The sequence below is a fragment of the Halocalculus aciditolerans genome (assembly GCF_014647475.1).
Classification (GTDB): Archaea; Halobacteriota; Halobacteria; order Halobacteriales; family Halobacteriaceae; genus Halocalculus; species Halocalculus aciditolerans.
In genome coordinates this window covers 660,026-714,939 of the sequence record NZ_BMPG01000002.1, presented here as the reverse complement: position 1 = coordinate 714,939, position 54,914 = coordinate 660,026, and the positions used below count along the sequence as shown (strand labels likewise).

At 68.0% G+C, this 54,914-nt stretch carries 55 protein-coding genes and 1 tRNA gene (2 of these 56 running past the window's edge); 27 read left to right on the top strand and 29 right to left on the bottom strand.

The annotated features are described in order from the left end of the window. Both IEY26_RS10270 and IEY26_RS10265 read right to left on the bottom strand, forming a co-directional pair. A protein-coding gene (locus IEY26_RS10270; RefSeq protein ID WP_188978588.1) for a 2-oxoacid:ferredoxin oxidoreductase subunit beta crosses the window boundary here: on the bottom strand, window positions 1–756 show its 5' portion. Its footprint begins 108 nt before the window's first position; only the first 756 of its 864 coding nucleotides appear in the window; its start codon is at window positions 754–756; its stop codon lies beyond the left edge, outside the window. Next, window positions 753–2,495, bottom strand: coding sequence for a 2-oxoacid:acceptor oxidoreductase subunit alpha (locus tag IEY26_RS10265; RefSeq protein WP_188978586.1), 1,743 nt, complete (start codon window positions 2,493–2,495; stop codon window positions 753–755). Before IEY26_RS10265 ends, IEY26_RS10270 begins: the two co-directional genes overlap by 4 nt. A 210-nt stretch (window positions 2,496–2,705) precedes the next feature. Between IEY26_RS10265 and IEY26_RS10260 the strand changes: the two genes are divergently transcribed. Continuing rightward, window positions 2,706–3,353 carry an FAD-binding oxidoreductase gene (locus IEY26_RS10260; protein ID WP_188978584.1) on the top strand — a complete coding sequence of 216 codons (648 nt, stop codon included), beginning with the start codon at window positions 2,706–2,708 and terminating at the stop codon, window positions 3,351–3,353. A 67-nt stretch (window positions 3,354–3,420) separates the two neighbouring features. Next, window positions 3,421–3,936: an NUDIX domain-containing protein gene (locus IEY26_RS10255; protein ID WP_188978582.1), complete on the top strand. Its 516-nt coding sequence runs from the start codon at window positions 3,421–3,423 to the stop codon at window positions 3,934–3,936. 30 nt (window positions 3,937–3,966) lie between these two features. Here the strand turns inward: IEY26_RS10255 and mce are convergent, their stop codons facing one another. Further along, window positions 3,967–4,353, bottom strand: coding sequence for a methylmalonyl-CoA epimerase (gene mce / locus IEY26_RS10250; RefSeq protein WP_188978580.1), 387 nt, complete (start codon window positions 4,351–4,353; stop codon window positions 3,967–3,969). Here mce and IEY26_RS10245 point away from each other — a divergent pair. Beyond that, window positions 4,348–4,563: a hypothetical protein gene (locus tag IEY26_RS10245; protein ID WP_188978577.1), complete on the top strand. Its 216-nt coding sequence runs from the start codon at window positions 4,348–4,350 to the stop codon at window positions 4,561–4,563. The genes mce and IEY26_RS10245 overlap by 6 nt on opposite strands. Before the next feature lie 48 nt (window positions 4,564–4,611). Here IEY26_RS10245 and IEY26_RS10240 read toward each other — a convergent pair whose 3' ends face one another. Together IEY26_RS10240 and IEY26_RS10235 are read right to left on the bottom strand one after the other, a co-directional pair. Further along, window positions 4,612–6,288, bottom strand: a complete 1,677-nt coding sequence (locus IEY26_RS10240; protein WP_188978575.1) for an acyl-CoA mutase large subunit family protein — start codon at window positions 6,286–6,288, stop codon at window positions 4,612–4,614. A 54-nt stretch (window positions 6,289–6,342) separates the two neighbouring features. Continuing rightward, complete coding sequence (locus tag IEY26_RS10235; protein ID WP_188978573.1) at window positions 6,343–6,894, bottom strand: GNAT family N-acetyltransferase; 552 nt, start codon at window positions 6,892–6,894, stop codon at window positions 6,343–6,345. Between the two features lie 75 nt (window positions 6,895–6,969). On the opposite strand from IEY26_RS10235, the gene IEY26_RS10230 reads away from it, so the two are divergent. Further along, entirely contained in the window at window positions 6,970–7,419 is a 450-nt protein-coding gene (locus IEY26_RS10230; RefSeq protein ID WP_188978571.1) for a universal stress protein, read from the top strand. 314 nt (window positions 7,420–7,733) lie between these two features. Here IEY26_RS10230 and IEY26_RS10225 read toward each other — a convergent pair whose 3' ends face one another. Continuing rightward, window positions 7,734–8,795, bottom strand: coding sequence for a zinc-dependent alcohol dehydrogenase family protein (locus IEY26_RS10225; RefSeq protein ID WP_188978569.1), 1,062 nt, complete (start codon window positions 8,793–8,795; stop codon window positions 7,734–7,736). Window positions 8,796–8,949: 154 nt separating this feature from the next. Between IEY26_RS10225 and IEY26_RS10220 the strand changes: the two genes are divergently transcribed. Further along, on the top strand, window positions 8,950–10,950 hold the full coding sequence (locus IEY26_RS10220; protein WP_188978567.1) for an AMP-binding protein: 2,001 nt from the start codon (window positions 8,950–8,952) through the stop codon (window positions 10,948–10,950). Window position 10,951: 1 nt separating this feature from the next. Here IEY26_RS10220 and IEY26_RS10215 read toward each other — a convergent pair whose 3' ends face one another. From IEY26_RS10215 to IEY26_RS10190, 6 genes are all read right to left on the bottom strand, one after another. Beyond that, on the bottom strand, window positions 10,952–11,395 hold the full coding sequence (locus IEY26_RS10215) for an NUDIX hydrolase (protein ID WP_188978565.1): 444 nt from the start codon (window positions 11,393–11,395) through the stop codon (window positions 10,952–10,954). A gap of 44 nt (window positions 11,396–11,439) precedes the next feature. Continuing rightward, on the bottom strand, window positions 11,440–12,123 hold the full coding sequence (locus IEY26_RS10210) for a hypothetical protein (protein WP_188978563.1): 684 nt from the start codon (window positions 12,121–12,123) through the stop codon (window positions 11,440–11,442). Window positions 12,124–12,546: 423 nt separating this feature from the next. Beyond that, on the bottom strand, window positions 12,547–13,704 hold the full coding sequence (gene dnaJ / locus IEY26_RS10205; protein WP_188978561.1) for a molecular chaperone DnaJ: 1,158 nt from the start codon (window positions 13,702–13,704) through the stop codon (window positions 12,547–12,549). 31 nt (window positions 13,705–13,735) lie between these two features. Further along, window positions 13,736–15,658 carry a molecular chaperone DnaK gene (gene dnaK, locus IEY26_RS10200; RefSeq protein WP_188978559.1) on the bottom strand — a complete coding sequence of 641 codons (1,923 nt, stop codon included), beginning with the start codon at window positions 15,656–15,658 and terminating at the stop codon, window positions 13,736–13,738. A 152-nt stretch (window positions 15,659–15,810) separates the two neighbouring features. Next, window positions 15,811–16,224 (bottom strand): hypothetical protein, encoded by a 414-nt coding sequence (locus IEY26_RS10195; RefSeq protein ID WP_188978557.1) that lies wholly within the window; start codon window positions 16,222–16,224, stop codon window positions 15,811–15,813. After that, a complete protein-coding gene (locus IEY26_RS10190; protein WP_188978555.1) occupies window positions 16,217–16,804 on the bottom strand; it encodes a nucleotide exchange factor GrpE in 588 nt (195 codons plus the stop codon). The genes IEY26_RS10195 and IEY26_RS10190 overlap by 8 nt, the downstream gene beginning before the upstream one ends. Window positions 16,805–17,277: 473 nt before the next feature. Between IEY26_RS10190 and IEY26_RS10185 the strand changes: the two genes are divergently transcribed. Further along, on the top strand, window positions 17,278–18,621 hold the full coding sequence (locus IEY26_RS10185) for a DEAD/DEAH box helicase (protein WP_188978553.1): 1,344 nt from the start codon (window positions 17,278–17,280) through the stop codon (window positions 18,619–18,621). 66 nt (window positions 18,622–18,687) lie between these two features. On the opposite strand, the gene IEY26_RS10180 is transcribed toward IEY26_RS10185, so the two are convergent. Beyond that, entirely contained in the window at window positions 18,688–19,038 is a 351-nt protein-coding gene (locus IEY26_RS10180; protein WP_188978552.1) for a hypothetical protein, read from the bottom strand. A gap of 53 nt (window positions 19,039–19,091) precedes the next feature. Here IEY26_RS10180 and IEY26_RS10175 point away from each other — a divergent pair, with 53 nt between their 5' ends. After that, window positions 19,092–20,585: a DUF790 family protein gene (locus IEY26_RS10175; RefSeq protein ID WP_188978550.1), complete on the top strand. Its 1,494-nt coding sequence runs from the start codon at window positions 19,092–19,094 to the stop codon at window positions 20,583–20,585. Between the two features lie 64 nt (window positions 20,586–20,649). On the opposite strand, the gene IEY26_RS10170 is transcribed toward IEY26_RS10175, so the two are convergent. Beyond that, window positions 20,650–21,159 carry a DUF7122 family protein gene (locus tag IEY26_RS10170; RefSeq protein WP_188978548.1) on the bottom strand — a complete coding sequence of 170 codons (510 nt, stop codon included), beginning with the start codon at window positions 21,157–21,159 and terminating at the stop codon, window positions 20,650–20,652. Continuing rightward, window positions 21,156–22,064: an RsmB/NOP family class I SAM-dependent RNA methyltransferase gene (locus IEY26_RS10165; protein WP_188978546.1), complete on the bottom strand. Its 909-nt coding sequence runs from the start codon at window positions 22,062–22,064 to the stop codon at window positions 21,156–21,158. The genes IEY26_RS10170 and IEY26_RS10165 overlap by 4 nt, the downstream gene beginning before the upstream one ends. A gap of 112 nt (window positions 22,065–22,176) precedes the next feature. On the opposite strand from IEY26_RS10165, the gene IEY26_RS10160 reads away from it, so the two are divergent. Beyond that, on the top strand, window positions 22,177–22,923 hold the full coding sequence (locus IEY26_RS10160; RefSeq protein WP_188978544.1) for a proteasome assembly chaperone family protein: 747 nt from the start codon (window positions 22,177–22,179) through the stop codon (window positions 22,921–22,923). Window positions 22,924–23,229: 306 nt separating this feature from the next. On the opposite strand, the gene IEY26_RS17445 is transcribed toward IEY26_RS10160, so the two are convergent. Genes IEY26_RS17445 through IEY26_RS10150 form a run of 3 tightly spaced genes read right to left on the bottom strand, consistent with a single transcriptional unit; the run spans window position 23,230 to window position 25,861 of the window. Then, a complete protein-coding gene (locus tag IEY26_RS17445) occupies window positions 23,230–23,982 on the bottom strand; it encodes an ABC transporter ATP-binding protein (protein WP_229774023.1) in 753 nt (250 codons plus the stop codon). Continuing rightward, the gene (locus tag IEY26_RS17440; RefSeq protein ID WP_229774022.1) at window positions 23,970–24,815 is read right to left on the bottom strand and encodes an ABC transporter permease; all 846 of its coding nucleotides are present in this window, start codon (window positions 24,813–24,815) and stop codon (window positions 23,970–23,972) included. Before IEY26_RS17440 ends, IEY26_RS17445 begins: the two co-directional genes overlap by 13 nt. Beyond that, entirely contained in the window at window positions 24,812–25,861 is a 1,050-nt protein-coding gene (locus IEY26_RS10150; protein WP_188978540.1) for an ABC transporter substrate-binding protein, read from the bottom strand. The genes IEY26_RS17440 and IEY26_RS10150 overlap by 4 nt, the downstream gene beginning before the upstream one ends. A gap of 212 nt (window positions 25,862–26,073) precedes the next feature. Here IEY26_RS10150 and IEY26_RS10145 point away from each other — a divergent pair, with 212 nt between their 5' ends. Genes IEY26_RS10145 through IEY26_RS10130 form a run of 4 tightly spaced genes read left to right on the top strand, consistent with a single transcriptional unit; the run spans window position 26,074 to window position 28,799 of the window. Then, window positions 26,074–26,403, top strand: coding sequence for a DsrE family protein (locus tag IEY26_RS10145; protein ID WP_188978538.1), 330 nt, complete (start codon window positions 26,074–26,076; stop codon window positions 26,401–26,403). 31 nt (window positions 26,404–26,434) lie between these two features. Then, window positions 26,435–27,556 (top strand): pyridoxal phosphate-dependent aminotransferase, encoded by a 1,122-nt coding sequence (locus IEY26_RS10140; RefSeq protein ID WP_188978536.1) that lies wholly within the window; start codon window positions 26,435–26,437, stop codon window positions 27,554–27,556. A 45-nt stretch (window positions 27,557–27,601) separates the two neighbouring features. Then, the gene (locus tag IEY26_RS10135; RefSeq protein WP_188978534.1) at window positions 27,602–27,997 is read left to right on the top strand and encodes a hypothetical protein; all 396 of its coding nucleotides are present in this window, start codon (window positions 27,602–27,604) and stop codon (window positions 27,995–27,997) included. 43 nt (window positions 27,998–28,040) lie between these two features. Next, a complete protein-coding gene (locus tag IEY26_RS10130; RefSeq protein WP_188978532.1) occupies window positions 28,041–28,799 on the top strand; it encodes a competence/damage-inducible protein A in 759 nt (252 codons plus the stop codon). Between the two features lie 236 nt (window positions 28,800–29,035). Here IEY26_RS10130 and IEY26_RS10125 read toward each other — a convergent pair whose 3' ends face one another. After that, window positions 29,036–30,217: a redox-regulated ATPase YchF gene (locus IEY26_RS10125; RefSeq protein WP_188978530.1), complete on the bottom strand. Its 1,182-nt coding sequence runs from the start codon at window positions 30,215–30,217 to the stop codon at window positions 29,036–29,038. Window positions 30,218–30,430: 213 nt separating this feature from the next. Beyond that, a complete protein-coding gene (locus tag IEY26_RS10120; protein WP_188978528.1) occupies window positions 30,431–31,276 on the bottom strand; it encodes a polymer-forming cytoskeletal protein in 846 nt (281 codons plus the stop codon). Window positions 31,277–31,381: 105 nt separating this feature from the next. Between IEY26_RS10120 and IEY26_RS10115 the strand changes: the two genes are divergently transcribed. From IEY26_RS10115 to IEY26_RS10110, 3 genes are read left to right on the top strand one after another with little or no spacing between them, the layout of a single operon-like run. Beyond that, window positions 31,382–31,585: a DUF5800 family protein gene (locus tag IEY26_RS10115; RefSeq protein WP_188978526.1), complete on the top strand. Its 204-nt coding sequence runs from the start codon at window positions 31,382–31,384 to the stop codon at window positions 31,583–31,585. Window positions 31,586–31,610: 25 nt separating this feature from the next. Beyond that, window positions 31,611–31,742, top strand: a complete 132-nt coding sequence (locus IEY26_RS17675) for a hypothetical protein (protein ID WP_268239808.1) — start codon at window positions 31,611–31,613, stop codon at window positions 31,740–31,742. Window positions 31,743–31,791: 49 nt separating this feature from the next. Next, window positions 31,792–32,124, top strand: a complete 333-nt coding sequence (locus IEY26_RS10110; protein ID WP_188978524.1) for an SHOCT domain-containing protein — start codon at window positions 31,792–31,794, stop codon at window positions 32,122–32,124. On the opposite strand, the gene IEY26_RS10105 is transcribed toward IEY26_RS10110, so the two are convergent. The 3 genes from IEY26_RS10105 to pan1 all read right to left on the bottom strand — a co-directional run bounded on the left by IEY26_RS10105 (window position 32,125) and on the right by pan1 (window position 36,687). After that, complete coding sequence (locus IEY26_RS10105) at window positions 32,125–32,937, bottom strand: aminoglycoside N(3)-acetyltransferase (RefSeq protein WP_188978522.1); 813 nt, start codon at window positions 32,935–32,937, stop codon at window positions 32,125–32,127. A 109-nt stretch (window positions 32,938–33,046) separates the two neighbouring features. Beyond that, a complete protein-coding gene (locus IEY26_RS10100) occupies window positions 33,047–35,032 on the bottom strand; it encodes an alpha/beta hydrolase family protein (RefSeq protein WP_188978520.1) in 1,986 nt (661 codons plus the stop codon). Window positions 35,033–35,475: 443 nt separating this feature from the next. Next, on the bottom strand, window positions 35,476–36,687 hold the full coding sequence (pan1, locus tag IEY26_RS10095) for a proteasome-activating nucleotidase Pan1 (RefSeq protein WP_188978518.1): 1,212 nt from the start codon (window positions 36,685–36,687) through the stop codon (window positions 35,476–35,478). A 126-nt stretch (window positions 36,688–36,813) separates the two neighbouring features. Here pan1 and IEY26_RS10090 point away from each other — a divergent pair, with 126 nt between their 5' ends. The 3 genes from IEY26_RS10090 (at window position 36,814) to rad50 (ending at window position 41,259) form a co-directional block, all read left to right on the top strand. Next, window positions 36,814–37,062 carry a MarR family transcriptional regulator gene (locus IEY26_RS10090; protein WP_188978516.1) on the top strand — a complete coding sequence of 83 codons (249 nt, stop codon included), beginning with the start codon at window positions 36,814–36,816 and terminating at the stop codon, window positions 37,060–37,062. Window positions 37,063–37,207: 145 nt separating this feature from the next. After that, window positions 37,208–38,581, top strand: coding sequence for a DNA double-strand break repair protein Mre11 (mre11, locus tag IEY26_RS10085; protein ID WP_188978514.1), 1,374 nt, complete (start codon window positions 37,208–37,210; stop codon window positions 38,579–38,581). Continuing rightward, window positions 38,578–41,259, top strand: a complete 2,682-nt coding sequence (gene rad50 / locus IEY26_RS10080; RefSeq protein WP_188978512.1) for a DNA double-strand break repair ATPase Rad50 — start codon at window positions 38,578–38,580, stop codon at window positions 41,257–41,259. The genes mre11 and rad50 overlap by 4 nt, the downstream gene beginning before the upstream one ends. A 3-nt stretch (window positions 41,260–41,262) precedes the next feature. On the opposite strand, the gene IEY26_RS10075 is transcribed toward rad50, so the two are convergent. The 3 genes from IEY26_RS10075 to IEY26_RS10065 are packed head-to-tail and all read right to left on the bottom strand — an operon-like array spanning window position 41,263 to window position 42,250. Further along, window positions 41,263–41,700: a DUF7346 family protein gene (locus tag IEY26_RS10075; protein ID WP_188978510.1), complete on the bottom strand. Its 438-nt coding sequence runs from the start codon at window positions 41,698–41,700 to the stop codon at window positions 41,263–41,265. Between the two features lie 38 nt (window positions 41,701–41,738). Beyond that, window positions 41,739–42,029, bottom strand: coding sequence for a DUF7322 domain-containing protein (locus IEY26_RS10070; RefSeq protein ID WP_188978508.1), 291 nt, complete (start codon window positions 42,027–42,029; stop codon window positions 41,739–41,741). Between the two features lie 35 nt (window positions 42,030–42,064). Further along, window positions 42,065–42,250 carry a DUF7331 family protein gene (locus IEY26_RS10065; protein WP_188978506.1) on the bottom strand — a complete coding sequence of 62 codons (186 nt, stop codon included), beginning with the start codon at window positions 42,248–42,250 and terminating at the stop codon, window positions 42,065–42,067. Between the two features lie 120 nt (window positions 42,251–42,370). On the opposite strand from IEY26_RS10065, the gene IEY26_RS10060 reads away from it, so the two are divergent. Continuing rightward, window positions 42,371–45,028 (top strand): DNA-directed DNA polymerase, encoded by a 2,658-nt coding sequence (locus IEY26_RS10060; RefSeq protein ID WP_188978504.1) that lies wholly within the window; start codon window positions 42,371–42,373, stop codon window positions 45,026–45,028. Window positions 45,029–45,096: 68 nt separating this feature from the next. Here the strand turns inward: IEY26_RS10060 and IEY26_RS10055 are convergent, their stop codons facing one another. Continuing rightward, window positions 45,097–45,846, bottom strand: coding sequence for an SDR family oxidoreductase (locus IEY26_RS10055; protein ID WP_188978502.1), 750 nt, complete (start codon window positions 45,844–45,846; stop codon window positions 45,097–45,099). A gap of 180 nt (window positions 45,847–46,026) precedes the next feature. Between IEY26_RS10055 and IEY26_RS10050 the strand changes: the two genes are divergently transcribed. The 7 genes from IEY26_RS10050 (at window position 46,027) to IEY26_RS10020 (ending at window position 51,944) form a co-directional block, all read left to right on the top strand. Beyond that, complete coding sequence (locus IEY26_RS10050) at window positions 46,027–46,935, top strand: ABC transporter ATP-binding protein (RefSeq protein ID WP_188978500.1); 909 nt, start codon at window positions 46,027–46,029, stop codon at window positions 46,933–46,935. A 15-nt stretch (window positions 46,936–46,950) separates the two neighbouring features. Further along, window positions 46,951–48,378: a Fe-S cluster assembly protein SufB gene (sufB, locus tag IEY26_RS10045; RefSeq protein WP_188978498.1), complete on the top strand. Its 1,428-nt coding sequence runs from the start codon at window positions 46,951–46,953 to the stop codon at window positions 48,376–48,378. Continuing rightward, window positions 48,375–49,649, top strand: coding sequence for a Fe-S cluster assembly protein SufD (sufD, locus tag IEY26_RS10040; protein ID WP_188978496.1), 1,275 nt, complete (start codon window positions 48,375–48,377; stop codon window positions 49,647–49,649). Before sufB ends, sufD begins: the two co-directional genes overlap by 4 nt. Before the next feature lie 307 nt (window positions 49,650–49,956). Then, window positions 49,957–50,451, top strand: coding sequence for a ferritin-like domain-containing protein (locus IEY26_RS10035; RefSeq protein ID WP_188978494.1), 495 nt, complete (start codon window positions 49,957–49,959; stop codon window positions 50,449–50,451). A 55-nt stretch (window positions 50,452–50,506) separates the two neighbouring features. After that, window positions 50,507–50,947 carry a metal-dependent transcriptional regulator gene (locus tag IEY26_RS10030; RefSeq protein ID WP_188978493.1) on the top strand — a complete coding sequence of 147 codons (441 nt, stop codon included), beginning with the start codon at window positions 50,507–50,509 and terminating at the stop codon, window positions 50,945–50,947. A 100-nt stretch (window positions 50,948–51,047) separates the two neighbouring features. Beyond that, entirely contained in the window at window positions 51,048–51,776 is a 729-nt protein-coding gene (locus tag IEY26_RS10025) for an HNH endonuclease (RefSeq protein ID WP_188978491.1), read from the top strand. A gap of 95 nt (window positions 51,777–51,871) precedes the next feature. Next, window positions 51,872–51,944, top strand: a tRNA-Gln gene (locus IEY26_RS10020). 207 nt (window positions 51,945–52,151) lie between these two features. Here IEY26_RS10020 and IEY26_RS10015 read toward each other — a convergent pair. Then, the gene (locus IEY26_RS10015; protein WP_188978489.1) at window positions 52,152–52,436 is read right to left on the bottom strand and encodes an Hsp20/alpha crystallin family protein; all 285 of its coding nucleotides are present in this window, start codon (window positions 52,434–52,436) and stop codon (window positions 52,152–52,154) included. Between the two features lie 162 nt (window positions 52,437–52,598). Here IEY26_RS10015 and IEY26_RS10010 point away from each other — a divergent pair, with 162 nt between their 5' ends. Beyond that, window positions 52,599–53,075: a hypothetical protein gene (locus IEY26_RS10010; RefSeq protein ID WP_188978487.1), complete on the top strand. Its 477-nt coding sequence runs from the start codon at window positions 52,599–52,601 to the stop codon at window positions 53,073–53,075. A gap of 701 nt (window positions 53,076–53,776) precedes the next feature. Here IEY26_RS10010 and IEY26_RS10005 read toward each other — a convergent pair. After that, window positions 53,777–54,914, bottom strand: partial view of a cation:proton antiporter gene (locus IEY26_RS10005; protein WP_188978485.1) — the 3' portion only. It continues 71 nt past the right edge of the window; only the last 1,138 of its 1,209 coding nucleotides appear in the window; its start codon lies beyond the right edge, outside the window; the stop codon is at window positions 53,777–53,779.

The window sequence follows — 54,914 nt, the reverse complement described above, 5'->3', positions numbered from 1 at the left end:
GTCCTCCCAGAGCACGCCGATGTACTCTTTGTCGTTGTCGAGGATTTTGTCCTTGGCAGCCTCGCGGTCGGTGGGGTCGTGGTCGGCTTCGTCGAGGTCGACGATGTTGTCGCGGAAGTAGTCGTAGGTGTCGACGTCGTTGAAGGTGACGCAGGGGCTGAAGGTGTTGACGATGCTGAAGCCGTCGTGCTCGATGGCCTTCTGGACGATCTCCTGGTGGCGCTTGGCGTTCGAGGAGAACGACTGCGCGATGAAGGTACCGCCGGCGGAGAGCGCGAGCGCGAGCGGGTTGACGGGGGGCTGCTTGGGGCCGTCGGGCGTCGTGGACGTCTCGAAGTCGGAGCGGCTGGTCGGGGACGCCTGACCCTTCGTGAGGCCGTAGATGCGGTTGTCCATCACGACGTACGTGAGGTCGATGTTCCGGCGGACGGCGTGGATGAAGTGACCGGCACCGATGGAGTAGCCGTCACCGTCACCGCCGGCGACGACGACTTCGATGTCGGGGCGCGCGATCTTGACGCCGGTGCCGACGGGGAGCGCGCGGCCGTGGACGCCGTGGAGCGCGTAGGAACGCATGTACGTCCCGATCTTCCCGCTGCAGCCGATGCCGGCGACGACGAACGTCTCGTCCGGCGTGTTCCCGGTCTCGGCGAGACCCTTCATGATGCCGTTCATGGTGCCGAAGTCACCGCAGCCCGGACACCACGTCGGCTGCTTGTCGGATTTGAAATCGATGAATCGTGCGTTGGAGCTCATGCGACTACCTCCTTGATTTCCGCCGCGAGTTCGTCCGCCTTGTAGCGGACGCCGTTGTACTTGTTCACGCGCTCGACGCGCGTAAGTGTGTCGTGCTCGATGAGGTCGGCGAACTGCCCGGTCGAGTTACACTCGACGACGACGACGTTCTCCGCGGCCTCGACCTCGTCGGTGAGGTCGGGGCGCGGGAAGACGTAGGGGACGGAGATGAAGCGGACGTCGACGTCCTCTTCGGCGAGGAAGTCGAGCGCTTCGACCATCGCGCCCTCGTTCGACCCCCAGGAGATGACGAGGTTGTCGGAGTCCGCGTTCCCGAACTCGCGGTAGTCGAAGTCCTCGCGTTCCTCGGCGGTCGCGACCTTCTGGTTGCGTTTGTCGACCTGCTCGACGCGTTCGTCGACGTCCTCCGTCCGGCGACCGAGCTCGTCGTGTTCGAGGCCGGTGGACATGTGGACGCCGCCTTCCGTGCCGGGGAAGGCGCGCGGGCTGACGCCGTCTGCGGTGACGGCGTGCGCCTTGAAGCGGTCCTGTTCGTCCTGCCACTTCGAGATCTCGGACTCGTCGACGACCTTCCCGCGGTCGTTCTCGACGGCGTCCATGTCGAACTCGTCGGGCTTGAACGTCTGCTCCGTCACGGCCATCGAGAGGTCGGCCGAGATGTAGACGGGCATCTGGTACTTCTCCGCGAGGTTGAACGCTTCCACGGTCTTGTGGAAGCACTCGGAGACCGTCGTCGGCGTGAGGACGAAGCGCGGGATTTCGCCGTGCCCGCCGTAGAGCATCATGTTGAGGTCGCCCTGCTCCTGTTTCGTCGGCATCCCCGTGGAGGGGCCGGAGCGCATGATGTTCGCGATGACGAGCGGCGTCTCCGAGGTGGCGACGAGCCCGAACGTCTCCGCCATCAGGTCGATGCCGGGGCCGGACGTCGCGGTCATGGCGCGCGCGCCGCCGCGGGCCGCGCCGAGCGCGAGGTTGATCGCGGCGAGTTCGTCCTCCGCCTGGACGACGTGCCCGCCGAACTGCTCGATACGCCCGGTGAGGTAGGTCATCACGTCCGTCGCGGGCGTGATGGGGTAGCCGGCGTAGAATTTACAGCCGGCCGCGATTGCGCCCATCCCGATGGCCTCGTCGGCGTTCAGGAGGACGTAGTCCTCGTCGGTCGTTTCGAGCTCGAAGTCGAAGTCGGTCTCGTAGTTCTCGGCGACGTACTGCTCGCCGAGGCGCGCGGCCTCCTTGTTGTTCTCGACGATCTTCTCGCCCTTCCCGCCGAACTTCTTCTGGAGGGATTCGTCGAGGTTCTCGATGGGGAAGTCGGCGACCTCGCAGACCGCGCCGAGGGCGACGATGTTCCGCATGATTGCACCGCCCGCGTCCTCGGCCAAGGACTTCAGGGGGACGTCGAGGCCGACCATTCCGTCGGGGACCTCGAAGTCCGAGAACTCCGTGCGCTCGCCGTCGTAGATGATGACGGAGCCGTCGTGGAGTTCGTCCATGTTCTCGTCGACCGTCCGCTCGGTCAACGCGATGAGGATGTCGAGGCGGTCGACGACGCTTTGCACTCGATCGACTGCGGTTCGGATCTTGTACGCGGTGTAGCCGCCACGGATTCGGGACGCGAAGTCCTTCGACGTGAAGACGTGTCGCCCCGCTCGCGAGAGGGCCTGCGCGAAGATCTTCCCGGTGGAGTCGATTCCATCGCCGGCCTCGCCGCCGATGGCCCAGTTCAGGTCGTCCTGCATGTACCAGGGACTTCCGACGCGCTGGGCAAAAACCCTTCCAAACGACGAGGAGGGTGCGAGAACGGCCGAATCGCCCGCTCGCCCTTCGATAACTGACCATCTGTACAAATACACTCGTCTCTGACGGGTATTCGTAGCGGGTTTTCACGTCGAACGAATGATACCGCGGGTCGCGAAACTCCCATATCCCCCGCGCCACTCCGTTCTCCTATGGAGTACACCACCGTGACCGTCGTCTCGGTCACCGACGTCGGCGGGGACGCCGTCGCCGTCGAACTCGACACCCCGGACGGATTCGCCGGCGAGCCCGGCCAGTTCGTCTCCTTCCGTCTCGACGAAGACGCGCCCGCGCGCTTCTACACGCTCTCCTCGCCCGACACCGAGGGAACCTTCGAGGTAACTATCGGCATCGACCCCGAGGGCGACGTCTCCCCCCGAATCGCCGCGCTCGACGCTCGCGACGAGGTCGGCGTGTCTGCGCCGCTCGGCGACACGCACTACGCCGACGAGGACACCGTCTTCGTCGCCGCGGGCGGCCCCGGTATCGGCGCGGCCATCGCGGTCGCCGAGCGCGCGCTCCGCGACGGCGGACACGCGGTGGTCGTCTACCGCGACGACGACCCGAGCCACGAGGCGCGGCTCGCCGAGCTGAGCGCCGCCGGCGCGACCGTCGCGGTCGTCGGCGACGACGGCGACGTCGACGCGGCCATCGCAACGACCGTCGAGGACGACATCGACATCGCGTTCGTCTTCGGGTTCAACGACTTCGTCGCGACCGCCGAGGCCGCGCTCGCCGACGCGGGCCTCCCCGACGCCGTCATCGACGCCGAGGGCTTCGGCCCCGCACCGACGAACTGAGAGCGACGCGAAGAACCGATACGCCTTTTGCGAGTGGGTGAGTCAGACAGGTTCGACAGGGGGACTCATGGATATACCGCCGGAAGCCGAACGACACGTCGTCCGCCTCCAGGAAGAGTACGGCGACTTCACCGTCGAGGTCGAACACATCACGGTCTCGTCCGTCGCGTTCCGCGACTGCATGCGCGCCTTCGAACGCGGCCAGCTCGGCGGCTCCCGCGTCCTCGTCGAACACGACGGCGAGCACCTGCTCGTCCGCGAGGAAATCGACAGCGCGTGGGACATCCCCGGCGGCTCCCGCGACTCGAACGAGGCGTTCGAGGAGACCGCGCGGAAAGCCGTGAAGCACGCCACCGGCATCACGCCGAACCTCGTCGGCGTCTTCGGCGCGCTCGTCTACGTCTTCGAGGACGACGACGGCGACCGCGTCGGCGGCGTCTGGGCGCTCTGGGACGCCACCGCCGACGACCCGACCCTCGAACTCAACCCCGAAGCCATCAGCGAAGCCCGCTGGTTCGACGACCCGCCCGACGACCTCGCCCCCCACATCGCCGGCCGCCTCGGTGGCCACGACGAGGAGTAACCCACGCGATTCCCGGCGGTAGCTCGACCGCTAGTGCTGGACGAACTCGACGAGGACGCCGCCGGTGTCCTTCGGATGGAGGAAGGCCACCTCGTGCCCCCACGCGCCCGGTCGCGGGTCGTCGTCGAGGCGGCGAACGCCGAGGTCGCGCGCGGTGTCGAGCGCGCCCTCGATGTCGTCGGTCTCCACCGCGACGTGGTGGATGCCGCCCCCGTTCTGCTCCAGGTAGCGGCCGATGGTCGTGTCGTCCTCCGCGGGCTCTAAGAGCTCGAAGTACCCGTTCTCGAACTCGCAGAAGACGACGCGCATCCCCTGAAACGCCTCCTCGTGGACGACGGGAGCGTCGAGGAGTTCCTCGTAGAGCGCGGCGAGTTCGGCGGCGTCCTCGGTGGCGATGCCGACGTGGTCCACGTGCATACTCGCTCTTCCGTCGCCGCCCGAGAAAAAGACCCCGACAACGGTTATCCCCCGTGCCGCCGGAGAACCGGTACGGGCGACACGAAACGCGGCCGCGAGGCGTCCGGGGAGAACAAACGCGACTCACGGACCGACCGGGACGCCGAACGCGAACTCGCCGACGAACCGGAACCCGACCTCGACGCCGACGAGGAGTCCGACGAGAGGTAGCGGTCTCAGTCGTCGCGGCGTACTGCGGGAGCGGCGGTCGGTTTCCGTTCAGATACCGGGGTGGTATTCGCCGAAGACGTCGCGGAGGACGTTGCAGATTTCGCCGACGGTCGCGTAGGCTTTGACGGCGTCGACGATGTAGGGGAGGAGGTTGTCGTCGCCCTCCGCCGCCCCGCGGAGGGCGGCGAGCGCGTCTTCGACGGCGTCGTCGTCGCGCTCGGCCTTCACCTCGGCGAGTGAGTCGAGCTGGCGCTGCTGGTCCTCTTCCGTGACTTCCTGGATGTCGACTTCCGGTTCGTCGTCGACCTCGAACTCGTTCACGCCGACGATGGTGCGCTCGCCCTCCTCCTGTTCGCGCTGGCGTTCGTAGGCGACGTCCTGAATCTGGCGCTGCACCCACTGCTCTTCGATGGCGGGGAGCATCCCGCCTTTCTCCTCGACGTCGTCGAGAATCCCTCTGGCTTCTTCCTCGACGTCGTCCGTGAGGGACTCGACGTAGTAGGAGCCGGCGAGCGGGTCGATGGTGTCGGCGACGCCGGACTCGTGGGCGAGAATCTGCTGGGTGCGGAGCGCCGTCCGCACGGATTTCTCGGTCGGCAGCGCGAGCGCCTCGTCCTTCCCGTTCGTGTGCAGGCTCTGCGTCCCCCCCAGCACGGCGGCCATCGCCTGGTACGCGACGCGCACGACGTTGTTCTCGATCTGCTGGGCGGTCAGCGTCGACCCCGCGGTCTGCGTGTGGAACTTCAACTGCTTCGACTTCTCCTTCTCCGCGTCGAAGCGCTCCTCCATGATGGACGCCCAGAGCCGCCGGGCCGCGCGGAACTTCGCGGCCTCCTCGAAGACGTTGTTGTGCGCGTTGAAGAAGAAGGAGAGCTGCGGCGCGAACTCGTCGACGTCGAGCCCGGCGTCGAGGGCGGCCTCGACGTACTCGATGCCGTTCCCGAGCGTGAACGCGACCTCCTGTGCGGCCGTCGACCCGGCCTCGCGGATGTGGTAGCCGGAGATGCTGATGGTGTTGAACTTCGGCGTCTCCTCGGCGCAGAACTCGAAGATGTCCGTGATGATTCGCATCGACGGCTCCGGCGGGTAGATGTAGGTGTTCCGCGCGACGTACTCCTTCAGGAGGTCGTTCTGGATGGTTCCGCGGAGTTCCTCGCGGTCGACGCCCTGCTTGTCGCCGACCGCGATGTACATCGCGAGCAGGACGCTCGCGGGCGCGTTGATGGTCATCGAGGTGGAGACTTCGTCGAGCGGGATGCCGTCGAAGACCGTCTCCATGTCCGCGAGCGTGTCGATGGCGACGCCGGACTTCCCGACTTCGCCCGCCGCCATCGTCGCATCCGAGTCGTAGCCCATCTGCGTCGGCAGGTCGAACGCCATCGACAGCCCCGAGGAGCCCTGGTCGATGAGGTAGCGGAACCGCTCGTTCGTCTCTGCTGCGGTCCCGAACCCCGCGTACTGCCGCATCGTCCACAGCCGCCCGCGGTAGCCCGTCGAGTAGACGCCGCGCGTGTAGGGGTCCTCGCCGGGGAACCCGAGGTCGTCCTCGTAGTCGAGGTCGTCGACGTCCGCCGGCGTGTACAGCCGGTCGACGTCCTGCCCGCCGGTGTCGGTGTCGAACGACTCCTTCCGCTCGCCGAACCGGTCGAGCACGGGAGACAGCGTCTCCTCCTCCCACTCCTCGCGGCCCTCGCGGATGGACGCGAGGTCCTCGTCGTCGAACATACTCGCCTCTCTGTCGCCTCGTCTCTTAATGGTTCGACGTTCGCTCCCGACTCCCTACTTCCGACCGGTGTCGTACTTGTAGGTCGCGTTCTCGGTGTCGACGCCGAACTCCTCGGGGTCCTCGCCTTCGGCCTCGGAGTCCTCGCGGAGGCGTAAGGGGAGGGAGAAGTCGTCGACGGCGACGCGCACGGGCGTCACGACGTCGGTGTAGCCCCGCACTTCTTCGAGGCGGTGGACGAGCTTCGTCGGGAGGTCGTCCTCGCCGACTGCCGTGAATCCGAACTGCGCGAGGTAGTCGGGTTCGGGCGTGAGGCTGTACACCGCCTCGAACTCCTGCTCGGCGGCGTTCTCGACGAGCGCCTCGACGATGCGCGCGCCGACGCCTTCGCCGCGGTAGGCGTCGAGCACGCCGATGTTCGTGAGCTCGCAGACCGGGCGTCCCTCCTCGGTGTGCGTGCGCAGCCGGCCGAACCCGACTTTTTCCCGGTCGTCGTTCAGCGCGACGACGTAGTCCCGCGAACGGAACGCCGGGTCTTCCATCCCCAGCTCCTCCAGCTGGTCGAGCAGCCACACCTCCTCGTGTTTCTTCACGGGACGAATCTCCATGCGCAGTCGGTTCGCGCGCGCTCGGGAAAGGGTTTGTCCCACCCAGTTATATCGCTCCGCGTCCTACGGTACCACATGTACAACCGCGTGCTCGTGCCGGTCGACGGGAGCGACCCCTCGAACCGTGCGGTCTCGGAGGCGCTCGCGCTCGCCGGTCACCTCGGGAGCGCGGTCGTCTTCCTGTACGCCGTCGACTTCGACGGCATCCCCGCCGACTCCTACACGCCGACGCTCGCCGACCGCCTCCACGGGTACGGCGCGGAGGTCGTCGCCGACGCCGCCGAACGCGCCAAGCGCGCCGGCGTCACCGCCGAAACCGCCGTCGTCGAGGGCACCCCGCACCGCGTCATCGTCGACACCGCCCGCGACCGGGACGCCGACCTCATCGTCATGGGAACCCACGGCCGAACCGGCCTCGAACACGTCCTCCTCGGCAGCGTCACCGAACGCGTCGTCCGCGCCTCCGCCGTCCCCGTCCTCACCGTCCACGACCGCCGCGACGACGCCGACCTCGACGAAGAGTGACACAACCACCGTCGAGCGTTCGCGCACCGAGCGGGTCGTCAGCGCCCGGAAGTGCCGCGATTTAGCGCCGGAACGAGTTCCGGTTGAGTCACGCTCGCTCCCTGCGGTCGTTGTACGGGCGACCCGTGAGTCGCCCGTACGGCAAGCGGGACCTCCGGTCCCGCCCGGCTCGCGTGACCTCCGAGCGCGAACAGCGTGAGCGCTCGGGCCGACGAGCGACCACCGCGGCCCTTTGGGCCGCGACGGGAGCGAGGAGGCTTTTAGTCCAGGTTTTTATCGAGCGCCCGTCAGGGCGCTCGCAATAAAAAAGTGGGTTAGAAGGAATCGACGACGGGGATGCCGTCGGTGTCGTAGGTAGTCATGGCTTGGAGGGTGTCGGAGACGTCTTCGAGGCCGATGGTGCCGGAGACGACAGCGCCGGGATCGAGTTTGTCGGCGGCGACCATGGAGAAGATTTCGTCGTAGCGGGTGGGTTGCATGCCGAAGGAGCCGGCGACGTCGATTTCCTTCATGACCATCATGTCGGTGGGGAGGGGGATGTCGCCGCCTTCGTCGCTGGTGGTGAGGCCGATCTGGACGTGCTGGCCGTGGCGGCGGAGGCAGCCGAGGGCGTTGCGGCAGGTGGCGGCGACGCCGAGGGCGTCGACGGCGACGTCCGCGCCGCCGTCGGTGATGCCCATGATTTCGCGGGGGACGTTGTCGACGTCGCCGGCGTTGACGGTGGCTTCCGCGCCGAGGCGGGTGGCGTCGGAGAGTTTGTCGTCGTCGAGGTCGACGGCGACGACGCGGCCGCCGAGGGCGTCGGCGATGTGCACGGCGGAGAGGCCGACGCCGCCGCAGCCGTGGACGGCGACCCAGTCGCCGGGAGTGATGTCGGCGCGGTGGGCGAGGCCGTGGTAGGCGGTGGTGAAGCGGCAGCCGAGGCCGGCCATGTCGACGGCGTCGACGCCGTCGGGGAGTTTGACGGCGTTGTGGTCGGCGACGGGAACCGGGAACTCTTCTGCGAACGCGCCCTGGGCGGTGGGGGTGAAGCCGAGCGCGCGGACGTTCTCGCAGAGGTTGCCGTGGCCGCTGCGGCATTCGGGGCAGACGCCGTCGCCGAGGGTGAACGGGACCGCGATTCGGTCGCCCTCCTGGAGCGTTTCGACGTCGTCACCGACTTCCACTACTGTCCCGGCGGGTTCGTGGCCGAGAATCTGGCCCTTGGGCGGCTGGGAGCCGATCCAGTCCCAGTCGCCCTGCCAGCCGTGCCAGTCGCTCCGGCAGACGCCGCACGCCTCCGTCTCGACGACGACGCCGTCCGCGTCGGCGGTCGGCCGGTCGACGTCCCGGATCTCTAGCGGTTCTCCGTACTCGGCGAGGACTGCGGCTCGCATGACACCACACGTCGTTCTCGAACGATGGTAAATCTTCGCCCGTTCTCACGGCGGTTCGTTTCCGGATCGGTCGGTCGGTGCGAGAGTCGATAACTCCTCGCGGGGTGTGGCGCGTGGAGGAACTTACTTCACGATTCCCGCGGGAACGTCCAGTATGGATTCCCTGGCGGACGTCGACGAAATCGCGCATCGCCCCTCTCGGGAGTTCGTCGAGTCGACGAACGTGTGGCGGTTCATGCAGGCGCACGACATCGACGACTACGACGAGCTCATCGAGCGAACCACGGGGAACCTCGAGTGGTTCTGGGGGGAGCTCCCGCACTACCTCGGCCTCGACTTCTTCGAGGGCTACGACGCGGTGCGGGACGATTCGGACGGCCCGCAGTTCACGGACTGGTACGTGGGCGCGGAGCTGAACGTCGCGCACAACACGGTCGACCGCTACGCGGAGCGCGGCCGGGAGACGCGGAACAAGACCGCGTGCGTCTGGGAGGGCGAACCCGGCGAGACGCGCGAGCTCACCTACCACGAGCTCGCCCGGCAGTCGAATCAGGTGGCGAACGCGCTCGTCGAACGCGGCATCGAGGAGGGCGATACGGTCGCGCTCTACATGCCGATGGTCCCGGAGGTCGTGAGCATCCTCTACGGCGTCTTCAAGGTCGGAGCCATCGCCGTCCCCATCTTCTCCGGGTTCGGAACGGACGCGACGGCGACGCGCCTCGATGAGTCCGAAGCGCGCGTGCTCTTCACGGGCGACGGTTTCTACCGCCGCGGCGGCGAAGTCACGCTCAAGGAGACCGCCGACGAGGCCGTCGAGGAGACGGGTCACGTCGAGTCGACCATCGTCTTCGACCGGCTGGGGCACGTGCCCGACGACGGCGAGGACGCAGACGACGCGGGTATCCCGTGGGACGACGCGCGCGACGAGTCGTGGACCGAGGCCGTGGAGACGCGGGACGACGACTTCGAGACGCGGGCGATGGACGCGAACGACCCCTGTATGCTCCTCTACTCCTCCGGCACCACCGGCAAGCCGAAGGGTATCGTCCACTCGCACGCCGGTGCGCTCGTCCAGCCGGCGAAGGAGATTCACTTCGGGTTCGACCAGAAGCCTGCGGACCGCTTCTTCTGGGTGTCCGACATCGGCTGGATGATGGGGCCGTGGACGCTCATCGGGAACCACGCCTTCGGCGGGACGGTCGTCATGTACGAGGGCGCGCCCGACCACCCCGAGCCGGACCGGTTCTGGTCGATGATCGACCGCCACGACGTCACGCAGTTCGGCGTCTCCCCGACCGCGGTCCGCGCGCTCCGCAAGTACGGCGACGAGCACGTCGAAAAACACGACCTCTCCAGCATCCGCCTGCTCGGCTCGACCGGGGAGCCCTGGGACCCCGAGTCCTGGCACTGGTTCTACGAGCACGTCGGGAACGGCGAGGCCCCCATCATCAACATCTCCGGGGGGACGGAAATCGTCGGCTGCTTCCTCATGCCGATGCCGATTCAGGACCTCAAGCCGTGCACGCTCGGCGGCCCCGGCCTCGGCATGGACATCGACATCGTCGACTCGCAGGGCGGCTCCGTCGCCGACGCGGGCGAACGCGGCCTGCTGGTCGCCCGCGACTCCTGTCCCTCGATGACGCGGTCGCTCTGGGAGGGCGACGACCGCTACCTCGACACCTACTGGAGCGCGTTCACGAACCCGCCGCTGTGGAACCACGGCGACTGGGCGCAGCGAGACGACGACGGCTTCTGGTTCCTGCACGGCCGCGCGGACGACGCCATCAACGTCGCCGGCCGGAAGGTCGGTCCCGCGGAGGTCGAGGGCGCGCTCATGGACCACGACGCCGTGAATCAGGCGGCCGCCGTCGGCGTCCCCGACGACACGACCGGGGAAGCCGTCGTCGCCTACGTCATCCTCGAACCCGGCTACGAGGAGTCGGACGAGCTCGCGGGCGAACTCCGCGCGCAGGTCGGCGACGAACTCGGCAAACCGTTCCGCCCCCGCGAAATCCGGTTCGTCGAGGAGTTCCCGAAGACGCAGTCGGGGAAGATCATCCGGCGCGCCATCGAGGGCGCGTACACCGGCGAGGATATCGGCGACCTCTCCAGCATCGAGAACCCCGAGGCGCTGGAGGCGCTCCGCGAGGACTGACTCAGTCGAGGACCGGGAGGAGGTCGTCGGGGTAGAGCGTGTCGCCCTCGTAGAAATCCTCGAGCGGCTTCCAGACCACGGGGAATTCCTCGCCGGTCTCGGGTTCGTGTGCGGTGAGGTTGTCTCGCTCGCGGAGTTCGTCGTCGACGAGGTGGCCGGCGTAGACGAAGACGAGCTCGTGGCGGGCTTCGCCGTCCCACTCGAAGCGGTTTTCGAGGACGGCGAGGCGGGCCTCGGGCGCGAACGCCGCGTCGAGCTCCTCGCGGAACTCCCGAATGACGGCGTCGTCGCTCCGTTCGTTGAAGTCCACGCCGCCGCCGACCGGCCGGTAGAAGGTCTCGCCGTCGGGCGTCTCGTGCTCGGCGACGAGCACGTCGTCGCCGTTCGCGCGCGTCGGCACGCCGACCGCCACCGGCCGGATGTGCTTCCAGGAGTCCTCGGGCATGGCCGTGTGGGAGTCGTCGCGGCTCGAAAAACCCACCGATAGAATTAGATGTCGACGTAGCGGGGGTCGACGGCGTTCTCGGCCGTGACGCTGACGACGGTCGCGTCCGCGTCGTCCGCCGCCGGGGTCGTGCCGAGGTGGAGGGCGGTTCCGGCGCGGAGCGCGGCGAGGACGGCGACGACGGTCCCGGGGTGGACGAAGTCCGCGTCGACGACCACGGGGCCGGGGTGTTCGCGCTCGAAGCGCTCGGCGGCGTCGAGGAGGTCGCGGTGCGTGTAAGTCGTCGAGCCCGCGTCGAGGAGCGCGGTGTCGCCGTCGAACGAAACGGGCGGGAAGGCCGGGTTCTCGCTCCACACGTCCCGCTCGAAATACTCGATACGGGGGTTCCCGGGTTTCTCGCCCCAGGCGACGCGCTGGCCGCCCGCCGGCAGGTCGAGACCCTCGACGTCCGCCGTGGGGGCGACGTACGCGCGCAGCTCGTCGCCGGTCGCGGGGTCGAACTGGACGGTCGCGCCGAGCAGCCCCGCGCCGAGGAACGCGAAGACGGGTTTCGCCTCGGCGACGGACGCGACGCCGACGTCGACGCCCTCGCGCACGCCGAGCGTCCGCAGGAAGTTCCCGGTCTTGAACGCCGTGCCGCGCGTCGCGTCCGCGTCGTACGTCGTCCGCGCCGTCTCCACGCTCGCCCCCGGCGGCAGGTCCGCGAGCAGGTCGTACAGCGTCTCCATACCCCACCGTTCGGCCACGGCCGGGAAAACGACGCCGGTCTCCTGCTACTCACCACACCGCCACCTCACCCCTACCCGGCTCCGTCGACGGCGAGTCCGACGTTCACGACGACTGCACAGTTTTGACGCTTCACCAGGAGTGAATCCGCCGCAAGCTAGCACTGGTCAGACGAGCCACGATGCGAACATCCGCGAGGTGAGCGGCTTGGAAAGCCCGAACCGAGTGGTTCACCGCGACGAGCTCCGTGAGTCGCGGGCCGACGAGCGACCACGCGCCCGAAGGGCGCACGGGAGCGAGGAGGCTTTTAGTCCAGGTTTTCATCGAGCGCCCGTCAGGACGCTCGTGGTTCGAGAGACGGCGAAGCCGTCTCTCGTCATCACGAAAGGCGCTTCGCGCCTTTCGAACGACAATGAAAAAGTGGGTTAGAAGCTGCTCTTGATCTTCTCGAAGAAGCCCTGTTCGACGTCGACTTCTTCGCCGCCGGCTTCCGCGAAGGCCTCCAGTGCCTCGCGCTGCTCCTCGTTGAGTGAGTCGGGAGTGACGACCTGGACGGTGACGTAGAGGTCGCCCTTCCGGCGGCCGCGGAGGCGCGGCATGCCCTTGTTCCGGAGGCGGAAGCGCTCGCCGGACTGCGTGCCGGCCGGGATGTCGAACTCGCTCGTGCCGTCGAGCGTCGGCACCTGGACGGTGTCGCCGAAGACGGCCTGCGGGAAGGAGATGGCGAAGTCGTGGTGGAGGTCCGCGCCGTCCCGCTCGAAGTCCGGGTGGTCTTCGACCGCGACCTCGATGAGGAGGTCGCCGTTCGGGGCGCGCGGGTCGCCGGGCGCGCCCTCGCCGTCCATCCGGAGCGTCTGCCCCGACTGGATGCCGGCGGGGACGTCGACGGTCAGCGTCGCCTGCTGGCGAATCTGGCCCTGCCCGCTACAGGTACTACAGGTCTCCGAGTAGAGCTCGCCGTCGCCGCCGCAGCGCCGGCACTGCTGGCTCGTCTGCATCCGCCCGAACGGCGTCTGCTGGACCTGCGTCGTCTGCCCCTGCCCGTTACACTCCGGGCACGTGCGGACGTCGGCGTCCTCGGGGTGGCCGTCCCCGCCGCAGTCCGGGCACGTCTCCGGCCGCCGCACCGACACCTGCTTCGACACGCCCTCGTACGCCTCTTCGAGCGTGATCTCCAGGCGCGTGCGGAGGTCCTGGCCGGCCTGCGGGCCGCCGCGGCCACCGCCGCCGCCGAAGAACTGGTCGAAGATGTCGCCCATCCCGCCCGTTCCTTGACCACCGCCGCCGCCCATCCCGCCGAACGGCCCGCCGCCGCCCATGCCACCAGCGCCACCGCCGCCGGTGCCGCCGCGCTTCTCCGCCTGCTCGAAGCGCTCGTGGCCGAGCTGGTCGTACGCCTGGCGCTTCTCCTCGTCCGTGAGCACCTCCTTCGCCTTCTGAATCTTCTTGAACTGCTCTTCGGCGTCCGGCTCGTCGCTCACGTCCGGATGGTACTGCTTCACCTTCTCCCGGTACGCCGTCTTTATCTCCGACTCGTCGGCGTCCTTGCTCACTCCGAGCGCATCGTAAAACGTCTCAGTCATCAGTTCAGTTGAACGGCGTAGATAGGGTTAGTTAGTTCTCGTCCGTCTCGGACTCGTCAGACTCGTCCACATCCTCGAAGTCGGCGTCGACGAACTCCTCGCCGTCGCCGTCTCCGCCGGCCTGGCCGCCCATGCCGCCGGGGCCGCCCATTCCACCCATGCCGCCCATGCCGCCGGCACCCGCGCCGGCACCGCCCTGGGCCTGCTGGGCCTGCTGCTGGTAGGCCTGCTTCCCGATCTCCTGCAGCGTGTCGGAGAGCTCTTCGGTCACGTCCTCGAGCTCCTCGGCGTCCGCGTCCTCGTCTTCGAGGACCGCTTCGACGTCCTCGATCGCGGCTTCGACGTCCGCGCGGATGTCGTCGTCCACCATCTCCTCGTTCTCCTCGAGGAGCGTCTCGGCGCGCTGCACGGCGGACTCGGCGTTGTTCCGCGCTTCGATGAGCTGGCGGCGCTCCTCGTCTTCTTCGGCGTGCTTCTCGGCTTCCTCCTGCATCTCCTCGATCTCCTCGTCGGAGAGACCGGCACCGCCCTCGATGGTGATGTCCTCGGAGTTACCCGAGCCCTGGTCTTCCGCGGAGACGTTCACGATGCCGTCGGCGTCGATGTCGAACGTCACCTCGATCTGCGGCGTCCCCGCCGGCGCGGGCGGGATCCCCGTGAGCTGGAACGCTCCTAATAGTTCGTTCTCCTCGGCGATTTCGCGCTCGCCCTGGAAGACGCGAATCTGGACGGACGTCTGGTTGTCCACGGCCGTCGTGAACACTTTCGAGGCCTGCGTCGGAATCGTCGTGTTCTTCTCGACGAGTCGCTCGAAGAGCCCGCCTTTCACCTCGATACCGAGGCTCAGCGGCGTGACGTCGAGGAGGACCATGTCGTCGACCTCGCCGGAGAGCACGCCGCCCTGGATCGCCGCGCCGAGCGCGACGGCCTCGTCCGGGTTGACGTTCTTCCGCGGCTCCTGCCCGACGACCTCCTCGACTTTCTCCTGGACCTGCGGCATCCGCGTGGAGCCGCCGACGAGCACGACCTCGTCGATGTCCGACGTCGAGAGGTCAGCGTCTTCGAGCGCCTGCTCCGTCGGCCCCACTGTCCGCTCGATGAGGTCGGTCGTGATTTTCTCGAACGTCGCGCGCGTCAGGTCCTGTTCGAGGTGGACCGGCCCGTTGTCCGTCGCAGTAATGAAGGGGAGGTTGACCGTCGTCTCCTTGCGCGAGGAGAGTTCGATTTTCGCCTCTTCGGCGGCGTCCTTGAGCCGCTGGAGGGCCTGGCGGTCCTCGCGGAGGTCGATGCCGTGCTCGGACTCGAACTCGTCCGCGAGGTGGTCGATGATGGCCTCGTCCCAGTCGTCGCCCCCGAGGTCGTTGTCGCCGTTCGTCGCGAGGACCTCGTGGTAGCCTTCCGCCATCTCGAGGACGGAGACGTCGAACGTCCCGCCGCCGAGGTCGTAGACGAGGATGGTCTCCTCTTCGCCTTCGTCGAAGCCGTAGGCCATCGACGCGGCCGTCGGCTCGTTCACGATGCGTTCGACGTCGAGGCCGGCGATCTCGCCGGCGTCCTTCGTCGCCTGCCGCTGCCGGTCGTTGAAGTACGCGGGGACCGTGATGACGGCCTTCTGTACGTCGTCGCCGAGGTAGTCCTCGGCGTCCTGCTTGATCTTCTGGAGGATCCGCGCGGAGACCTGCTCCGGCGTGTACTCCTCGTCGCCCAGTTCGACGGTGTAGTCGTCTTCGCCCATGTGGCGCTTGATGGACTGCACCGTCTGCTCGGGGTTCTGGACCGCCTGGTTCTTCGCCGGCTTCCCGACGAGGAGTTCGCCGTCGTCGTACGCGACGACGGACGGAGTCGTTCGATCGCCTTCGGCGTTCACGATGATTTCGGGCTCCCCACCCTCCATCACGGCGAACGCGGAGTTCGTCGTCCCGAGGTCGATACCGAGAACCTTCTCACTAACCATCTTGGTAGCAGGATAGCTGCGCGTTTCGTTTAAACCTTGCTAGTGCGGGAAGCCCCCAAACTCCGCGAGCCGCCCGAAAACACGACTCTCGCGCCCCCGTCGCCCTGGATAAGACGTATCTTTATGTTGAAGCGGAAATCGACTCGTCGACCTCAGAAGAGCACGGCGGCGAGCGCGGCCGTCGTCACCGCGGCGAGGAGGACCGCGACTGCCGTGATTTTCGTCGCCTGCAGCTGGTCCGCCCGGCGCGCCTCCGCGTCAGACACTCGCCCCGCGCCGCAGTCGCAGGTCGCGTCGCCGCTGAAGTCGTAGCGGTGGCGGAACGCGAGCCGCACGCAGAACGCCGTGTACGCCTGCAACAGCCACTCGTACCCGATGCTCAGCGGGATGAACACCCCGAGGAGGAGGGGCTCCGCGAGGTAGCCCGCGAGGTACGCGGCGACGTACACCGCCGCCGCGCCGAACGCCGCCGCCGACACGAGGTAGCGCTGCCGGCGCTGCTCCCGCCCGATGTTACAGTAGCCGGGCCGGTAGGCGTCCGCGGACCCGACGGTTGTCTCACTCACGGCTACTCACGGTGACCTGCGCCGGCCGCAGGACCTTCTCCCCCATCTCGTAGCCGGGGCGGTAGACTTCCGCCACCGTCCCCGCCGGCGCGTCGCTCTCCACCTGCATCATCACCTCGTGGCGCTCCGGGTCCGTCTCCGCGCCCTCCTCCGGGCGAATCTCCTCGACGCCCTCGTTCTCCAGGACGCGCTCGAACTCGCCCTTCGTCAGCTTCACGCCCTCCTTCAGCCCCTCGTAGTCCCCGGACTCCTCCGCGAGCGCGCGCTCCAGGTTGTCGTAGACGTCGAGCAGGCGCGTCACGAGGTCCTCCGTCGCGCGCTCCTCCATCTGCTCCTGGCGCTTCTTCGCGCGCTTCTTGTAGTTCTGGAAGTCCGCCTGCACGCGCTTCAGGCGCTCTTCCGTCTCGTCTACCTCCTCGCGGAGGTCGGCGACTTCGGCTTCCAGCTCTCGCTCGTGCGCCTCGACGGCTTCGACCTCCGCCGCGAGCGCCTCGTCGTACTCGGCGACGCGGTCGGCGAGCGTCGACTCCACGGGCGATTCCTCCTCGACGGCCTGACCGGCGTCGGCGTCGTCGTTCATGCACGATGAAAACGCCCTCGTGCGTATAAGGATTGCAGAATCCGAAGTGCCGGCGCGACTACCCCGCTGTCCGCTCTCTCACCGGTACGGACCTCGACGACTCAGTCACCCTCGCCTTCTCCGACACCGACGACGAAGAACTCTGACGCCGACGCGGAGGCGGTGTTCAGATACGCATAGAACGTCGCCACAACCCACCGCGGGTGGGAAATCGAAAGGGGCCGACCGGTCGGCGAGCGAGATCGTTCGAAAGGCGCAAAGCGCCTTTCGTGATGACGAGAGAGCTTCGCTCTCTCGAACCAACCCGCAAGCACGGCCGGAGGCCGCGCACAGCGTCGTTCGCAGCCGCCGAGCGGGAGAGCGTTTTCGGAAACGTCGTCTCCAACGCTGCTCTCGTCACGACCGCCTTATCTGAACACTGCCGACCCGGAGGGACGGAGATTTAGTGGCGTGCGTTCTACGACGACCTACGCATGCCTGTCGCGCTCGCGTACGAGGACGGCACCATCCGCATCGACGGCCGTCACGACTCACTCGACGGCCTCCCGTTCGTCGAGCGCGACGACCGAACCGACACGTACCGCGCGCCCGCCTACCGCTACCCCGACCTCCGCGCGCACCTCGAGACCTTCGACGTCCCCGTCGAGGATTCGGTGCCCGACTGGGAGCGTATCAGCGTCCGCTCCGACTACGTCCTCCGCGACTACCAGCGGGACGCCCTCGACGCCTGGACGGACGCCCGCCGCCGCGGCGTCGTCGAACTTCCGACAGGGTCGGGGAAGACCGTGCTGGGCATCAAGGCCATCGAGTCCGTGGACCAGTCGGCGCTCGTCGTCGTCCCGACCGTCGACCTCCTCGTCCAGTGGCGCGACGAACTCGACGCCGAGTTCGACTGCGACGTCGGCCAGCTCGGCGGCGGCACACAGGAACTCGAACCCGTCACCGTCTCCACCTACGACTCAGCCTACCTCCGCGCCGACGAACTCGGCGACCACTTCGGGCTCGTCGTCTACGACGAATGCCACCACCTCGGCGGCGAAGGGTTTCGGGAAATCGCGCGGTTCTCCGCCGCTCCCGCCCGCCTCGGCCTCACCGCGACCTTCGAACGCCCCGACCACGCGCACGAGACCGTCGAAACCCTCGTCGGCGACGTCGTCTACCGCCTCTCACCCGACGACCTCGCCGGCGACCACCTCGCCGAGTACGCCGTCAAACGCGTCGACGTCCCGCTCACCGACGAAGAGCGCGAACGCTACGACGACGCACAGGGAACCTTCGTGGAGTACCTCCGCACCTCGAACCTCTCCTTCTCCTCCGGGAGCGACTACATGGAGCTCGTGAAGCGCTCCGGGAGCGACCCGCGGGCCCGCGAAGCCCTCCTCGCGAAACAGGAAGCCCGCCGCATCGTGAGCGAATCCGAGAACAAAATCCGCGAACTCGAACGCATCCTCGACCGCCACCGCGGCGACAGAATCATCGTCTTCACCGCCTCCACCGACCTCGTCTACCGGCTCTCCGAGCGCTTCCTCCTCCCCGCCATCACGCACGAGACGAACACCGCCGAACGCCGCGACTTCCTCGACGCCTTCCGCGACGGCACGTACTCCCGAATCGTGACGGCGAACGTCCTCGACGAGGGCGTGGACGTCCCGGACGCGAACGTCGCCGTCGTCCTCGCCGGCTCCGGGAGCGAACGCGAGTTCACCCAGCGCCTCGGCCGCGTCCTCCGCCCCAAAGACGACGGCGGCCGCGCGCTCCTCTACGAACTCGTCTCCGCGGACACCGCCGAAGAAAACGTCGCCGACCGCCGCCGCTGAACGACGCCGCCGCTGAACGACGTTCCACGCGGATTCGGGCCCGGCGGACGCCCCCGCCGACCCGGCTCAGGCCGGACGGAGGGTCGAACTGACGCTGAGGTCCTGTGAGGCGTCCTCCCACGCGACGTCGAAGACGACCTCGACGACCTGTGTCTGGTGGGCGTCGAGAGTGAGGTCGCGGGATTCTTCGAGGACGCGGTCGCCGAGGTCGGCCGTGACGGTGAGAACGACGGCTTCTTCGGCCTCGCTCGGGTTCGAGACGGTCGCGCGGACGAGGAGGCGGCCGTCCTCGCTCCGCTCGAAACTCGTCTCCGGCACGGACGCGGGCGTGCCGGCGCGTGCGCTCGTACAGCCGGCGACGCCGGCGAGCGCCGTGAGTCCGACGCCGGCGAGGAGGCGGCGGCGCGCCTGATTCATACTCTCGAACTCAGTCGGCAGCGGTAAGAGCCTTCCCCTGCCTCCTTCCGAGTGTGCTGACGAAAGACCTCCTCCGCGTCACGCGCGCCGGCGGCGGCTACACGCCCCGGTTCACGGAGAACGCGGCGCTCGCCGCCCGCGTCCTCGGCGTCTACCAGGGCCACCGCGGCGAGACGCGCGGCGCGCTCGCCGACGCCCTCGACGACCTCGAAGGGGAGGCGGAGGACTTCAAGCTCGTCCGCGGGTTCGCGAAACTCCTCGACCGCGACGCCGTCTTCGAGACGCAGAGCGCCGTCCGGCCCGAGCGCGCCCGCGAACTCGCGTTCCGCGAAGGCGAACGCCTCGGCGTCGTCACCGACGCGGAGCGGGAAACCGCGCTCGAACGCGCGAGCGAGACGCTCGACACGACGCCCGACGCCCTCGCCGACGCCCTCTACGCCGACCTCGACGCCCGACAGGTCCTCGTCGACTTCGACCCGCGCTGGGACGCCGACGCCCTCGTGAGCCAATACAACCTCTCGCTCGCGCAGACCGCGCTCTTCGACGCCGTCGAACTCCGCGTCGAGACGAGCGAACCCCGCGACCTCGTGCTCGCCGTGAAACGCCTCGGCCTCCTCTACGAGATCGAGAAAACCGAGAACGGCCGCGTGGTCGTCCTCACCGGCCCCGACGCCGTCTTCCGGAAGACGCGGCGGTACGGCACGCGCTTCGCGCGCCTCCTCCGCAGCGTCGTGAACGCCGAAGAGTTCCGCGTCGAAGCCACCATCGACGACCGCGGAACGGAGCGAACGATGGTGCTCACCGACGACGACCCGCTCCGCCCGCCCGGCGTCGAACCCGTCGTCGACGTCTCCTACGACAGCGACGTCGAACGCGACTTCGCCACCCGCTTCGAGAGCCTCGACCTCGACTGGGCGCTCGAACGCGAACCCGACTTCTTAGACGCCGGCGACCACGTGATGATTCCCGACTTCGCCTTCACGCACCGCTACGGCGACGTCCGCGTCTACTTCGAAATCATGGGCTTCTGGACGCCCGAGTACGTCGAGAAGAAACTCGCCCAGCTCGACGCAACAGAAGAGAACCTCGTCGTCGCCGTCGACGAATCCCTCGGCGTCGGCGAGGACATCGAAGCCCGCGACCACCGCGTCGTCACCTACGCTGGGACTGTCCGCGTGAAAGACGTCGTCGACGTCCTCCGCGACCACGAGGCCGACATCGTCGCCGACGCCGCCGCCGACCTCCCCGACGAACTCACCCCCGACGACGACGTCCTCGACCTCGACGCCTACGCCGACCGACTCGGCGTCCCCGTCGACGCCGTCGAAGATAGAGCGTTCCCCGAGCACGAACTCGTCGGCCGCACCCTCGTCCGCCCCGCCGTCCTCGAAACCCTCGCCGACGACATCGACGCCGGCCAGTCGCTCGACGAGGCCGAAGACGCCCTCGACGACTACGGCCTCACCGACGCCTCCGCAGTGCTCGCCCGCCTCGGCTACCGCGTCGAATGGGACGGCCTCACCGGCGGCACCGTCCGCGAGAAATAACCCCACCGCCCGTCTGCCGAACCGGGCGAGAACTACTTCGCCCGTCTGCCGACCCCGTCCGGACCTACTTCTCCCGCCGCCGGCCCTTCGGCACCATCGACTTCAACTCGCCGTGCGTGAAGAGGCCGACGCCCATCACGGCGCGCTCACCACCCGGAAGCGTATGCTGAGCGAAGAGGTAGCCCCAGTCGCCGTCCCAGTCGACTTCGACGGTGTCGCCGCCGACGAAGGCGTCGGCGTCCGCGTCGTCGAGGTCGATGACGCACTCGGTGGCGAGCGGGCCGAACTTCTGCGCCGCGGTCGTCGTGGGTTTCCAGAACTCCTGGCGCGTCCGGAGGACGGGGAGGCCGAGCGCTTCTACCTGTGTCTCTCCGCCGGCGTGGTCGCCGTGGTACGCCCAGATGCGGCCCGCGCCCTTCTCGTAGTACGCGTACTCCTCGAGGTGGGCTTCGGGGACGCCGAAGCGGTCGGCGAAGTAGTCGACGACCTCCTCGCGGGTCACCCGGCCGGCGACGTCGCGGTCGGCGGCCGTCGCGGGGAGGCGCGCGACGACGTCGCCGCGGTTCTCGCTCACGCCGTCACCTCCAGTTTCGCCGTGAAGAACCCGCCCGTGTCGTTCAGGTGCGGGTAGAAGCGCTTCGCGCGCGTGAGCGACTCGTCGTACTCGTCGCCCTCCCACTCGGTGAGGCCGGGCCGCGAGTCGAGGCCGACGTCGAACTCGACGAGCTCGCAGTCCCCCTCCGAGAGCACGGCGTCTACCACCGCTTCGTTCTCCTCCGGCGCGAACGTGCAGGTCGCGTAGACGACCGTCCCGCCCTCGCGCGTCGACTCCACGCCCCGGCGGAGGATGTCCGCCTGCAGGCGGCCGAGGTTCCGACTCGCCCCGGGCCCCGCGCCGTCGAGCGCGTCCGGGTTCTTCCGAACCGTCCCCTCACACGTGCAGGGAGCGTCGACGAGCGCCGCGTCGAACGCGTCGACGTCGAACGCGTCGAGCGTCTGCCGGCGCGCGTCCCGATTCGTCACCGCCGCACACGACACGCCCAAGCGGTCGAGATTCGACCGGAGCGCCGACACCCGCCCGAGGTTGTCGTCGTTCGCCACCACGAGCCCCGTGTCGTCCATCAGGTCGGCGAGCTGGCTCGCCTTCCCGCCCGGCGCGGCACACGAATCCCACACCGCGTCGCCCGGGTCCGGGTCCAACACGACCGGCGGCACCATCGACACCTCCTCCTGGCCGTGAATCCACCCGTGGAAGTACGGCCACGTGTTCCCCGGCTTCGCCGTCTCCACTTCGAGCACGTCCTCGCTCCACTCGCGGCGAGTCACCGCCACGCCCTCCGCCTCCAGCGCTGCGACCGCCCGCGTCGGCGGCGACTGAATCCCGTTCACCCGCACCGTCGTCGGCAGCGGCCTCGCACAGGCGTCGAGGAACGCCTCGAAGTCCTCGATAATCGGCTCGTACCGCCCGAGTGCGTCCATTACCACCGACTACCCGCCAGCCCCGTTAAGGAATTGCGCTTCCCGACGCCCCACTGCGTCCGGGGTCGCGTCCGCCACACGGTTTAAGCGGCCGCCGAGCGAACCGCGACGTATGGCAAACGTCCGCGTTCGAAACGAACTCGACCTCGACGACCCCACGCTCATCGAAGGCCTCCCCGGCGTCGGCCTCGTCGGCAAGATCGCCACCGACCACATCGTCGACCAGTTCGACATGACGCTCGTCGCCTCCGTCGACTGCGACGGCCTCCCCGAAGTCGCCGTCTACCGCGAAGGCGAAACCGACGTCTACCCGCCCGTCCGCATCTACGGCAGCGAAGAACACGACGTCCTCGCCCTCCAGAGCGACGTCCCCGTCTCCCGCACCGCCGCCGACGACTTCGCCACCGCCGTCACCGACTGGCTCGACGAATACGGCGCGACCCCCCTCTACCTCTCCGGCCTCCCGCATCAGGCCGAAGACCCCGGCCACGTCCCCGAAGTCTTCGGCGTCTCCACCGGCGACGCCCGCCACCTCCTCGAAAAAGCCGACGTCGACCTCCCACCGGAAGAAGGCGTCATCGGCGGCCCGACCGGCGCGCTCGTCCACCAAGCCAGCCTCACCGACCACGACAGCGTCGGCCTCGTCGTCCAAGCCGACCCCCAATTCCCCGACCCCGCCGCCTCCAAGCAACTCATCGACAACGGCATCGAACCCATCACCGACCTCACCGTCGACACCGACGAACTCGTCGAATCCGCCGAAGAAATCCAGGAACAGAAACAGAAACTCGCCCAGCGCATGCAGCAAGCCGCCGAAGAAGAATCCAGCCAAGCCCAGCCGCTCCGGATGTTCGAATAGTACCTTTTGCTGCGCTTGACCGCGCTTCGCGCGGTCAAGCGCAGCAAAAGCTACGAGAAAAGCCCTGCGCGCTCCCTTTGGTCGCGCTTGGGCCTCGCGACTTCGTCGCGAGTGAATCGGCGACCTACCGGGTCCTGACGGACCGCTCGGTCGCCGAATGCTTGCAGTATTCTGTTTCTGCTCTATAGCCGTCCGAGCCTTCAAGTGCGATAGCGCGGCGAACCTGCCCCGTGACGTGAGTAGCGCCCCGGGCCGTCAGCGGTCGTGCGGCACGCGGTCCGGGAGCGGTCTGCCGCCTGTTCGCCCCTAGTCGCCGATGAGCGAGCGGATGCGCGATTCGTACTCGCGGAACGCGCTCGTCGTTCGGTCCCGGGGGCGGTCGAGGTCGACGGGGACGACCTCTTTGAGTCGCCCGGGGCTGGGCTGGAGGACGACGACGCGGTCGGCGAGCGTCACGGCCTCCTCGACGTCGTGCGTCACGAAGAGCACCGTCTTCGCCGTCTCTCGCCAGATTCGGAGGAGCTCGGTGTGGAGGTTCGCGCGCGTCTGCGCGTCGACGCTCGCGAACGGCTCGTCCATCAGGAGGACGTCCGGGTCGACGGCGAGCGCGCGAGCGATGCCGACGCGCTGTTTCATCCCGCCGGACAGCTCCTTCGGGTACTGGTCCGCGGCGTCTCGTAGCCCGACGAGGTCCAGCATCTCCTCGACGCGTTCGTCGCGCTCCGCGGCCGTGACGTCTTCCTGTTCGAGGCCGAAGCGGACGTTCCCGCGGACGGTCCGCCACGGGAAGAGCCCGTACTCCTGGAAGACCATGCCGCGGTCGGTGCTCGGCCCGGTCACGCGGTCGCCGTCGACGTGAACAGCGCCCGCCGTCGCGGTCTCCAGGCCGGCGATGATGCGGAAGAGCGTCGTCTTCCCGCAGCCGGAGGGACCGACGATGCAGACGAACTCGCCGTCCGCGACGTCGAATGAGACATCGTCGAGCGCCTGTACGGTCTGCCGGCCCTCGAAGCGTTTCGAGACGGCGTCGACGACGACCTTCGCGTCTACGTCCGCCACGCGAGCACCCCCCGTTCCACTGCGCGGAACGCCGCGTCGCTCGCGAGGAAGACCGCGCTGATAACGAGCATGTAGGCGACGCTCACGTCGAGCGCGAGGTTCTGCGCGGCGATGAGGATCTCCTCGCCGACGCCGGGCGGCCCGACGAGTTCGGCGGCGACGACGATCATCCAGCACTGCCCGATGCTCGTCCGGAGCCCGGTGAAGATGCCCGGGCTCGCGGCGGGGAGGACGACCTTCCGAATCATCGTCGCGTGGTCGTGGACGCCGAGGCTCGCCGCGGCTTCGAGGACTTCCCTGTCGACGCTCTCGACGCCGCTCAGCGCGTTGTAGAACGTGATCCAGAACGCGCCGATGGAGACGATGAAGGTCGCGCCGGTGTGGCCGATGCCGAACCAGACGATAGCGAACGCGACCCATGCGAGCGGCGGAATCGGCCGGAGAACGCGGATGACGGGCGTGAGCGCGTCGTCGACGAGCGCGAACCAGCCGACGAGCACGCCGAGCAGGACGCCGAGCGTCGAGCCGATGAAGAGGCCCGGGAGGTAGTGCTGGAGGCTCTGCAGGAGGTGTGTCACGACCGCTGACAGCGCGACGTCCGTTCCGGTGAACGGCACGGTGTAGGTCGCCGTGGACGCGACCTGCCGGCCGAACGCGGTCGCGACCTCCACCGGACCGGGGAGGAGATAGATGGGGAACTGGGTCGCCGCCGCCCACCAGACGCAGAGGAACGCGACGGTGCCGGCAGCGCCGCGGGCGACGCGCTGTCGGGTGGTCGACGCGCCGCGGTCGACGCCGGGGGCCCGCCCGCCGACGGTTCCACGCTCGCTCATTCGCTCACGCTATCGTAGAGGGAGTAGTCGAATATCTGGTCGACCGAGAGCTCCGTGCTCGTCTTCCCGAGCCGGTTCGCGTACGCCGCGAACGTCTCCGTTCCGGACTCGATCTGGTGGGGGTTCGAGATGAAGTCCGAGGCCGGGGAGTCCATCGCTTTCCGCGCGAGGTCGACGGGGAGGGCGTCGGAGCCGATGACGTCGCTCGCGTGCTTCGCCGCGGCATCTGGGTTGTTCTCGGTGAACGCGGTCGCCTTCTTGTGCTGTTCGAGGAAGGATTTTGCGAGCTCGGGGCGGTCGTTCCGGAGGTCGTCGTGCATCATCGTGACGGCGGCGGGCTGGCCGGGCATGAAGTCGCCCGCCCACGCGATGCTGGAGTATCCCATCCCCTTCTCGTTGGCGATGGTCGGGACGGGCTCCATGATGGACGTACCGTCGATTTTCCCGGCAGCGAGCGCCTGCCGGACGGGCCCCGCGCCGCCGAGCGACTCGATGTTGACGTCGCTCCCCGGGTCGAGGCCGAGTTCCTGCTCCAGCCAGTACCGCAGGAGGATGTCGGGGACGGAGCCCGGCGGGAACGTGCCGAACGTGAACTTCTCGCCCTTCTCGGCTTCCCACGCGGCGAAGGCGTCCTTCCCCTGTTCGTCGTACATCGCCGCGAACTCGTCGCGCGCGAGAATCTGCATCGCGTTCTGGATGTTCGCCGCGGTGACCTTCGCGAACCCGGTCTTGTCGATGACGATCATCGCCGGGACGACGCCGAAGAGCGCGACGTCGTAGTCGCCGGTCGCGTACGCCTGCACGATACTCGGGCCGTCGGAGAACTCCGTGGCCTCGACGTCGGCGTCGAGCGCGTCGTAGTACCCCTCTTTCTCCATCACGAAGTGCTGCATGTCGGGGTAGATGGGCATGTACGCGACGCTCAGGGACTCCGTGCTCCCGCCGCCACCGGAACAGCCGGCGAGGGCGGTGAGGCCGGCCGCGCCGAGCGCGCCGCCGGTCGCTTGGAGGTATCGCCGCCGCGTCGAACGAGTCTGCTTCGTCATTACTCGTCGTTTGTTCTCCGTGCCCTTTCCCTCCCAGATAACGGTGAAGCGAGCCACGGTACGTGACGTCGCAGGACGCGGGATTAGTCGGGTATCACGCGCTGCGGGCGGGAAACGCTCGGTCGCGCCACCACGGGCGCGTCGTAGGTAGCGGCAACTGTCGCCTCGGTGTGTGCGATGGGTTTTCGTGATTCGGCGGCGACTCTGTGCGTATGCAGACAGTCTTCCACCTCGGGAGCGCGGACCGGGCGGCGCGCGCACTGTCGAACGCGCGGAACCTCCTCGGCGACGAGACGGTTCGCGTCGACGCGGTCGCGGTCGTGGCGAACGGGGACGGCGTGCGCGCGCTCCTGCGGCGCGGCGAGTACCGCGAGGACGTCGCCGACCTCGGCGGGCGAGTCGACTTTCTCGCGTGCGCGAACTCCCTCGACCGCTACGACCTCACGCCCGACGACCTCGCCGACGGCGTCGACGTCGTCTCGTCGGGCGTCGGCGAGCTCACCCGCCTCCAGTCGGGCGGCTACGCCTACGTCAAACCCTAACTTTATCGGCGCGCGCGGCGGCCTCTAGCGCATGACGGATTTCTCGGAGCGCGTCGAATCCATCTCCATCAGCGGCATCCGGAAGGTCTTCGAGTCGGCGAGCGCGGACGCCATCAACCTCGGCATCGGCCAGCCGGACTTCCCGACGCCGACGAACGCCCGGCAGGCGGCCGTCGACGCCGTCGAGTCCGGGAGGGCGGACGCCTACACGGGCAACAAGGGCATTCCGGAGCTCCGCGAGGCCATCGCGGCGAAGCACGCGCGCGACAACGACCTCGACGTCGACCCGGACGACGTCATCGCGACCGCTGGCGGGAGCGAAGCACTCCACATCGCCATGGAGGCGCACGTCGACGAGGGCGACGAAGTCATCATCCCCGACCCCGGGTTCGTCGCCTACCAGAACCTCACGTATCTCGCGGGCGGCGAACCGGTCCCGGTCGGGCTGCGCGACGACCTGACGCTCGACCCCGCGGACGTCGAAGCCGCCATCACCGACGACACGGCGGTCTTCATCGTGAACTCGCCCGGGAACCCGACGGGCGCAGTGAACCCCGAAGCGGACATGCGTGAGTTCGCGCGCATCGCCGACGAACACGACGTCCTCTGCATCACCGACGAGGTCTACGAGCGCATCGTCTACGAGGGCGAACACCGCTCGCCGATGGAGTTCGCGGAGACCGACAACGTCGTGCTCGTGAACGCCTGCTCGAAGGCGTACTCGATGACGGGCTGGCGGCTCGGCTGGGTGACCGGGAGCACGCGACGCATCGAGCGGATGCTCCGCGTCCACCAGTACGTGCAGGCCTGCGCGTCCGCTCCTGCCCAGTACGCCGCCGCGGAAGCGCTCTCCGGCCCTCAGGAGCCTGTCGGGGAGATGGTCGAGCAGTTCGAGGCGCGCCGCGACGTGCTCGTCGACGCGCTCCGCGACATGGGTCTCGACGTCCCCTCCCCGCAGGGCGCGTTCTACGTCATGCCCGAAGTCCCCGAGGGCTGGGTGGACGAAGTCCTCTCGCGCGACGTCGTCGTCGTCCCCGGTGACGCCTTCGGCGCGCAGGGCGAGGGCTACGCCCGCATCTCCTACGCCGCCAGCATGGACGACATCGAGGCCGCCATCGACGTCATGCGGGAGGCGACCGCGGCCGTCCGGTAGCGCGAAGTCGAATCCCTGAAGCCCGCGCGGCCGCGACACGGACGTATGGACCGTCGCGCTATCGTCGCCGCCGCGCTCGCGGGCGTCGTCGCCGTCGTCACCGTCACCGCCCTCCCTCTCCCCATCCCGGTCGCGCTCGCCGTCGTCTTCGTCCCCGGCGTCGTCACCGGCGTCTTCTCTCGGAACACCGGCCGGGAGTGGCTGGACGGCGCGGCCGCCGGGTTCGTCACCGGGCCGCTCGTCGGCCTCGCGTACTTCCTCGTCTACGGCCGCGTCGTCCTCGCGACGAGCATCGGCAGCGCGAACCCGCCGACGCCGCTCACCGGCGGGGTTCCCGCGCTCTTCGGACTCTTCCTCTACGGCTTCCTCTTCTTCCCCGCGTTCACCCTGCCGAGCATGGCGGCGAGTCACGCCCTCGGCGTCTACCGGCGGCGAGAGTAGTCGAATCGGGAACGCTTACACGGCCGGCGCGACTCGCTCCGGTATGGACATCGCGCTGCTCACCGTCGGCGACGAACTCCTGACGGGAGCGACGGAGAACACGAACGCGAGCTGGCTCGCGCGCGAACTCACGGCGCGCGGCGCGACCGTCACGCGCATCCTCGCCGTCCCGGACGAGCCGGACGTCATCGAGGCCTACGTCCGCGACTGGCGCGAGGAGTTCGACGCCGTCATCGTCACCGGCGGGCTCGGCGGCACGCACGACGACGTCACCACGCAGGCCGTCGCCGCCGCGCTCGGCCGCGAGCGCACCGTCGACCCCGACGTCCGCGACCGCATCGCAGAACGCATGCGGCGGTACAGAGAGAAACGCGGCCGCGACGCCGTCGACATCGACCCGGACGCGTGGGCAGTCGTCCCCGAGGGCGCGCGCGTCGTCGAGAACGACGAGGGGCTCTCTCCGGGCTACGTCGTCGGCGGCGACCCCGGCAGCCCGCCGTCCGGAACCGTCTACGTCACACCCGGCGTCCCCGCGGAGATGCGGGCCGTCTTCGAACGCGTCGCCGACGACTTCGAAGGCGACGTCGTCTCCGAAACCATCTGGACCGACACCCCCGAAGGCGACCTCGGCAGCATCCCCAGCGACGCCGAGGAACGCTTCGACGTGACGGTGGGAAGTTACGCCGGGACCGGCGACCGCCCGAACCGCATCACAGTGCGAGGAACCGACGCGAACGACGTCGCCGACGCCGTCTACTGGCTCCGCGGCCACGTCGAAGAAACCGACTACTCCGAGGAGTAACGCAGTTCGGAGTGAACGCGGTTCGGAGCGAGGCCGCGAAGCGGCCGAGCGAGCACGGTCGGAACGAGTTCCTCCCTGCTCGCACTCGGTCGCACTCGCGCGAGAACCGCGTCAAGGCGAGCGGGAGCGACCGATAGGGAGCGACACGCGAGCCAGCGCGAAGCGGCCGAGCGAGAACCGCGGAAAAGGCGAACGGCGAGCAGAGCGACCCGCGAGCCAGCGCGAACCGTGCGTCGTTAGTTCGCGGTGCTCACGATTTTCACGACGTCGCCGTCTTCGAGTTCGTAGTCTTCGCCGATATCCCGGCCTGTGCGGGCGTTGATGGCGTGGAGGTAGCCGTCGCCGATGTCGGAGTGAACAGCATACGCGAGGTCGACGGGGGTCGAGCCGCGGCGGAGGAGGAAGGCGTCGGGGAGGACGGTTCCGGTGCCGTCCGTCCACTTCGAGGCGTCCTGCACGGGGTAGGCGGTGATCCGGTCGAGGAGGCCGTAGACGGCTTCGTCGAGGGCGGCCTGGATGCCGGTGCCGCCCCAGCGGTCCATCGTCGCGGCGAGGTCGTCGAGGACGGCGGCGCGGTCCTCGGGGAGGTCGTCGAGCACGTCGAAGGAGTCGTCGCCGGGGTCGTAGTCGAGGACGCCGGCGTCCGCGCCGCGGCGGAGCGCGAGTTCGCCCTGTGCGGTCGCGGGGACGACGGGTTTGTCGAGTTCGAGGAGGCGCGTGACGTTCTCCTCGGACGCCTCGTCGACCTTGTTCGCGACGACGACGATGGGTTTCGTCCGGGAGCGGATGGCGCGCGCGAGCGTCTCGCGGTGCTCGTCAGTCCACGCCCGCGGGTTCTCCGGGTACTCCATGCCGCGGAGGCAGACGGCGACGTCGTTCTCCGTCGCGCCGAAGCCCGTGAGGAGGTCGGCGAGCGCCTCGTCGATGTCGAAGCCCGGGCTGCGCGACTGGCGCTCGACGCCCTCCCAGTTCCGGTTGATGATGCTCGCGAGCCAGAGGTCCATCTCCTCTTCGATGAAGTCGACGTCGTCGAGGGGGTCGTGACTCCCCGGTTCCACGGGCTCGCCCTTCTCGTTCGTCGCGCCCGACGCGTCCACTACGTTGAGGATGACGTCCGCGTTCGTCAGCTCGTCGAGGAACTGATTCCCGAGGCCTTTCCCCTCGTGTGCGCCCGGCACCAGACCGGCGACGTCGAGGAGCTCCACTGGGACGTAGCGTTTCCCGTCGTGGCAGTTCTCGTGCCCGCAGCGCTCCTCGCGCGCGAGACACGGACACTCCGTGCGGACGTGCGTGACGCCGCGGTTCGCGTCGATCGTGGTGAAGGGGTAGTTCGCGACGTCGACTTCGGATTGGGTGGCCGCGGTGTAGAACGTGGATTTGCCCGCGTTCGGTTTCCCCGCGAGCGCAACAGAGAGCATATCCGCCTCTCGGGCCGTCGCCGGAAAGGTGGTTTCGGTACTCGGCGGTTCGGCAGACGGGGAGAGACACGCATGCGAGCCGGTTCGACAGACGAGGAGGGATGGCTGCTCGCGTGCCGGTGGCTGGTCGAGTGTGGGGTTCGGCGAGAGCGGGCGTGGTTCGTCCGGGGGAGCCGCGGCCGGACGTGCCGAGCGGGGTGGTGCGTCGAGGGGTTAGTCTGCTTCGCTGCGGGCGGACGCGGAGAGGTTGGTTTCGCCGTTCGCGCGGATGCGGCCCTGGACGCGGCCGCCCTCCTGGACTTCGACGTCCGCGCCGACGACGTTTCCGAGGATGGTGGCGTCCTCTTCGATGGTGACGTCGCCGCCGCGGGTGGTGACGTCGCCGTGGACTTTGGTGTCCGCGCCGATGTGGATGTCCTGCTGGGAGCGGAGGCTGCCGAAGATGTTCCCGTCCTCGCCGACCTCGATGTTGCGGGCGCGGAGGTTGCCGTGGAGCCGGCATTCGTCGCCGATGACGGCGGGGGTGGAGACGCGCCAGGCGTCGTCGGAGATGTGGGCGTTGCGCGGGACGCGCATCGGGTGGTCGGCCTCGTCGCCGGCGAGGTCCTCGATGAGCTCTTTCGCTTCGTCGTCCGCGCCGATCTTGAGGAGGTGGGCGAGGTAGGCCATGAAGAACACGACCGTCGGCATGGGGTTGCGGATGACGATCCAGCCGTTCGCTTCGAAGCCTTCGTCGATGTCGACGTCGTCGCCGATGTCGAGGTCGCCGCCGACGACGAGGCGGCCGTCGACGAGGACGCGCTCGCCGAGGTAGGCGTTCCGACCGACGACGACGTTCCCGTCGACCGTCGTCCACATGTCGAGGCGGGCGTCGCCTTCCGCTTCGACTTCGCCGCCGAACTCCACGCGCTCGCCGGCGAGGATGTTGTTCCCGCGGATTCCGAACTCGACTCGGGACTGGCCGCCGACGAGGACGTCCCGGTCAGTCACGAGGCGGTGTTCTTCCATCGTCGTCCCGTCCGGGATGACGAGTTTGTCGAGGGGGTCGGCTCCAAGCATATTTTTTCCAATGTCCTTAGTACTGATAAAATGTGTGGCCGATGCGGACCGGTCCGGAACTCCCGTGACGCACGACTTTTGTCTGTTCGCCCCCTACCGGGTGACATGACCGTTCTCTCCGTCGAAGACGACGGCGTCGACGTCGTCTACGAAGGCACCGAGTTCCGCCTCGACCGCGACCTCATCGAACGCGCCACCGAGAAGGAGTACGTCGACGTCACGGACCACGAAATCCTCCAGATCGTCGAGAAAGACCCGAACCTCTCCGGCGAACCCCGCCGCGTGCAAGACATCCTCCGGTCCAACTAAGGCCCCGCGCGTCCACAGGACGCGTATGGCCACCCTCGACTTCGACCACCCCTCCTGGCGCACCGCCGGCGCGACCGCTGTCTCCTACCTCCTCATCCTCGCCGGACTCACCGTCCTCCTCTTCCTCCTCCCCTACCTCGCCTTCCTCGCGTTCTAAACTGCGACCGGGATTCAGATTTATCACCCATCCCGACTCTCTAGACGGTATGGAAGACTGGCTGAAAGCCCTCCTCGTCGTCCTCGGCGTCGTCGTCGCCCTCCCGCTGCTCGTCGTCGCCGTCCTCGTCCCGGTCGGGATGCTGGGCTACGGCGGAATGATGGGCTACGGCGGGATGATGGGCGGCGCGGGAATCGGCGTGCTCGGTCTCTTCTTCGTCCTCGTGCCGCTCGTCCTGCTCGCCCTCTTCGTCTACCTCGTCGTCGTCCTCGTCCGCGGGACCGACGACCGGGCGATGCGCGAACTCCGCGAGGCCTACGGCCGCGGCGACCTGAGCACGGAGGAGTTCGAAGAACGCGAAGAGCGCCTCGAACGCGAGTAGTCAGCGCTCCTCGCCGAACCACGCCGCCGCGTACTCCACGAGCGCGCGCTGCGAGACGAGCTTTCCCGCTCCCGCGCCGACCTCTCCCTCGGTGACGGCGTCCGGTCGTGCGGCCTCGAACGCCCCGCCGACCACCGGGAAGTCGTCGGTGCTCCGCTCGATGTCGATCCACTCGACCCACGCGCGCTCGCCGTCCGCTCGAACCGGCCCCTCCTCCGTCGTTTCCGCCTTCGCGTAGTCAGCGCGGTCCTCCGCGAGGTGGAGCGACGTGCACGTCTGGTAGTCCGTGCCGAGCATCAACACCCGCCCGTCCCGGTCGTAGACGCGCGCGAGCGGCGACGCCTCGCCGAGCCCGCCGTCGAGCGCGTGACCCTCGACGATTGCGTCTCGGTCTGCGCCCCACGCCGCGAACGAGTACTGCGGGTGGTCGCTCCGGACCACGTCGGGATAACGCCGGAAGCACTCCACGACCGCGCCCATCCCGCGCGTCGGCGTCTTCACCGGATCGAACGCCGGCATCGACGCCCGCACCTCGTCCAGCCACGCCTCGGGAATCGGCGGGTTCGACCACGCCTCCGGACTACAGAGGTGCGACGTGTGCGTCGGCATCACGATAGTTCCAGCCGCGGTCACGGCCTCTTGGAGCGCGTCGACGACGGTCTGCGCGCCGCCCGGCACCCACCCCAGCGCGCGCAGCGACGAATGCACGAGCAGGGTATCGCCGGCCTCGACGCCGAGCGCCCGAAAGTCCTCGACGAGCCGCTCCTTCGTCACCGGTCGCTCCGACCGCTCCACCGCCGATGCTTCGCTCATACTCGCCACTTCCGCCGCCCCGGTATGGGTCTTCTCCCTCCGTGAGAACAGTACTCGAAACGGAGGCGGGTCGTCGTGGACTGGCTAGCGTCTCGCGGTGCCGCGCTCGTCAGTCGCGTCGCACGGCGACTCCTCGCTCGCTGAGCGCGGCGAGCGCGTCCGGGACGTCGCAGTCGAGGACGTCGTAGACATCGAGACGCGGGTCGACGGCGCGGTCGGCGGTTGTCCCGCGCTCGCGGAAGCTCGGACCGAGGTCGCGGAGGTCGACCGCCGAGACGTTGCGCGCCGCGGCGGCCGCGTAGAGCGCGTGGTACGCGCCGACGCCCTCACCGACGAGCGCCACGTCCTCGCAGCCGGTCTCCTCACGGAGGAACGCGACCGCCTGCCCGACGTCGAAGACACGCATCCCGAAGAGGGATTCACCGAGGAAGGACGCGTCCCGGGAGAGCGTGTACTCCGACCCGTAGACGTCGTCGTAGTCGCCCGTCACCCACGTATCGGGGAGTTCCCGGTTCCGTACCGCGCCGACGCCGCGCGGGTCGAAGACCAGCACCGTCCCGTGCTCCGCCACGAGCGACGCAACGTCGCCCTCGCGGTTCGCCGCCTCCTCGGTACCGTCTTCGAAGAGCACCACTGCCGGCGCGCCGGCATCGCGCTCGTCCCCCGCCGCGTTCGAGGCTGTGACGAGCAGGCCCGTGACGGTGATGTCCGGGTCGTGCTCGGTCCGGAAGAACACCCGTCGGACGTCGAGTCCGCCCGACTCCTCGCGAGTGACGAACCGCGGTCGGCGCGCGCAGGTGTCCCGTTCCAGCCCGAGCGTTTCGGTGACGCGCTCTCGAAGGGCCGCCGCGTCGGTCTCGTGGCCGCTCCCGGTTCCGCCATCGCCTCGTGCGTTCGTCTGGTCGGGCACGAGGTCGTCGGCGACGAGGTCCGTGACGGTCCGTTCGTGCGGGTAGGCGTCGAGAACATCGCCGCCGGGAGTGCAGTCGAGTGCGGCCTCGTCGCGGGGGTGGAAACCGTCGATGGGTTCGTAGTCGCCGGCGTCGAGGGCGTCGCAGAGCCACTCGTAGACGGGCGTACCGAACTCCGCGATGGCGCTGTGCGTGCCGTCTCTGACGACGAGGTCGAGGTTTCCTTCGGCGTCGTACAGGTCGTAGACCTCGCGAGCGCGTTCGACAGTCGCCTCGACGCCTTCGACGGGGAAGAAGTCGGAAGCGGCAGCGCCGACGCAGACGGGACGGGGCGCTAGCGCCGTCACGAAGTCGTCGTAGCCGATCCCGTTCGCGATCGCACCGTGGGGGACCTGCTCGTCGTCCAGTGAGATACCGGTGCGAAGCATCTCCGCGCGGGTGCTGGTACAGCAACAGAGGAGGGCCGCGGCGACGCGGTCGTCGACGAGGGCGAGGTAGCCCGCCTGAACGCCGCCGCTGGAGGTCCCGGCGACCGCAATCCGCTCCGCGTCGACGTCCGCGCGGTTGACGAGGTAGTCGAAGCCGCAGCGGGCGTCGTGGAGCAGGTACCGCGCGACGTTCGCGCCGGCGTAGTGGCACTGCTGGCCGGCGTGAGCGTGGCCGTAGACGCCCGAATCCCGGAGGACGTCTTGGGCGTCCGCGTCGGGGTACTGGGTACGCTCGCCCTGCGCGATCGAGTCGACGACGAGGACGACGACCCCGTTCGAGGCGAGCTCTGCGCAGGTCCGCTGGTTGAGGGCGTCGGCCTTCGCTTCCGGGACGTGCCCGCAGAGGAAGAGAACCGCCGGATGGGGGCCGTCGGCGGCGGGCGCGTAGCAGTTCGCCGTGACGTGGAAGTCGGGTCGGCTCTCGAAGACGACGCGCTCGACGGCGTAGGCGTCACCGGTGAGCGTCCCCGTCACCTTCGCGTCGAGAGAGCGCGGCCGGTCCGGGAGCCCGCCGATGGCGTCGAGGAAGTCCCGGCGGACGCTGTCGCGACGCGCTTCGAACGCTTCGGGGGAGTCGAGCGCGTCCTTCGCGTCTCTCGCGGCGGCCAGCTCGGGGTCGGCACACCTCCGGAGGTACTCGAACAACTCGTCCGCCACGTCGCGGTAGCCGTGTACGCCGTCCCGGAACCCGTCCATACGCTATCAGGCTGACATGCCACCAGACTAAACGTTTCGGTGGCGTCGACCGCGGTTCGCCTAGGAGCGCTCCGCGCTATCAGGCCGGTGAGGCCAGCGGACCCAGACATCGAAGGACGGGTCCGTGGCCGAGAGCGCGCGGCCGAGACCTCCGGCGTCAGGTAGCGGTGGAGCGGTCAGTGGCGGAGCAGTGTCGGAACTCGACGGGCGGAGGCCCGCTCGGGCCTCGCCGGCGGAAGCCAGTCGACAAAGGACGCGCGATACAGTATCGCCGGGGAGCGCGTCGTCGGAGGCTCTCTCGAGAACCTACGCAGAACGTGTCGCGCCCACGGGACCGAAGGTCTCGCTTGCCGTGCGGCGGGCGATCTGTCGGTCGTCTGTACAGCGGTAGGGGTGCCCCTGGAGGGACATGAAACGGGGCGAGGGGCGCGCGCCGAGGGCTTTCAGGCGAAGGTCTTGGAGACTTCGCCGTCGGGTTCGTCGCGCTGGAGTTTGTCGCGGGCGTGGCGGAAGTCGTCCATGGTGACCTGGGTGCGGTCGTTGCGGATGGCGTACATCCCGGCTTCCGTACAGATCGCCTTGACGTCCGCGCCGGAGAGCTCGTTCGTCTCCTCGGCGAGGCGGGCGAAGTCGACGTCGTCGGCGACGTTCATGTTGCGCGTGTGGATCTCGAAGATGAGCTCGCGGCCTTCCTCGTTGGGCTTGGGGACTTCGATGAGGCGGTCGAAGCGGCCGGGGCGGAGGATGGCGCGGTCGAGCATGTCGAAGCGGTTCGTCGCCGCGATGATGCGGATGTCGCCGCGCTCGTCGAAGCCGTCCATCTCGGAGAGGAGCTGCATCATCGTGCGCTGGACCTCGGCGTCGCCGGAGGTCTTCGAGTCCGTGCGCTTGGAGGCGATGGCGTCGATCTCGTCGATGAAGACGACGGCGGGCTCGTGGTCGCGGGCGACCTGGAAGAGGTCGCGGACGAGCTTCGCGCCTTCGCCGATGAACTTGTGGACGAGCTCGCTGCCGGCCATCTTGATGAAGGTCGCGTCGGTCTGCGCGGCGACGGCCTTCGCCATCATCGTCTTCCCGGTGCCCGGCGGTCCGTGGAGAAGCACGCCGCTCGGCGGGCGAATGCCGACGTCGTCGAAGATGTCGGGGTTCTCCATCGGGAGCTCCACGGTCTCGCGGACTTCGCGGAGCTGGTCGTCGAGGCCGCCGATGTCCTCGTAGCCGACGTCGGGCGACTCCTCGACCTGCATCACGCGAGCGCGGACGTCCGCCTCGTCGTCGAGCTGTTTGACGACGGAGAGCGAGTTGTTCACCGCGACGCGCGAGCCCGGTTCGAGGCCCTCGCGCATCTCCGGGGTGACCTCGGTGAGGGCTTCCTGGTTGTTCCCGTGCTGTTTGATAATCGCGCCGTTCTCGTTGAGCTCCTGAACGGTCGCGACGAACAGCGGGGACTGTTTGAGCTTCTTGTTCTCGTGGGAGAGCCGTTCGAGCTTCTGCTGGTACTTGTTGTTCTCGGCGTTCGCGTCGAGGAGCTTGTCCCGCATCTCCTCGTTCTCCCGCTCGAGCGCGTCGAGTTCCTCCTGCAGGGTCTCGATCTGCTCCTGCTGGGGAGCGCCCTCCTCGTAGGGCATCTCGACGTCGTCGACGGTGTCAGTCATCACCTCGGCTAGGTCTCAGACTCTTAAATGACTTCGGGTCCACCACATTACCACGCCGAATCCGATGCGCGATGGTTATAGAGAAGAAGCACAAATATTATTATCTGGTATTCCCTCGTGTGTGGTATGAGCGCCATCCAGCACGCCGAAGCAGACACGCTCGAACGCGTCCGCGACCTCCCCCCGAGCGCCAAACTCGTCGCCAAAGTCCTCGAATACAACGACACCCTCACGCAGAGCGAACTCGCCGACGAGACCCTCCTCCCCCCGCGCACCGTCCGCTACGCCCTCAACCGCCTGGAGGACGCCGACGTCGTCGAATCCCGCTTCTCGTTCACCGACGCCCGCAAACGCCTCTACACCCTCGACGTCTGACCCCGACAACCCCGCTGATCCCACACCCGTCCTGCGTCCGCCTTCTGTTCTCCCCCGTCAGGCTCCGGAGCACGTGGCCTTCGACCCACTACGTGCCCCCGGAGCGTCGAACCTTTATCGGAGAGCGAACAAGGACCAGTAGTTAATGACGCGGGTTATCCACACGGGCGATACGCACGTCGGGTATCGCCAGTACCACTCGGCCGAGCGCCGACGGGACTTCCTCGACGCCTTCCGCGCCGTCGTCGACGACGCCATCGCCGACGACGTCGACGCCGTCGTCCACGCCGGCGACCTCTTCCACGACCGCCGCCCCGGCCTCCGAGACCTCCTCGGCACCATCGACGTCCTCCGCCCGCTCGCCGACGCCGACATCCCCTTCTTAGCTGTCGTCGGCAACCACGAGGGCACGCGGGACGCCCAGTGGCTCGACCTCTTCCAGACGCTCGACCTCGCCGAACGCCTCGACGCCACCGGCCGCGTCGTCGGCGACACCACCTTCTACGGCCTCGACTACGTCCCCGAATCCAAACGCCCCCAACTCGACTACCAGTTCGCCGACCCCGAAACCGAACACGCCGCGCTCGTCTCCCACGGCCTCTTCCAGCCGTTCCCCCACGGCGACTGGGACCTCGAAGCCATCCTCGACGAGACGAACGTCGACTTCGACGCCGTCCTCCTCGGCGACAACCACGCCGCCGACACGGTGGACATCGCGGGGACGTGGGCGACCTACTGCGGGTCGACCGAGCGCGCGAGCGCGAGCGAACGCGACCCCCGCGGCTACAACATCGTCGAGTTCGCCGAGGAGACGAACATCTCGCGGCGCGGCCTCGACACCCGCGACTTCGTCTTCGTCGACCTCGACCTCGCCGGCGACGAGGGCACGGAGTTCGTCCGCGACCGCGTCCGCGAACACGACCTCGAAGACGCCGTCGTCGTCGTCACCATCGAAGGCGAGGGCAGCACCGTCACGCCCGCGGAAGTCGAGACGCTCGGCGACGACCTCGGCGCGCTCGTCACCCGCGTCAACGACCGCCGCGAGTTCGACGAGACCGACGACGTCGAAGTCTCCTTCGCCGACCCCGACGACGCCGTCAGGGAGCGCGTCCGCGACCTCGACCTCAGCCCCGCCGCGCGCGGCATCGACGAGACCGTCCGCGAGTCGAAAGTCGCCGACTCGAACGTCCGCGACACCGTCAAAGACCGCGTGAAAGCCCTCGTCGCCGACGACCCCGGCGCGTTCGACCGCGCGGACCCCGGCGAAGAAACTGACGCCGAGATCGACGAACGCCGCGAGACGGACGAACACGCCGAACCCGACGACCGCGACGATGGACGTGACGACGCTGACCAGACTGACGCCGACGCCGAGGAAACGGTGAGCGACAACGAAGAGGCGACGAGTTCCGACGAGACAACTCCCCATGAAGCAAGTCCCGACGAGACAGGTCCCGATGAGTCGGCGGAGGGCGAGTCGCGTGCTGACGACGTGACGACGATGGGTGACTTCCTATGAAGTTCGAGCGGGTTCGGCTGTCGAACTTCAAGTGTTTCGCGGACGCGGACGTGACGCTCGACCGCGGCGTGACGGTGATTCACGGCGTGAACGGGAGCGGGAAGTCGAGCCTCCTCGAAGCCTGCTTCTTCGCGCTCTACGGCGCGAGCGCGCTCGACCGAACGCTCGAGGAAATCGTCACTATCGGCGCTGACGACGCCGAGATCGAACTCTGGTTCACGCACGCCGGCGAGGACTACCACCTCCGCCGGCGCGTCCGCGTGTCGTCCGGGCGGGCGTCGACGCCGGACTGCGTGCTGGAGACGCCTGACGGAAGTATCGACGGCGTGCAGGACGTCGAGGCGACGGTCGCGGAGCTCCTGCGGATGGACGCGGAGGCGTTCGTGAACTGCGCGTACGTCCGGCAGGGCGAGGTGAACAAGCTCATCGACGCCAGTCCCGGCGACCGCCAGGACATGATCGACGACCTCCTGCAACTCGGGAAGCTGGAGGAGTACCGCGGCCGGGCGGGCGACGCGCGGCTCGCCGTCGAGGACGTGCTCGACAGCCAGCGCGCGGTTCTGGAGGAGAAGGAGCGGAAAGTCGAGGAGCGCGAGGACCGGGACCTCCACGCGCGGAAGAACGCGCTGGAGACGGAGCTCTCGGAGGTCGAGGACGACATCGAGCGGTTCGAGGAGAACCGGGAGAGCGCGCGCCGGACGAAGGAGTCCGCGGAGGACACGCTGGACGCGTACGAGGAGAAGCGCGCGGAACTCGACGACGTCGAGGAGCGAATCACGGACCTCCGCGAGAAGATCGCGGCGACGGAGCGCGAGCGCGACGACCTCGAGAGCGAGGCGCGCGAGCACCGTGAGACCGCCGACGAGCACGAGGAGACCGCGGAGACGCTGCTCGCGGAGGTCGACGTCGAGGACGCCGACGCGGACGCCGTCGCCGCGCAGCGCGAGGAACTCCGAGCGGAGCGCGAGGCGTTGCAGTCGGCCGTTCAAGAGCTCGGGCAGTCGGCGAGCGAGCACGGAACGCGCGCGGAGTCCCGCGAGGAGGAAGCGGCGGCGCTGGAAGAGCGGGCGGCATCGGCGCGCGAGGAGGCGGACGCCCTCGCCGAGGAAGCGGACGAGCTGGAGCAGGAACTCGCGGAGGACCGCGAGCGCCTCGAGGAACTCGAAGCGGAAGCGGCGGCGAAGCGCGCGGCGTTCGACGACACGCCCGTCGCGTTCGGCGAGGCCGGGGCGCGCCGCGACGAACTGAAGGCGGAGCTCGCGGGCGTCCGGGAGCGCGAAACCGCGGTTCGCGAGGAGCTCGCGACGGCGCGCTCGCGGGTCGAGGAGGCGAAGGAACTCCTCGACGAGGGGAAGTGCCCGGAGTGCGGGCAAGACGTGGAGGGGTCGCCGCACGTCACCGACTTAGCGGAGTACGAGGCGACGGTCGCGGAGCACGAGGCGACGCTGGAGTCGGTGACGGCGGAGAGGGAGACGGTGGAAGAACGCCTCGAACGCGCCGAGGAGCTCGTCTCGGTGGAGAGCGAGGTCCGAGAGCTCGAATCGCGGGTGGACTCGCTCGGAGAACTCCTCGACGACCGGGCGGAGACGGTAGACGAGAAACGCGCTGAGGCGGAGGCGCGCCGCGAGGACGCCGCGGAGCTCGACGCGGAGGCCGAGGAGGCCCGCGAGGCCGCCGTCGACGCGCGCGAGCACGCAGAGGAAGCGCGCGAGGACCTCGCCGCGAAGAACGCGGAGGCGTCCGCGCTCAAGGCGCGGATGGAGACGCTCGCCGACCTCGGGGACGCGCTCGACGCGGCCGAGCGAGCGCGCGAGCAGGCCGAGCGCGCCGCAGAGCGCGCAGAGACGCTCGCTGAGCAGAACGAGGAGCGCCGCGACACGCTCGCCGACCTCCGGGAGCGCAAGTCGAAACTCGAAGCGGAGGTCGACGGCGACGCCGTCGAGAACGCCAGGGAGAACCTCCAGAAGGCCGAGGACTACCTGGAGAAGGTCGGGCCGAAGCTCGACGACCTCCGCGAGGAACGGGACGCCCTCCGGGGGCAGGTCGGCGCGGTCGAGAACGCCATCGAGGACCTCGAGGACCTCCGGGAGGAGCGCGACGAGGTGGCCGAGCGCGTCGAGCGTCTCGAGTCGCTCCACGCGGAGTCACAGGACCTCGAGTCGATGTACGGCGACCTGCGGGCGGAGCTCCGGCAGCGGAACGTCCAGAAGCTCGAACGCCTGCTGAACGAGACGTTCGACCTCGTCTACCGGAACGACTCCTACGACCGCATCGCGCTGTCGGGGACGTACGAGCTGACGGTCTATCAGAAGGACGGCGAGGAGCTGAACCCCGAGCAGCTCTCGGGCGGGGAGCGTGCGCTCTTCAACCTCAGCCTCCGCTGTGCGGTCTACCGGCTGCTCGCGGAAGGCATCGAGGGGGCCGCGCCGATGCCGCCGCTCATCCTCGACGAGCCGACGGTCTTCCTCGACTCCGGGCACGTCGGCCAGCTCGTCGAGCTCGTGGAGTCGATGCGGCGCGTCGGCGTCGAACAGATCGTCGTCGTCAGCCACGACCAGGAGCTCGTCGGCGCGGCGGACGACCTCCTGCACGTCACGAAGGACTCGACGACGAACCGCTCGACTGTGGAGGAAGGCGTTGGGTCGGTGCTCGACGCGGGACCGGCCGACGACGACTGACGCTTACCGTTCGCCGTCGACGGCGAGGAGGTTCTCGACGCCGCGTTCGCCCTGTTCGGTGAGGGCGTAGCCTTCGCCGGTTTCGGTGTCCGCTGGGGTGAGGAGGCCGGCGGCGCGGAGGCCGGTGACGAGGCCGAGGAGGTCGCTCTCACAGCACGTCGTCTCGTCGAGGAGGCGGCGGACGCCCGTCGGGCCCTGGTGGTGGAGGGTGACGAGGAGGCCGAGCGCGCGGTCGTTCCCGGCGGCGGCGAGGACGGCGCGGACGTCGGCGTCGACGGCGTCGGCGGCGGCTTCGAGGGGGTCGTCGGTCGCCGAGAAGTCCAGCGAATCGTTCGGGAGGGTCGTCGTCTCGCCGGTTCGGGGGTCGCGGACGCGACTGCTCTCCCCGGAGCGCTTCTCCAGCACGTAGGTCGTCCCGTCGGCGGCCTCGACCGTCTGCATACCCGTTCTTCGTGGTTCGCGGAGTTAGGGGTGTCGCGTTAGTCCCGGTCGTCGCGGTAGTCGGTGACGCGTCGGTACTCGTAGGCGGCGTAGGCGAGGAGCGCGAACCCGGGGACGCCGATGGCGGCGGCGTAGACGTAGTTCCCGCGGAACACGAGGAAGAGGACGCCGAGCGCGGCGGCGAGCGCGCCGACGTTGATGACGAGGACGAGCTTGACGAACGCGCGACGAATCACGGGGTCGATGTCGGCGAGCCCCGGCTGGTCGGGGTCGGATTCGTCCTCGTCGTCGCTCGGCGACTGGTCGAGGATGTCGAGCGGGGACGGCACGCGAGAAAAGCGGATGGCGCGGTAGTTAGGCGTTACTATCGGCTTTCGACCAGCGCGACGGCGTTGCTCGCCTTGAGCCAGGCGAGCGGGTTGTCCGCGTCATAGAGTACGACGCCTCCTTCCGTCTCGTAGGCCTCGACGTCCGGGGCATCGTCGGCCTCCGGGAGTTGGGCCACGTTGTTCCGGCTCGCTTCGTCGTCTGCCGTTGCGCGGTCGGACACTTCTGACACCTCGAATTGTGCTACGTGTTACCAAGTATAAGAGGGTTTCCCCCAGTCGGACTTCGCTTCACTCTCGCGGGATGCGCGGGCTTTTTGCCCGGGAGGACTGAGGCACTGGTAATGCCGAACACCAGCCTCACGGACTTCACGGACCGCCCCGACCAGGAGGCGGCGGCGGTCGCCGGGGACGAGACCCCGGACGTCAGCGAGGTCCTGGACGCCGACGCCGGCGCGCTCCCCGAGATCGATTCGACGCTCGACCTCGCCGTCACCCAGGTCGACTACACCGTCGAGGGCTACGACGAACGCGAACGCCCCGTCGTCCACGTCTTCGGCCGGCGCGCCGACGACACCCCCGAACACGTCAAAGTCATCGGGTTCCGCCCGTACTTCTACGCACCCACCGACTCCCTCACCGAGGAGAAACTCGCGAAGAACGTCATCACCGGGACCGAGGAGGGCTACGAGTCCATCCGCGGCGAGGCCCTCACGCGCATCTACGGCCGCACGCCGCGCGACGTCGGGAACATCCGCGACGAGTTCGACCACTACGAGGCGGACATCCTCTTCCCGAACCGCCTCCTCATCGACAAGGACATCAACAGCGGCGTCCGCGTCCCCGAGCGCCGCGACGACGACGGCGCGCTCGTCGTCCACCACGAAGAGCTCGAAGCCGTCGAAGCCGAGGCGAACCTCCGCGTCAACACCTTCGACATCGAAGTCGACGACCGCAACGGCTTCCCCGAAGACGGCGAGGAGCCCATCGTCTGCCTCACGAGCCACGACTCCTACCGCGACGAGTACGTCGCGTGGCTCTTCGACGCCCCCGCCGGCGACACCGAACCCCCCGAGGAGCTCGTGGACTACGCGCTCCTCGACGAGAGCGCCGACGCCACCGTCGACGTCCGCGTCTTCGACGAGGAGGAAGCCATGCTCGAAGCCTTCGTCGACTACATCCAGGAGACGGACCCGGACGTCCTCACTGGCTGGAACTTCGAGGACTTCGACGCGCCCTACTTCATCGACCGCCTCGACGTCCTCGGCCTCGACTACGACCGGCTCTCGCGAGTCGAGGAGGTCTGGACGGGCGGCTGGGGCGGCCCGAACGTGAAGGGCCGCGTGGTCTTCGACCTCCTCTACGCCTACCAGCGCACGCAGTTCTCCGAGCTCGACTCCTACCGATTGGACGCCGTCGCCGAGACCGAACTCGGCGTCGGGAAAGAACGATACACCGGTGACATCGGCGACCTCTGGGAGGACGACCCGACACGACTCCTCGAGTACAACGTTCGCGACGTCGAACTCTGCGTCGAAATCGACGAGAAACAGGAAGTCATCCCGTTCTGGGAGGAGGTCGCGTCCTTCGTCGGCTGCAAGCTCGAAGACGCGACGACCCCGGGCGACGCCGTCGACATGTACGTCCTCCACAAGGCCTTCGGCCACTTCGTCCTCCCCTCGAAGGGCCAACAGGAGTCGGAGGACTACGAGGGCGGTGCGGTCTTCGAACCGATTACCGGCGTCAAGGAGAACGTCACCGTGCTCGACCTGAAGAGCCTCTACCCGATGTGCATGGTGACCATCAACGCGTCGCCGGAGACGAAGGTCGACCCCGACGCCTACGACGGCGACACCTTCCGCGCGCCGAACGGCACGCACTTCCGGCAGGAGCCGGCGGGCATCATCCGCGAGATCATCGACGAGACGCTCAGCGAGCGCGAGGAGAAGAAGAGCCTGCGGAACGAGAACGCTCCCGGCAGTCAGGCCTACGAGCGCTACGACCGCCAGCAAGCCGCAGTGAAGGTCATCATGAACTCGCTGTACGGCGTGCTCGGCTGGGAGCGGTTCCGCCTCTACGACAAGGAGATGGGTGCCGCCGTCACCGCCACCGGCCGCGACGTCATCCAGTTCACCGAGACCGCCGCCAACGAGGTCGGCCACGAGGTCGCCTACGGCGATACGGACTCCGTCATGTTGGAACTCGGACACGACTTTTCGAAGGAGGAGGCCATCGAGACGTCCTTCGACATCGAGGAGCACATCAACGGCCGCTACGACGCGTTCGCGAAAGAGGAGCTCAACGCCGACGACCACCGCTTCCAGATCGAGTTAGAGAAACTCTACCGGCGGTTCTTCCAGGCGGGGAAGAAGAAGCGCTACGCGGGCCACATCGTCTGGAAGGAGGGGAAGGACGTCGACGACATCGACATCACTGGCTTCGAGTACAAGCGCTCGGACATCGCGCCGATCACGAAGGAAGTCCAGAAGGAGGTCATCGAGAAAATCGTACACGGCGAGGACACGGAGAACGTGAAGGAGTACGTGCACGACGTCATCGAGCGCTTCCAGTCCGGGGACGTCGACCTCGACGACGTCGGTATTCCGGGGGGTATCGGGAAGCGCCTCGACAACTACGATACGGACACCGCGCAGGTCCGCGGCGCGAAGTACGCGAACCTCCTCCTCGGCACGAACTTCCAGCGCGGGTCGAAGCCGAAGCGCCTCTACCTGAAGAAGGTCCACCCCGAGTTCTGGCGGCGCGTCGAAGACGAACGCCCGGAGCTCCAGGAGGACCCGCTCTACCTCGAGTTCAAACGCGACCCCGACGTCATCTGCTACGAGTACGCCGACCAGCTCCCCGACGCGTTCGAAATCGACTGGGACAAGATGCTCGACAAGACCCTGAAAGGCCCCATCGAACGCGTCATCGAAGCCCTCGGGGTCTCTTGGGAGGAAGTGCGGAGCGGACAGACCCAGACCGGGCTCGGCAACTTCATGTAGCTGTGGGGACAGACCGATTCGAAGCTGTCTGAAGCCGCCTGAAGTCGCGTAAACCTCCCTGAGTTCTTCTAGAAGCCGCTGAACTTGTCGCGGCGGTAGACGTCGATTTCGCTCGTCGTGGTGGGGGCGGTCTGTCGGGCGGCGAAGGCGATGGCGTCGGCGACCTCCTCTGGCTCACTGACGTCGCCGGGTTCGAAGGCTTCGTCGAAGGCGGTGCCGTCCTCGCTCCCGAACTTCGTTCTGACCTCGCTGGGGTTGACGACGGTGACGGCGACGCCGTCGTCGCCGTGGGCGGCTTCGACGGAGTGGGCGAACCCGCGCGTCCACCACTTCGTCGCGGCGTAGACGGGGTTCGAGGGACGCGGGTACTGGCCGGCGAAGCTCCCGACGAAGACGAGGTTCCCCTCGGACTCGGTGAGGTGGGGGAGGGCGGCGCGCGTGGTATAGAACATGCCGTCGCAGTTCACGCGCATCATCTGGCCGTACTGTTCGTCGGTGAGGCCGGGGACGTCGCTGCCGCGGCCGAGGCCGGCGTTGTTGACGAGGACGTCGAGGCCGCCGAACTCGTCGACGGTGGCGTCGACGAGGGCTTCGACCTGGTCGACGTCGGTGACGTCGGTGGGGACGACGCGGGCGTCGACGGCGTACTCGTCGGTGATGTCGTCGGCGATGGCTTCGAGTGCGTCCTCGCTGCGGGCGGCGAGGACGACGTTCGCGCCGTCGGCGGCGAGCGCGTGGGCGGTGGCTTCGCCGATGCCGGAGCTGGCACCGGTGACGATGGCGGCGTGGTCCGCGAGCGGCCGTGACTGGTCGGTCATGGCTGGGTGGACGGACGCGCGCGGCTTCGTCGTTGCGGAGCCAGCAGTTCTCTCCACGCCGCCTCCGGAGGCGGCACCGTGTTTCCGTACAGCAAAATAATTTTTCTAGAGGTCGAAGACGTGGGGGTCGATGCGTAACCATTATCCCCCTCAACCGCTAGGTTTCGGATGACCTAATCAATGGCTACGCTAGAGCTGAAGAACGTCCACGCGGAAGTAGCGGAAGAAGGGGAGAAGATCCTCAACGGCGTCGACCTCGAGGTCGCTTCGGGCGAAATCCACGCCCTGATGGGGCCGAACGGGAGCGGGAAGTCCACGACGTCGAAGATTATCGCGGGCCACCCGGCGTACGAGGTCACGGAGGGCGAGGTCCTCCTGCACCTCGACGACGACGACTTCGGTGACGTCGACGAAATCCCCGACGACGCGCGCACGTGGGACCTCCTCGACCTGGAGCCGAACGAGCGCGCGGCGCTCGGCGTGTTCCTCGCGTTCCAGTATCCGGCGGAGATCGAGGGCGTCACGATGACGAACTTCCTCCGCACCGCGCTGAACGCGAAGATCGAGGAGCGCGAAGAGCTCCTCTTCGGCGAGGACGACGACGACGAAGAAGAAGAGGAAGCGGGCTACGACACGAGTCCGATGGAAGGCGACTACGACGAGGGCGAGGTCGGCGTCGCCGAGTTCCAGCAGCTCCTGAAGGAGAAGATGGAGCTCCTCGACATGGACGAGAAGTTCGCACAGCGCTACCTGAACGCGGGCTTCTCCGGCGGTGAGAAGAAGCAGAACGAGGTCCTGCAGGCCGCCATCCTCGAGCCCGCCATCGCGGTGCTCGACGAGATCGACTCCGGGCTGGACATCGACCGCCTCCAGGACGTCGCGAACGGCGTCAACGCCCTCCGCGACGAGCAGGGCACCGGCGTCCTCCAGATCACGCACTACCAGCGCATCCTCGACTACATCGAACCCGACACCGTCCACATCATGCTCGACGGCGAGATCGTCAAAGAGGGCGGTCCCGAGCTCGCCGAGGAGCTCGAAGACAAGGGGTACGACTGGGTGCGCGACCAGGTCTACAACGCGGCCTAACGAGAGTACACCACTATGAGTTCAGAAGACCACCTAAAAGACACAGACACGGAGAAGCGCTTCGAGTTCAAGAAGGAGGAGAGCTCGGCGTTCACGTCCGGGAAGGGCCTGACGGAGGAGACGATTCGTCTCATCTCCGAGGACAAAGACGAACCGGAGTGGATGCTGGAGCGCCGCCTTCGCGCGCTCAAGCAGTACCAGAAGATGCCGATGCCGACGGACTGGCCGGGCCAGCCGGACCTGTCCGAGCTCGACGTCGAGGAGATCGTGCCGTACATCCGGCCGGACGTCGACCAGCGCAGCGGCGCGGAGTCCTGGGACGACCTCCCTGAGGACATCCAGGACACCTTCGAGAAACTCGGGATTCCCGAGGCGGAGCGGAAGGCGCTCTCGGGCGTCGGCGCGCAGTACGAGTCCGAGGTCGTCTACCAGAACATGCAGGAGCGCTGGGAGGAGAAGGGCGTCATCTTCTGCAACATGGACGAGGCCGTCCAGGAGCACGAGGAAATCGTTAAGGAGCACTTCATGACGAAGTGCGTCCCGCCGAGCGACAACAAGTTCGCGGCGCTCCACGGCGCGGTCTGGTCCGGCGGTTCGTTCGTCTACGTCCCCGAGGACGTGACGGTGAACATGCCCGTGCAGGCCTACTTCCGGATGAACTCCGAGGGGATGGGCCAGTTCGAGCACACCCTCATCATCGCCGAGGAAGGCAGCGAAGTCCACTACATCGAAGGCTGTAGCGCGCCGAAGTACGGCACGCACAACCTCCACAGCGGCGGCGTGGAAGTCTTCGTGAAGGAGGACGCCCACGTTCAGTATTCGACCGTCCAGAACTGGTCGAAGAACACGTTCAACCTCAACACGAAGCGCGCCATCGTCGAATCGAACGGGACGATGGAGTGGGTCTCCGGCAGCATGGGGTCGAAGGCGACGATGCTCTACCCCTGCAGTATCCTGAAGGGCCGGGGCGCGACGGACAACCACATCACCATCGCCTTCGCGGGCGACGGGCAGGACATCGACACCGGCGCGAAAGTCTACCACAACGCCCCGGAGACGAAGTCCACCATCGAGTCCAAGTCCATCAGTAAGGACGGCGGCCGGACGAACTACCGCGGTCTCGTCCACATCGCGGACGGCGCGGAGAACTCCAGCACGAGCGTCGAGTGTGACGCGCTCATGTTCGACAACGAGTCGACGTCGGACACGATGCCGTACATGGAGATCAACGAGTCCAAAGTCGACGTCGCCCACGAGGCCACTGTGGGTAAAATCGGCGACGAGGACGTCTTCTACCTCCAGTCGCGCGGACTGGACGACGACGACGCGAAGCAGATGATCGTCGCCGGCTTCATCGAGCCGATCACGGAAGAGCTCCCGATCGAGTACGCGGTCGAGCTGAACCGCCTCATCGAACTGGAGATGGAGGGGAGTCTCGGATGAGCGAGGCGAAAACCTTCAGCGCGGGCGTCGACGAGGAGACCGTTCGCCGCATCAGCGAGGAGCGCGGCGAGCCGGAGTGGCTTCTGGAGACGCGTCTCGACGCGCTCGACCAGCTCGATGACCTCGACTACCCGAGCGTCATTCAGACGCCCGGGCGGAAGTGGACGGACCTCGAGGACCTCGACTACGACTCGCTCGTCGAGCCGTTCGACCAAACAGAAGAGAAAGAGTGGGAGGGCGACGACCAGGCGACGGTCGTGCCGTTCCACGAGGCGTTCAACGACGCCGACCTCTCCGAAATAGTTGAGGAGCACTTCGGGAGCGTCATCGCGCCCGACGAGAACCGCCTGACGGCGCTCTCGACCGCGCTCTTCACCACCGGCACGCTCGTCTACGTCCCCAGTAGTACGGACGCGGAGGACGTGAAGATCCGGACGACGATGAACGGTCAGTCGCTGTTCAACTACACGCTCGTCGTCACGGACACGAGCGCGTCCGTCACCATTCTGGAGCGGCAGGACACCGGCGACGAGGTGCGACGCGCCTCGGGAAGTGCGAGCGGTGAAACCGCGAGCGACGAGGTCGACGCCGAGAACCGGTACTACTCGGGTATCGTCGAGGCCGTCGCGGGCGAGAACTCGTACATCCAGTACGGGAGCCTGCAGGACTTCGACCAGTCCACGTACAACTTCACGATGAAGCGCGGCGTGACGGACACGTACGCGACCGTGAACTGGATCGAGGGCAACCTCGGCAGCCGACTCACGAAGACCGCCGTCTCCACGCTCCTCGAGGGGGAGTCCTCGGAGACGAAGATCGTCGGCGCGTTCTTCGGCCACGACGACCAGCACTTCGACCTCGACTCGAAGGTCTGGCACCGCGCCGAGCACACGACCGCCGACCTCGTGACGCGCGGCGTCATCGACGACGAGGCGCGCTCGGTCTACGAGGGCGTGCAGGACGTCGGCGAGATGGCGTGGGACACTTCCTCCTACCAGCGAGAGAACACCCTCATGCTCAGTGATGAGAGCGAGGCCGACGCCTCCCCGAAGCTCATCATCAACAACCACGACACCGAGGCCTCCCACTCCGCCACGGTCGGCCAGATCGACCAGGAGGACCTCTTCTACATGGAGGGGCGCGCCATCCCCGAAGGGACGGCGAAGAACATGCTCGTCGAGGGCTTCTTCGTCCCCGTCCTCGACGAGGTCGAAGTCGACGAACTCCGCGACGACCTCCAAGAGCGCATCCACGAGCGCCTCCACCAGTAGCGCTCGCGGCTGTCTCTCCTCTTTCCGTTCGCTCTGTTTCGACGCGCTCCGTTTTTATCAGTCACTGTACGCAGCCGCGGCGTCGCCGGTTTCCGTTGACGTCGGTCCCGTTCGTCGTCGGCGACGAGCTTCGGTCGACGTCAACGGCCATCGCGGGCTCTCGGCGGTCGGCGCGGAGGGAACCGTTTAAGCGTTCGACTCTCCGAGACAAGTGTATGAACTGCGGACGAGGAACCGGTCGGTCCGTCGAACCCGCCCGGCCGACGCACGGGGTCGCCGGCGGGCGACCCGCCGGAGGTGGCCGAGCGTGAGCGTGGGGGCCGCGTCGGTCGAGTCGGACGCCCAGCTCGCACGACTCCTCCAGATAGGCGTCGTGCTCGAAGAAGTCGTCGAGGTGCGCGCACACCGGAACTACCAGCGCCTCCCCGCCGCGGAGCGCGACGACGCCATCGAGGAGCTCCTCTCGGAGGCGCGCGAGGAGTCGGCGGCGCACCGCCACCGCCTCGAAGCGCTCATCGAGCAGCTGAACGCCGAGAGCGTCGACCCGGAGACGGTCGAAGCGCTCGTCGGCGAGAAATACTCACAGGACGGCCCGGAGGGATTCGACGACGTGCTCTACGACCAGCTCAACGGCGAAGAGACCGCGTACAAGTTCTACGACGACCTCATCGACGCCGTCGAAGCGTCCGACGCCGAATTCGCCGTCGACCGCGGCGAACTCCTCTCCGTCCTCCGCGACATCCGCGAGGACGAAGCCGCCGGCGTCGAAGAAGTCGCCGAACTCATGGAGGGACGCGAATGAACCGTCGCTGGACGCATGCGTCTAGCGTGCTCACACTCACCACGGGGTGGTTCGCATGAACTCGGCCGACCAGTACCTCAAGGCCATCTTCCTCGTTCAGCAGGCGAGCGGCGGCCCCGCCTCCACGGGCGCGCTCGCCGACCAACTCGACGTCTCCCCGGCCTCCGCGAACGAGATGGTCGGGAAACTCGAAGACCGCGGCCTCGTCGAACACGAGAAGTACAAGGGCGCGACCCTCACCGCCGACGGCGAAGGCCGCGCCGTCGACGCCCTCCAGACCTACTGCATCCTCGAACGCTTCCTCACGAACGTCCTCGACGTCCAGGACTACCGGAGCGAAGCCCGCCAACTCGAACCCGTCATCGACGAAACCGTCGCCGACCGGCTCGACATGCTCGTCGACCGCGAACCCGACTGCCCCGAATGCTTCGACCCCGACGCCGACGCCTGCTGCCACCTCGCCGGCACCTGCGACGAACTCGAAGCCGGCGACTGACCGCGCGTTCTCTCGGCCTTCTCGCCCGAACCCCACGTACTCACCCCCATCTCCGGACCCGCCCGAGGGATTATCGACTATTCCGACGAACTAGCGCGTGATGGACTGTCCGACCTGCGGAACACCTCTCCGAACGGAGCAGGGCGTCCGCCAACACCACACGAAAGTCCACGGCGACCCACTCCCCAACCGGACCTGTACGGGATGCGACGTCGAATTCTACGACCCAAAAGCTCGACGCGAGTTCTGCGACGACTGCAACCCCAACGCCGGTGAACACAACGGGAACTACCGCGACGCGAAAGAAACCACTGAGTGCCGGCAGTGCGGCAGCGAGTTCGACTACTACCCCTCGGACAAGGACGGCGTCTACTGTCCCGACTGCGTGGCGGCGGCGGACGAGTTCTTGGGTACTCCCTCGTATGAGATCAACGAAGCACCGCGCATCACTAGAGAGTGCGATTACTGCGAGGCAGAGCTAGTCGTGCTGCAATCCGAACGAGACCGTGGACAGGGCCGATTCTGCTCTTGTGATTGCCTCTACTCGTGGATGTCGGAAGAACTCGGTCCCGGAGTCGATCCGAACGTGTACAGCGGGAGGTGGCGGGAAGCCCGTCGCAAGACACTGGAGCGAGACGACCACGCGTGCCAGAACTGTGGCTCGGCCCGGGATGAACTCGGACAGGAGCCCGACGTTCATCATCTCACACCTGTTCGGGAGTTCGACGATCCACAGGACTCTCACGTCCTCTCGAATCTCGTCTCGCTATGCAGGAGCTGTCACATGAAAGTTGAACGCGGAACAGTTGTACTCTCTGACGAGACATAATCTTCTCGTAACTCATAATACGCCGCATCCCAACCGAATAATTAGGTCGTGTCGTCGACGCGCCGATGACAATAAACACGACCGACAAGAATTGCAGCCCTGTGGTGTAGCGGCCAATCATAGCGGCCTTTGGAGCCGTTGACGGCGGTTCGAATCCGCCCAGGGCTATGAAAGTACCTTGACGTGTTTTGCCTGGCTTTCTGGTAGTGTTCCAGTGGTAACTGTGACGTCGGGAGGCAGAGACGGCATATCGAGCAGGGTCGCAACACTCACGAACTGTGCTGCTGCGATCGACCGTGATTCCCCTCGCTAATGCGTCGCTTCACACGGTCATGGTCGTGAAAGAACGAGTGAGTCGCCGTGGGGTGTGCCGCGTTATTCGAAGCCGATGGTTCGTTCTTTCTCTTCCTCGCGTTTCGGGAGGTCGATGCGGAGGACGCCGTTCTCGTAGGCGGCTTCGGCTTCGTCGATGTTCGCGCGCGTGGGGATGTCGATGGTGCGCTCGATGGTGGGGGCGCGTTCGTGGCGGTGGGCGCGGCGGTCGTTGACGGGGTCTTCGCGTTCGGCTTCGATGCGGAGTTGGTTGTCGTTCGCGCGGAGCTGGATGCGGTCGCGGTCGCAGCCGGGGAGGTCGGCGAAGACGCGGACGCGGTCGGGCATGTCGACGACGTCGACGTCGGGGACTTGTGCGGCGGCGCGGCGGTTCGAGCGGCCGCGTTCGCGGGCGCTCCGCTGGCGCGGGCTCAGCTCGGGTTCCTGTTCGCGGCGTAGATCGCTTCGGGGCTCCGCGCGCTGGGTGGACGCGGGCGGCGCGCGGCGGGATTGGCTCTCGGCGCGCGGTGCGCGACGCCGTGTGTCGCGGCGGGGTTCGGCTTCCCGACGTGGCGCACGGCGGGCGCGGGATTCGCGGCGCGGTACTGGTTCGCGACGCAGCGCTGCGTCTCGGCTGGGCGCGCGGCGTGGCGCGGCCTCCCGGCGGGGTTCGGCTTCTCGACGGGGCGCACGGGGTCGCGGTTCGCGGCGCGGCTCTGCCTCGTAGCGGGGTGCGCGGCGGGCGCGCGGTTCGCGGCGCGGCTCTGCCTCGTAGCGGGGTGCGCGGCGGGCGCGCGGTTCGCGGCGCGGCTCTGCCTCGTAGCGGGGTGCGCGGCGGGCGCGCGGTTCGCGGCGTGGCTCCGCCTCGCGGCGAGGTTCGGCTTCCTGACGCGGCTCGCGGCGGGGTTCGGCTTCGTAGCGAGGTGCACGACGAGCACGTGGGTCGCGACGCGGTTCCGCCTCGCGGCGGGGCGCGCGACGGCGTGATTCCGGGCGCGGCTCGGCCTCCTGACGAGATTCCGCCTCTCGACGCGGCTCGGCGTCTCTCCGGGGCGCGCGGCGCTCTCGTCGCTCCGCTTCGGGCTCGCGCCGTTCCGCCTCCGGCTCGCGGGGCTTCGCCTCGGAGTCACGCGGCTCGGCGTCGGAGGCGCGCGGTTCAGCTTCGGGTTCGCGTGGCTCGGTCTCCGGCTCTGCGTTCGCGGCTGGCTCTGCGCTCGGCTCCTCTCGCGGCTCGGGGGAGTTGGGTCGTCGTTCGGGCATTTGTGGTCTCCTTCGGGGGACGCGGACGCCCCTTGTTTTCTACAAACAATATCTATTAACTAAATAGTTGGTGCGCACCAAATTTCTAGCTCTGTGGCTCAGTGGTGAGTGACAGTGCGGGCGGTGGGCGACCGCCCGCAGCATGGTGGATGACAGTGACAGCGGCCGTCGGGTGCGGGACCCACGAGACACCAGCGGGGCGCGATAGTTAACGCTCGCTATGAGTGCTATGGTGGTCTCCGGAGGCCTCTGCGTGCCCGCGTACCGGTACGTGGTGGTTCGCAGATAGGTTCATGGGCGTCGCGTGCGAGTCACATAGACATGGACGACGTCGAGGTGCGCGTCTTGGAGGCGCTCGCCGACTACCAGCCGGTCGAAGTCGACCAGACCGCCCTCGGCGACGCGGAGCGCGAGGGCTGAGGTGAGGTCTAGGACGCGGCGCTCGACTGTGTCGTGGCGTCGGTGTGGCGTCCGACGAGGCCGGCGATGCGTCCCTCGTAGCGGGTGAGCGTCGTGCCGAGGAGCGCCATGACGAGCGTGTAGGCGATGGCGAACTCGGCGACGCCGTTCGCGACGGCGTCGGCGCTCATCGCGAGGGAGGCGAGGACGAGGCTGAACTCGCCGCGGGTGACGAGGGCAGCGCCGACGCGCGCGGACCGGCGCTCGGTGAGTCCGTAGACGCGCCCGGAGAGGTAGCCGGACGCGAGCTTCCCGGCGACCGAGGCGACGATAGCGGCGACGAGGAGGGGGAGCGCGTCGCCGATGGCGCGGACGTCGGCGTGGAGGCCGACGGCGACGAAGAAGAGCGCCGCGAAGAGGTCGCGGGCGGGCGACATGATGTGCTCGATGCGGTCTTTCTCGTCCGTTTGGGCGAGCGCGCCGCCGACGAAGAACGCGGCGACGGCCTCGCTGATGTCGAACTGGACGGCGAGGCCGGCGACGAGGACGGTGACGGCGAGCACGCGGAGCAAGAGGAGTTCGTCGCGTTCGGTGGTGACGGCGCGTTCGACGTAGTCGGTGCCGTACCAGCCGACGGCGGCGACGACGGCGAGGAAGCCGAAGCCCTTGGCGAGGGAGACGGCGACGCCCTCGACGGTGCCGCCGCCGAGGACGACCGCGGAGAGGAGCGTGAGGTAGACGGCGATGACGAGGTCTTCGACGACGAGCGTGCCCAGTATCGGGTCGCTCTCCGGGTTCGCGATCCAGCCGACGTCGAGGAGGCTCTTCGTGATGATGGCGCTGGAGGAGATGTAGACGACGCCGGCGATGACGAGCGTGGAGACCGGGTCGTAGCCGAAGGCGACGCCGAGAAGCACGCCGAGCCCGCCGTTGACGACGAGGTCGATGCCGCCGGCGGAGAGGACGCGGCGCGCGTCGGCGAAGACGTCCGCGAGGTCGACGTGGAGGCCGAGGAAGAACAGGAGGAGGACGAGTCCGAGTTCGTGGAAGAGCGTGACGGCGGCCTCGTCGGGCGTGAACGTCGTCGGGAAGCCGAAGAGTTCGGTAGGCGGGTAGGGGCCGAGGACGACGCCGGCGGCGAGGTAGGCGGGGATGACGGACTGTCCG

What these genes read in the sequence shown, in the direction of transcription:
- IEY26_RS10265 (WP_188978586.1), bottom strand. Translation starts at nt 2,495, where the DNA reads ATGCAGGACGACCTGAACTGGGCCATCGGCGGCGAGGCCGGCGATGGA.
- IEY26_RS10260 (WP_188978584.1), top strand. Translation starts at nt 2,706, where the DNA reads ATGGAGTACACCACCGTGACCGTCGTCTCGGTCACCGACGTCGGCGGG.
- IEY26_RS10255 (WP_188978582.1), top strand. Translation starts at nt 3,421, where the DNA reads ATGGATATACCGCCGGAAGCCGAACGACACGTCGTCCGCCTCCAGGAA.
- mce (WP_188978580.1), bottom strand. Translation starts at nt 4,353, where the DNA reads ATGCACGTGGACCACGTCGGCATCGCCACCGAGGACGCCGCCGAACTC.
- IEY26_RS10240 (WP_188978575.1), bottom strand. Translation starts at nt 6,288, where the DNA reads ATGTTCGACGACGAGGACCTCGCGTCCATCCGCGAGGGCCGCGAGGAG.
- IEY26_RS10235 (WP_188978573.1), bottom strand. Translation starts at nt 6,894, where the DNA reads ATGGAGATTCGTCCCGTGAAGAAACACGAGGAGGTGTGGCTGCTCGAC.
- IEY26_RS10230 (WP_188978571.1), top strand. Translation starts at nt 6,970, where the DNA reads ATGTACAACCGCGTGCTCGTGCCGGTCGACGGGAGCGACCCCTCGAAC.
- IEY26_RS10225 (WP_188978569.1), bottom strand. Translation starts at nt 8,795, where the DNA reads ATGCGAGCCGCAGTCCTCGCCGAGTACGGAGAACCGCTAGAGATCCGG.
- IEY26_RS10220 (WP_188978567.1), top strand. Translation starts at nt 8,950, where the DNA reads ATGGATTCCCTGGCGGACGTCGACGAAATCGCGCATCGCCCCTCTCGG.
- IEY26_RS10215 (WP_188978565.1), bottom strand. Translation starts at nt 11,395, where the DNA reads ATGCCCGAGGACTCCTGGAAGCACATCCGGCCGGTGGCGGTCGGCGTG.
- IEY26_RS10210 (WP_188978563.1), bottom strand. Translation starts at nt 12,123, where the DNA reads ATGGAGACGCTGTACGACCTGCTCGCGGACCTGCCGCCGGGGGCGAGC.
- dnaJ (WP_188978561.1), bottom strand. Translation starts at nt 13,704, where the DNA reads ATGACTGAGACGTTTTACGATGCGCTCGGAGTGAGCAAGGACGCCGAC.
- dnaK (WP_188978559.1), bottom strand. Translation starts at nt 15,658, where the DNA reads ATGGTTAGTGAGAAGGTTCTCGGTATCGACCTCGGGACGACGAACTCC.
- IEY26_RS10190 (WP_188978555.1), bottom strand. Translation starts at nt 16,804, where the DNA reads ATGAACGACGACGCCGACGCCGGTCAGGCCGTCGAGGAGGAATCGCCC.
- IEY26_RS10185 (WP_188978553.1), top strand. Translation starts at nt 17,278, where the DNA reads ATGCCTGTCGCGCTCGCGTACGAGGACGGCACCATCCGCATCGACGGC.
- IEY26_RS10180 (WP_188978552.1), bottom strand. Translation starts at nt 19,038, where the DNA reads ATGAATCAGGCGCGCCGCCGCCTCCTCGCCGGCGTCGGACTCACGGCG.
- IEY26_RS10165 (WP_188978546.1), bottom strand. Translation starts at nt 22,064, where the DNA reads ATGGACGCACTCGGGCGGTACGAGCCGATTATCGAGGACTTCGAGGCG.
- IEY26_RS10160 (WP_188978544.1), top strand. Translation starts at nt 22,177, where the DNA reads ATGGCAAACGTCCGCGTTCGAAACGAACTCGACCTCGACGACCCCACG.
- IEY26_RS17440 (WP_229774022.1), bottom strand. Translation starts at nt 24,815, where the DNA reads ATGAGCGAGCGTGGAACCGTCGGCGGGCGGGCCCCCGGCGTCGACCGC.
- IEY26_RS10150 (WP_188978540.1), bottom strand. Translation starts at nt 25,861, where the DNA reads ATGACGAAGCAGACTCGTTCGACGCGGCGGCGATACCTCCAAGCGACC.
- IEY26_RS10145 (WP_188978538.1), top strand. Translation starts at nt 26,074, where the DNA reads ATGCAGACAGTCTTCCACCTCGGGAGCGCGGACCGGGCGGCGCGCGCA.
- IEY26_RS10140 (WP_188978536.1), top strand. Translation starts at nt 26,435, where the DNA reads ATGACGGATTTCTCGGAGCGCGTCGAATCCATCTCCATCAGCGGCATC.
- IEY26_RS10135 (WP_188978534.1), top strand. Translation starts at nt 27,602, where the DNA reads ATGGACCGTCGCGCTATCGTCGCCGCCGCGCTCGCGGGCGTCGTCGCC.
- IEY26_RS10130 (WP_188978532.1), top strand. Translation starts at nt 28,041, where the DNA reads ATGGACATCGCGCTGCTCACCGTCGGCGACGAACTCCTGACGGGAGCG.
- IEY26_RS10125 (WP_188978530.1), bottom strand. Translation starts at nt 30,217, where the DNA reads ATGCTCTCTGTTGCGCTCGCGGGGAAACCGAACGCGGGCAAATCCACG.
- IEY26_RS10120 (WP_188978528.1), bottom strand. Translation starts at nt 31,276, where the DNA reads ATGCTTGGAGCCGACCCCCTCGACAAACTCGTCATCCCGGACGGGACG.
- IEY26_RS10115 (WP_188978526.1), top strand. Translation starts at nt 31,382, where the DNA reads ATGACCGTTCTCTCCGTCGAAGACGACGGCGTCGACGTCGTCTACGAA.
- IEY26_RS17675 (WP_268239808.1), top strand. Translation starts at nt 31,611, where the DNA reads ATGGCCACCCTCGACTTCGACCACCCCTCCTGGCGCACCGCCGGCGCG.
- IEY26_RS10110 (WP_188978524.1), top strand. Translation starts at nt 31,792, where the DNA reads ATGGAAGACTGGCTGAAAGCCCTCCTCGTCGTCCTCGGCGTCGTCGTC.
- IEY26_RS10105 (WP_188978522.1), bottom strand. Translation starts at nt 32,937, where the DNA reads ATGAGCGAAGCATCGGCGGTGGAGCGGTCGGAGCGACCGGTGACGAAG.
- IEY26_RS10100 (WP_188978520.1), bottom strand. Translation starts at nt 35,032, where the DNA reads ATGGACGGGTTCCGGGACGGCGTACACGGCTACCGCGACGTGGCGGAC.
- pan1 (WP_188978518.1), bottom strand. Translation starts at nt 36,687, where the DNA reads ATGACTGACACCGTCGACGACGTCGAGATGCCCTACGAGGAGGGCGCT.
- IEY26_RS10090 (WP_188978516.1), top strand. Translation starts at nt 36,814, where the DNA reads ATGAGCGCCATCCAGCACGCCGAAGCAGACACGCTCGAACGCGTCCGC.
- mre11 (WP_188978514.1), top strand. Translation starts at nt 37,208, where the DNA reads ATGACGCGGGTTATCCACACGGGCGATACGCACGTCGGGTATCGCCAG.
- rad50 (WP_188978512.1), top strand. Translation starts at nt 38,578, where the DNA reads ATGAAGTTCGAGCGGGTTCGGCTGTCGAACTTCAAGTGTTTCGCGGAC.
- IEY26_RS10075 (WP_188978510.1), bottom strand. Translation starts at nt 41,700, where the DNA reads ATGCAGACGGTCGAGGCCGCCGACGGGACGACCTACGTGCTGGAGAAG.
- IEY26_RS10060 (WP_188978504.1), top strand. Translation starts at nt 42,371, where the DNA reads ATGCCGAACACCAGCCTCACGGACTTCACGGACCGCCCCGACCAGGAG.
- IEY26_RS10055 (WP_188978502.1), bottom strand. Translation starts at nt 45,846, where the DNA reads ATGACCGACCAGTCACGGCCGCTCGCGGACCACGCCGCCATCGTCACC.
- IEY26_RS10050 (WP_188978500.1), top strand. Translation starts at nt 46,027, where the DNA reads ATGGCTACGCTAGAGCTGAAGAACGTCCACGCGGAAGTAGCGGAAGAA.
- sufB (WP_188978498.1), top strand. Translation starts at nt 46,951, where the DNA reads ATGAGTTCAGAAGACCACCTAAAAGACACAGACACGGAGAAGCGCTTC.
- sufD (WP_188978496.1), top strand. Translation starts at nt 48,375, where the DNA reads ATGAGCGAGGCGAAAACCTTCAGCGCGGGCGTCGACGAGGAGACCGTT.
- IEY26_RS10030 (WP_188978493.1), top strand. Translation starts at nt 50,507, where the DNA reads ATGAACTCGGCCGACCAGTACCTCAAGGCCATCTTCCTCGTTCAGCAG.
- IEY26_RS10025 (WP_188978491.1), top strand. Translation starts at nt 51,048, where the DNA reads ATGGACTGTCCGACCTGCGGAACACCTCTCCGAACGGAGCAGGGCGTC.
- IEY26_RS10015 (WP_188978489.1), bottom strand. Translation starts at nt 52,436, where the DNA reads ATGCCCGACCGCGTCCGCGTCTTCGCCGACCTCCCCGGCTGCGACCGC.